Annotated in this window: 60 protein-coding genes and 3 tRNA genes (1 of these 63 only partly in view); 37 read left to right on the top strand and 26 right to left on the bottom strand. The window is 63.5% G+C overall.

Annotation, left to right across the window (positions count from 1 at the left end; all coding sequences use genetic code 11):
• From AC097R_RS19815 to AC097R_RS19795, 5 genes are all read right to left on the bottom strand, one after another.
• Positions 1 to 341 carry the 5' portion of an amino acid ABC transporter permease gene (locus AC097R_RS19815; RefSeq protein ID WP_479599949.1) on the bottom strand. It extends 310 nt beyond the left edge of the window, so only the first 341 of its 651 coding nucleotides appear in the window; it begins with the start codon at positions 339 to 341; its stop codon lies beyond the left edge, outside the window.
• 3 nt (positions 342 to 344) lie between these two features.
• On the bottom strand, positions 345 to 1,028 hold the full coding sequence (locus AC097R_RS19810) for an amino acid ABC transporter permease (protein WP_479599948.1): 684 nt from the start codon (positions 1,026 to 1,028) through the stop codon (positions 345 to 347).
• A gap of 29 nt (positions 1,029 to 1,057) precedes the next feature.
• Positions 1,058 to 1,855: a transporter substrate-binding domain-containing protein gene (locus tag AC097R_RS19805; protein WP_479599947.1), complete on the bottom strand. Its 798-nt coding sequence runs from the start codon at positions 1,853 to 1,855 to the stop codon at positions 1,058 to 1,060.
• Positions 1,852 to 2,628, bottom strand: a complete 777-nt coding sequence (locus AC097R_RS19800; protein ID WP_479599946.1) for a GntR family transcriptional regulator — start codon at positions 2,626 to 2,628, stop codon at positions 1,852 to 1,854. The genes AC097R_RS19805 and AC097R_RS19800 overlap by 4 nt, the downstream gene beginning before the upstream one ends.
• 115 nt (positions 2,629 to 2,743) lie before the next feature.
• Positions 2,744 to 3,631 carry a LysR family transcriptional regulator gene (locus AC097R_RS19795; protein WP_479599945.1) on the bottom strand — a complete coding sequence of 296 codons (888 nt, stop codon included), beginning with the start codon at positions 3,629 to 3,631 and terminating at the stop codon, positions 2,744 to 2,746.
• A 127-nt stretch (positions 3,632 to 3,758) separates the two neighbouring features.
• Here AC097R_RS19795 and AC097R_RS19790 point away from each other — a divergent pair, with 127 nt between their 5' ends.
• Together AC097R_RS19790 and AC097R_RS19785 are read left to right on the top strand one after the other, a co-directional pair.
• Positions 3,759 to 3,974, top strand: a complete 216-nt coding sequence (locus tag AC097R_RS19790; protein WP_479599944.1) for a hypothetical protein — start codon at positions 3,759 to 3,761, stop codon at positions 3,972 to 3,974.
• Between the two features lie 2 nt (positions 3,975 to 3,976).
• Positions 3,977 to 4,411 (top strand): tautomerase family protein, encoded by a 435-nt coding sequence (locus AC097R_RS19785; protein ID WP_479599943.1) that lies wholly within the window; start codon positions 3,977 to 3,979, stop codon positions 4,409 to 4,411.
• Here AC097R_RS19785 and AC097R_RS19780 read toward each other — a convergent pair.
• Complete coding sequence (locus tag AC097R_RS19780) at positions 4,374 to 5,276, bottom strand: LysR family transcriptional regulator (RefSeq protein WP_479599942.1); 903 nt, start codon at positions 5,274 to 5,276, stop codon at positions 4,374 to 4,376. The two genes, AC097R_RS19785 and AC097R_RS19780, sit on opposite strands and share 38 nt — an antisense overlap.
• Before the next feature lie 116 nt (positions 5,277 to 5,392).
• Here AC097R_RS19780 and AC097R_RS19775 point away from each other — a divergent pair, with 116 nt between their 5' ends.
• On the top strand, positions 5,393 to 6,286 hold the full coding sequence (locus AC097R_RS19775; RefSeq protein WP_479599941.1) for a sterol desaturase family protein: 894 nt from the start codon (positions 5,393 to 5,395) through the stop codon (positions 6,284 to 6,286).
• Between the two features lie 21 nt (positions 6,287 to 6,307).
• Here the strand turns inward: AC097R_RS19775 and AC097R_RS19770 are convergent, their stop codons facing one another.
• Positions 6,308 to 6,724 (bottom strand): PilZ domain-containing protein, encoded by a 417-nt coding sequence (locus AC097R_RS19770; protein WP_479599940.1) that lies wholly within the window; start codon positions 6,722 to 6,724, stop codon positions 6,308 to 6,310.
• A gap of 163 nt (positions 6,725 to 6,887) precedes the next feature.
• On the opposite strand from AC097R_RS19770, the gene AC097R_RS19765 reads away from it, so the two are divergent.
• Positions 6,888 to 7,265 (top strand): VOC family protein, encoded by a 378-nt coding sequence (locus AC097R_RS19765; RefSeq protein ID WP_479599939.1) that lies wholly within the window; start codon positions 6,888 to 6,890, stop codon positions 7,263 to 7,265.
• Between the two features lie 3 nt (positions 7,266 to 7,268).
• Positions 7,269 to 7,721 (top strand): EVE domain-containing protein, encoded by a 453-nt coding sequence (locus tag AC097R_RS19760; protein ID WP_479599938.1) that lies wholly within the window; start codon positions 7,269 to 7,271, stop codon positions 7,719 to 7,721.
• A 40-nt stretch (positions 7,722 to 7,761) separates the two neighbouring features.
• Here the strand turns inward: AC097R_RS19760 and AC097R_RS19755 are convergent, their stop codons facing one another.
• Complete coding sequence (locus AC097R_RS19755) at positions 7,762 to 8,163, bottom strand: DUF2177 family protein (protein WP_479599937.1); 402 nt, start codon at positions 8,161 to 8,163, stop codon at positions 7,762 to 7,764.
• 110 nt (positions 8,164 to 8,273) lie between these two features.
• On the opposite strand from AC097R_RS19755, the gene AC097R_RS19750 reads away from it, so the two are divergent.
• The 7 genes from AC097R_RS19750 to AC097R_RS19720 all read left to right on the top strand — a co-directional run bounded on the left by AC097R_RS19750 (position 8,274) and on the right by AC097R_RS19720 (position 15,381).
• A complete protein-coding gene (locus AC097R_RS19750; protein ID WP_479599936.1) occupies positions 8,274 to 8,717 on the top strand; it encodes a hypothetical protein in 444 nt (147 codons plus the stop codon).
• A 61-nt stretch (positions 8,718 to 8,778) separates the two neighbouring features.
• Positions 8,779 to 9,501, top strand: a complete 723-nt coding sequence (locus AC097R_RS19745; protein WP_479599935.1) for a helix-turn-helix transcriptional regulator — start codon at positions 8,779 to 8,781, stop codon at positions 9,499 to 9,501.
• 102 nt (positions 9,502 to 9,603) lie between these two features.
• On the top strand, positions 9,604 to 10,500 hold the full coding sequence (locus tag AC097R_RS19740; protein WP_479599934.1) for an EAL domain-containing protein: 897 nt from the start codon (positions 9,604 to 9,606) through the stop codon (positions 10,498 to 10,500).
• 123 nt (positions 10,501 to 10,623) lie between these two features.
• Entirely contained in the window at positions 10,624 to 12,042 is a 1,419-nt protein-coding gene (locus AC097R_RS19735; RefSeq protein ID WP_479600044.1) for an efflux transporter outer membrane subunit, read from the top strand.
• A 54-nt stretch (positions 12,043 to 12,096) separates the two neighbouring features.
• Complete coding sequence (locus tag AC097R_RS19730) at positions 12,097 to 13,452, top strand: efflux RND transporter periplasmic adaptor subunit (protein WP_479599933.1); 1,356 nt, start codon at positions 12,097 to 12,099, stop codon at positions 13,450 to 13,452.
• On the top strand, positions 13,449 to 14,189 hold the full coding sequence (locus AC097R_RS19725; RefSeq protein ID WP_479599932.1) for an ABC transporter ATP-binding protein: 741 nt from the start codon (positions 13,449 to 13,451) through the stop codon (positions 14,187 to 14,189). The genes AC097R_RS19730 and AC097R_RS19725 overlap by 4 nt, the downstream gene beginning before the upstream one ends.
• Complete coding sequence (locus AC097R_RS19720; protein ID WP_479599931.1) at positions 14,179 to 15,381, top strand: ABC transporter permease; 1,203 nt, start codon at positions 14,179 to 14,181, stop codon at positions 15,379 to 15,381. The genes AC097R_RS19725 and AC097R_RS19720 overlap by 11 nt, the downstream gene beginning before the upstream one ends.
• Positions 15,382 to 15,414: 33 nt before the next feature.
• Here the strand turns inward: AC097R_RS19720 and AC097R_RS19715 are convergent, their stop codons facing one another.
• The 11 genes from AC097R_RS19715 to AC097R_RS19665 all read right to left on the bottom strand — a co-directional run bounded on the left by AC097R_RS19715 (position 15,415) and on the right by AC097R_RS19665 (position 24,235).
• Positions 15,415 to 16,773 (bottom strand): sigma-54-dependent transcriptional regulator, encoded by a 1,359-nt coding sequence (locus AC097R_RS19715; RefSeq protein WP_479599930.1) that lies wholly within the window; start codon positions 16,771 to 16,773, stop codon positions 15,415 to 15,417.
• On the bottom strand, positions 16,770 to 18,581 hold the full coding sequence (locus AC097R_RS19710; protein WP_479599929.1) for a sensor histidine kinase: 1,812 nt from the start codon (positions 18,579 to 18,581) through the stop codon (positions 16,770 to 16,772). The genes AC097R_RS19715 and AC097R_RS19710 overlap by 4 nt, the downstream gene beginning before the upstream one ends.
• Before the next feature lie 4 nt (positions 18,582 to 18,585).
• Positions 18,586 to 19,383, bottom strand: coding sequence for an ABC transporter ATP-binding protein (locus AC097R_RS19705; protein WP_479599928.1), 798 nt, complete (start codon positions 19,381 to 19,383; stop codon positions 18,586 to 18,588).
• Between the two features lies 1 nt (position 19,384).
• The gene (locus tag AC097R_RS19700) at positions 19,385 to 20,206 is read right to left on the bottom strand and encodes an ABC transporter permease (RefSeq protein ID WP_479599927.1); all 822 of its coding nucleotides are present in this window, start codon (positions 20,204 to 20,206) and stop codon (positions 19,385 to 19,387) included.
• A gap of 11 nt (positions 20,207 to 20,217) precedes the next feature.
• Entirely contained in the window at positions 20,218 to 21,189 is a 972-nt protein-coding gene (locus AC097R_RS19695; RefSeq protein WP_479599926.1) for an ABC transporter substrate-binding protein, read from the bottom strand.
• A gap of 243 nt (positions 21,190 to 21,432) precedes the next feature.
• Positions 21,433 to 21,894: an SRPBCC family protein gene (locus tag AC097R_RS19690; protein WP_479599925.1), complete on the bottom strand. Its 462-nt coding sequence runs from the start codon at positions 21,892 to 21,894 to the stop codon at positions 21,433 to 21,435.
• A gap of 4 nt (positions 21,895 to 21,898) precedes the next feature.
• Positions 21,899 to 22,336 carry a VOC family protein gene (locus AC097R_RS19685; RefSeq protein ID WP_479599924.1) on the bottom strand — a complete coding sequence of 146 codons (438 nt, stop codon included), beginning with the start codon at positions 22,334 to 22,336 and terminating at the stop codon, positions 21,899 to 21,901.
• A 38-nt stretch (positions 22,337 to 22,374) separates the two neighbouring features.
• On the bottom strand, positions 22,375 to 23,058 hold the full coding sequence (locus tag AC097R_RS19680; protein WP_479599923.1) for a glutathione S-transferase family protein: 684 nt from the start codon (positions 23,056 to 23,058) through the stop codon (positions 22,375 to 22,377).
• Entirely contained in the window at positions 23,055 to 23,555 is a 501-nt protein-coding gene (locus tag AC097R_RS19675; RefSeq protein WP_479599922.1) for an SRPBCC family protein, read from the bottom strand. Before AC097R_RS19675 ends, AC097R_RS19680 begins: the two co-directional genes overlap by 4 nt.
• Positions 23,552 to 23,941, bottom strand: coding sequence for an ArsR/SmtB family transcription factor (locus AC097R_RS19670; RefSeq protein ID WP_479599921.1), 390 nt, complete (start codon positions 23,939 to 23,941; stop codon positions 23,552 to 23,554). The genes AC097R_RS19675 and AC097R_RS19670 overlap by 4 nt, the downstream gene beginning before the upstream one ends.
• A 48-nt stretch (positions 23,942 to 23,989) precedes the next feature.
• Positions 23,990 to 24,235, bottom strand: a complete 246-nt coding sequence (locus tag AC097R_RS19665; RefSeq protein ID WP_479599920.1) for an HNH endonuclease — start codon at positions 24,233 to 24,235, stop codon at positions 23,990 to 23,992.
• Positions 24,236 to 24,361: 126 nt separating this feature from the next.
• Between AC097R_RS19665 and AC097R_RS19660 the strand changes: the two genes are divergently transcribed.
• The 6 genes from AC097R_RS19660 to AC097R_RS19635 all read left to right on the top strand — a co-directional run bounded on the left by AC097R_RS19660 (position 24,362) and on the right by AC097R_RS19635 (position 29,766).
• The gene (locus AC097R_RS19660; RefSeq protein ID WP_479599919.1) at positions 24,362 to 24,979 is read left to right on the top strand and encodes a TetR/AcrR family transcriptional regulator; all 618 of its coding nucleotides are present in this window, start codon (positions 24,362 to 24,364) and stop codon (positions 24,977 to 24,979) included.
• Between the two features lie 95 nt (positions 24,980 to 25,074).
• Entirely contained in the window at positions 25,075 to 26,076 is a 1,002-nt protein-coding gene (locus AC097R_RS19655) for an NADP-dependent oxidoreductase (RefSeq protein WP_479599918.1), read from the top strand.
• An 84-nt stretch (positions 26,077 to 26,160) separates the two neighbouring features.
• A complete protein-coding gene (locus AC097R_RS19650) occupies positions 26,161 to 26,865 on the top strand; it encodes an SDR family oxidoreductase (RefSeq protein WP_479599917.1) in 705 nt (234 codons plus the stop codon).
• Positions 26,866 to 26,889: 24 nt separating this feature from the next.
• Positions 26,890 to 27,966, top strand: a complete 1,077-nt coding sequence (locus AC097R_RS19645) for an alkene reductase (protein ID WP_479599916.1) — start codon at positions 26,890 to 26,892, stop codon at positions 27,964 to 27,966.
• A gap of 2 nt (positions 27,967 to 27,968) precedes the next feature.
• Positions 27,969 to 28,922, top strand: coding sequence for an alpha/beta fold hydrolase (locus AC097R_RS19640; RefSeq protein WP_479599915.1), 954 nt, complete (start codon positions 27,969 to 27,971; stop codon positions 28,920 to 28,922).
• Positions 28,923 to 28,941: 19 nt separating this feature from the next.
• Positions 28,942 to 29,766 (top strand): SDR family NAD(P)-dependent oxidoreductase, encoded by an 825-nt coding sequence (locus AC097R_RS19635; protein ID WP_479599914.1) that lies wholly within the window; start codon positions 28,942 to 28,944, stop codon positions 29,764 to 29,766.
• Positions 29,767 to 30,033: 267 nt separating this feature from the next.
• Here AC097R_RS19635 and AC097R_RS19630 read toward each other — a convergent pair whose 3' ends face one another.
• Positions 30,034 to 30,591 (bottom strand): MarR family winged helix-turn-helix transcriptional regulator, encoded by a 558-nt coding sequence (locus tag AC097R_RS19630; RefSeq protein WP_479599913.1) that lies wholly within the window; start codon positions 30,589 to 30,591, stop codon positions 30,034 to 30,036.
• 109 nt (positions 30,592 to 30,700) lie between these two features.
• Between AC097R_RS19630 and AC097R_RS19625 the strand changes: the two genes are divergently transcribed.
• The 4 genes from AC097R_RS19625 (at position 30,701) to AC097R_RS19610 (ending at position 34,234) form a co-directional block, all read left to right on the top strand.
• The gene (locus AC097R_RS19625; RefSeq protein WP_479599912.1) at positions 30,701 to 31,501 is read left to right on the top strand and encodes an SDR family NAD(P)-dependent oxidoreductase; all 801 of its coding nucleotides are present in this window, start codon (positions 30,701 to 30,703) and stop codon (positions 31,499 to 31,501) included.
• Between the two features lie 67 nt (positions 31,502 to 31,568).
• Positions 31,569 to 32,645 (top strand): alkene reductase, encoded by a 1,077-nt coding sequence (locus tag AC097R_RS19620; RefSeq protein WP_479599911.1) that lies wholly within the window; start codon positions 31,569 to 31,571, stop codon positions 32,643 to 32,645.
• Between the two features lie 47 nt (positions 32,646 to 32,692).
• On the top strand, positions 32,693 to 33,577 hold the full coding sequence (locus AC097R_RS19615) for a type 1 glutamine amidotransferase domain-containing protein (protein WP_479599910.1): 885 nt from the start codon (positions 32,693 to 32,695) through the stop codon (positions 33,575 to 33,577).
• The gene (locus AC097R_RS19610) at positions 33,578 to 34,234 is read left to right on the top strand and encodes a flavin reductase family protein (protein WP_479599909.1); all 657 of its coding nucleotides are present in this window, start codon (positions 33,578 to 33,580) and stop codon (positions 34,232 to 34,234) included.
• 193 nt (positions 34,235 to 34,427) lie between these two features.
• Here the strand turns inward: AC097R_RS19610 and thiL are convergent, their stop codons facing one another.
• The 3 genes from thiL to apaG are packed head-to-tail and all read right to left on the bottom strand — an operon-like array spanning position 34,428 to position 37,846.
• Positions 34,428 to 35,429, bottom strand: coding sequence for a thiamine-phosphate kinase (gene thiL / locus AC097R_RS19605; protein ID WP_479600043.1), 1,002 nt, complete (start codon positions 35,427 to 35,429; stop codon positions 34,428 to 34,430).
• Between the two features lie 27 nt (positions 35,430 to 35,456).
• A complete protein-coding gene (locus AC097R_RS19600) occupies positions 35,457 to 37,454 on the bottom strand; it encodes a site-specific recombinase (RefSeq protein ID WP_479599908.1) in 1,998 nt (665 codons plus the stop codon).
• Positions 37,454 to 37,846, bottom strand: coding sequence for a Co2+/Mg2+ efflux protein ApaG (gene apaG / locus AC097R_RS19595; RefSeq protein WP_479599907.1), 393 nt, complete (start codon positions 37,844 to 37,846; stop codon positions 37,454 to 37,456). Before apaG ends, AC097R_RS19600 begins: the two co-directional genes overlap by 1 nt.
• Positions 37,847 to 37,904: 58 nt before the next feature.
• On the opposite strand from apaG, the gene rpe reads away from it, so the two are divergent.
• Genes rpe through gph form a run of 3 tightly spaced genes read left to right on the top strand, consistent with a single transcriptional unit; the run spans position 37,905 to position 42,121 of the window.
• Complete coding sequence (gene rpe, locus AC097R_RS19590; protein ID WP_310346184.1) at positions 37,905 to 38,582, top strand: ribulose-phosphate 3-epimerase; 678 nt, start codon at positions 37,905 to 37,907, stop codon at positions 38,580 to 38,582.
• 6 nt (positions 38,583 to 38,588) lie between these two features.
• Positions 38,589 to 41,399, top strand: coding sequence for a putative bifunctional diguanylate cyclase/phosphodiesterase (locus AC097R_RS19585; RefSeq protein WP_479599906.1), 2,811 nt, complete (start codon positions 38,589 to 38,591; stop codon positions 41,397 to 41,399).
• 8 nt (positions 41,400 to 41,407) lie between these two features.
• Entirely contained in the window at positions 41,408 to 42,121 is a 714-nt protein-coding gene (gph, locus tag AC097R_RS19580; RefSeq protein WP_479599905.1) for a phosphoglycolate phosphatase, read from the top strand.
• Between the two features lie 12 nt (positions 42,122 to 42,133).
• Here the strand turns inward: gph and AC097R_RS19575 are convergent, their stop codons facing one another.
• From AC097R_RS19575 to AC097R_RS19565, 3 genes are all read right to left on the bottom strand, one after another.
• Positions 42,134 to 43,666, bottom strand: coding sequence for a methyl-accepting chemotaxis protein (locus AC097R_RS19575; protein ID WP_479599904.1), 1,533 nt, complete (start codon positions 43,664 to 43,666; stop codon positions 42,134 to 42,136).
• Positions 43,667 to 43,704: 38 nt separating this feature from the next.
• The gene (locus AC097R_RS19570) at positions 43,705 to 45,252 is read right to left on the bottom strand and encodes a methyl-accepting chemotaxis protein (RefSeq protein ID WP_479599903.1); all 1,548 of its coding nucleotides are present in this window, start codon (positions 45,250 to 45,252) and stop codon (positions 43,705 to 43,707) included.
• A gap of 174 nt (positions 45,253 to 45,426) precedes the next feature.
• On the bottom strand, positions 45,427 to 46,011 hold the full coding sequence (locus AC097R_RS19565; protein WP_479599902.1) for a chalcone isomerase family protein: 585 nt from the start codon (positions 46,009 to 46,011) through the stop codon (positions 45,427 to 45,429).
• Between the two features lie 397 nt (positions 46,012 to 46,408).
• Between AC097R_RS19565 and trpE the strand changes: the two genes are divergently transcribed.
• The 12 genes from trpE to AC097R_RS19505 all read left to right on the top strand — a co-directional run.
• A complete protein-coding gene (trpE, locus tag AC097R_RS19560) occupies positions 46,409 to 47,926 on the top strand; it encodes an anthranilate synthase component I (protein ID WP_479599901.1) in 1,518 nt (505 codons plus the stop codon).
• The gene (locus AC097R_RS19555) at positions 47,923 to 48,255 is read left to right on the top strand and encodes a chorismate mutase (RefSeq protein ID WP_479599900.1); all 333 of its coding nucleotides are present in this window, start codon (positions 47,923 to 47,925) and stop codon (positions 48,253 to 48,255) included. Before trpE ends, AC097R_RS19555 begins: the two co-directional genes overlap by 4 nt.
• Entirely contained in the window at positions 48,252 to 48,827 is a 576-nt protein-coding gene (locus AC097R_RS19550; protein ID WP_479599899.1) for an aminodeoxychorismate/anthranilate synthase component II, read from the top strand. Before AC097R_RS19555 ends, AC097R_RS19550 begins: the two co-directional genes overlap by 4 nt.
• 8 nt (positions 48,828 to 48,835) lie before the next feature.
• Positions 48,836 to 49,882, top strand: a complete 1,047-nt coding sequence (gene ltaE / locus AC097R_RS19545) for a low-specificity L-threonine aldolase (protein WP_479599898.1) — start codon at positions 48,836 to 48,838, stop codon at positions 49,880 to 49,882.
• 9 nt (positions 49,883 to 49,891) lie between these two features.
• A complete protein-coding gene (locus AC097R_RS19540; RefSeq protein WP_479599897.1) occupies positions 49,892 to 50,551 on the top strand; it encodes a LysE family translocator in 660 nt (219 codons plus the stop codon).
• A 10-nt stretch (positions 50,552 to 50,561) separates the two neighbouring features.
• Positions 50,562 to 51,605 (top strand): anthranilate phosphoribosyltransferase, encoded by a 1,044-nt coding sequence (gene trpD, locus AC097R_RS19535; RefSeq protein ID WP_479599896.1) that lies wholly within the window; start codon positions 50,562 to 50,564, stop codon positions 51,603 to 51,605.
• A gap of 8 nt (positions 51,606 to 51,613) precedes the next feature.
• Positions 51,614 to 52,402, top strand: coding sequence for an indole-3-glycerol phosphate synthase TrpC (gene trpC / locus AC097R_RS19530; protein WP_479599895.1), 789 nt, complete (start codon positions 51,614 to 51,616; stop codon positions 52,400 to 52,402).
• A gap of 4 nt (positions 52,403 to 52,406) precedes the next feature.
• On the top strand, positions 52,407 to 53,105 hold the full coding sequence (locus tag AC097R_RS19525; RefSeq protein ID WP_479599894.1) for a uracil-DNA glycosylase: 699 nt from the start codon (positions 52,407 to 52,409) through the stop codon (positions 53,103 to 53,105).
• A 66-nt stretch (positions 53,106 to 53,171) separates the two neighbouring features.
• Positions 53,172 to 53,257 (top strand) — tRNA-Tyr (locus AC097R_RS19520).
• 28 nt (positions 53,258 to 53,285) lie between these two features.
• A tRNA-Gly gene (locus tag AC097R_RS19515) sits at positions 53,286 to 53,359 on the top strand.
• 60 nt (positions 53,360 to 53,419) lie between these two features.
• A tRNA-Thr gene (locus AC097R_RS19510) sits at positions 53,420 to 53,494 on the top strand.
• Positions 53,495 to 53,580: 86 nt separating this feature from the next.
• The coding region (locus tag AC097R_RS19505; RefSeq protein ID WP_479598074.1) for a GTP-binding protein at positions 53,581 to 53,697 on the top strand (117 nt) is incomplete at its 3' end.

Below are 53,697 nucleotides of genomic sequence, written 5' to 3'. Positions count from 1 at the left end.
CGCGGAATGGACGCCACGCAGCCGCGCCAGATCTCGGTGAGGAAGGCGCTGGCGTAGAAGGTAAGCCCCATACCGGCCGCCACCCACGGTGAGGTGTTGATGCCAAACAGGCCCAGGCCGTAGTAGGCCAAAAACAGCTGTACCAAGAGCGGCACGCCCTGGAACAGCTGCACATAGGCGCTCACAAACACACCCGCACCGGGCAGTTTGCTCAGGCGCAACATCAAGAGCAGCAAGCCCACCAGCCCCCCGCCAATGAAGGCAATGAGCGACAGGCCTACCGTCCAGCGCAAGGCCAGCAGCAGGTTGCGGACAATGTCCCAGAGGGAAAAATCAACCATGGTCTAGCGCCTCCCGAACAGAAAGGTGGCACCGGCCCAGTTGAGCAGGTGGCGTACCGCAAAGGACAGCAGCAGGTAGAGCGCGCCGACCACAATGAAGGCCTCGAACGAGCGGAAGTTGCGGCTCTGAATCAGGTCGGCCGCATAGCTCAGCTCCTGCGTGGAAATCTGCCCGCATACCGAGGAGCCCAGCATCACGATGACGATCTGGCTCACCAGGCTGGGCCACACTTTTTTGAGCGCAGGCGGCAGCACCACGCGGCTAAAGGTTTGCAGCCGGGTGAGTGCCAGACTCACCGCCGCTTCGATCTGCCCCTTGGGCGTGGCCTCCAGCCCGGCGCGGATGATCTCGGTGGCATAGGCCCCGAGGTTGATCACCATGGCGATGAAGGACGCGGTCTCCGCCGACAGCTTGAAGCCCGCCGCTGGCAGGCCAAAGAAGATGAAGAACAGTTGCACGATGAAGGGCGTGTTGCGGATCAGCTCCACATAGCCATTCACCACAGCACGCAGCCAGGCCGGGGCGTGCTCAGCCCCAAAGCCGCGCGCCCGCACCCACGCACAGCCAATGCCCAGGGCCGTGCCCACCAGCACGGCGGCGGCCGTGAGCGCCAGGGTCCAACCGATGCCGGTGAGCAGCAGGGGCCACTCCGCCAGCACGGCGCCAAAGTCCAGCTGAATGCGCATGGAGATGTTCGATCAGGCGGTATCAGGCGTTACAGGGGCAGGTCGCCCGCGCCGCGGCCCAACCACTTTTTGGCCATGGCTTCGAGCTCGCCGCTCTTCTTGGCTTCGGCAATGATGTCGTTGACCTTGGCTTTGAGCTTGTCTTCGCCCTTGGCAATGCCGATGAAGTTGGGGCTGTCTTTCAGCAGCAGCTTGTATTCGCTGGAGAGCTGCGGGTTTTTGGTCATCATGTTGCCGGCCACCGAAGCGCCCAGCGCCACAAACTGCACCTGGCCGGCTGTGAACGCGGCGATGGTGGCGTTGTTGTCTTCAAAGCGTTTGATATCGGTGTTGGCGGGGGCCACTTTGCCGAGCTCCTGGTCTTCCATGGCGCCGCGGGTCACGCCGACGGACTTGCCGCCGAGGTCGGTGAAGGCCTTGATGTTGACGTTTTTGGGGCCAAACACGGCCTGGAAGAAGGGCGAGTAGGCGGACGAGAAGTCGATGACTTTTTCGCGGTCAGGGTTCTTGCCCAGCGTGGCAATCACCAGGTCGGCCTTGCGGGTTTGCAGCGCGGGGATGCGGCTGGCGCTCACCACCACCACCAGCTCCACGGGTACGCCCAGCTTCTTGCCAATGTAGTTGGCCATGTCCACGTCCAGGCCGATGGGCTTGAGGTCGGTGCCCACAAAGCCGTAGGGTGCGGAGTCGGTCTGCACCGCCACCTTCAGCACCTTGGCTTTGAGGATGTCGTCCAACGCGGTTTGCGCCTGCACGCCAGCGGCGGCCAGCAAAGTGCCGGCCGCCAGGGCCAGCGTGAAGGTGCGTTTGTTCAAGGGGAAGGTCATAGCAGGGCTCCAAGGTAGGTTGAGGTGTCTTTGGTGGATTTGTCGGCAGGGCTTGTGTGCAAGTCCTGTGCCAAACGCTTGGTGGTGCGCGGCGCGCTGTTGTCGCCCAGCGGGCTCAGCGCGTTGCGCAGTTCGGCCAGCGGGTCGCCGCTGTGGGCTTGCAGTTTCAGTGCGTCCTGCACATGGCCAATGTGGGCCTGCATCAGCTGTTCGGCCAGCACCCAGTCAGAGGCTTCGAGCGCTTCGACGATGCGGCCATGCTCTTCGCAGGAGTGGGCGGCATCGTGGGTGGACTGGTAGAGCATGGCGATCAGCGTGGTGCGCGCGGTGAAGTCGCGCAGCGTGTCGGCCAGCAGGCTGTTGCCCAGGCACTCGGCCAGGCACACATGGAAGTCGCCCAGCAAATAGCTGCGCAGGCCCACGTCGCTGCCCTTCACCGCGGCCTTCTCGGTCTTGATGTGGGCTTTGAGTTTTTTGATGGCCGCCTTGCTCACCTCGGTGGTGCAGCGAATCAGGCCCATCTCGATCACGCGGCGCGCCTCAAAGGCTTCGCGCGCTTCGCTCAGCGAGGGTTCGATCACATACCAGCCACGCCGGCTGCTGACGGTGACAATGCCCCGCGCTGCCAGCCTTGTCAGCGCCTCGCGGACGATGGTGCGGCTGCAGTCGAACAGCATGGCCAACTGCTGCTCGCCCAGGCGCGCGCCGGGGGCGAGTTTTTGCGCCATGACGGCTTCAATGATGCGGGTGCTGATGTCGGATGCGTTGGCCATGTGGCCTGCAACACTGCAAATCCCGTGCCACTGGTATACAAGATATGCGCACCAGAGCGGTGAATCACGCGCGCTCCGGCGGGGCTTCGTGCCCCGTGTCAGTGCGCGTGCGCCGTCAGGTCATGCCGGCGATCCACTCCGCCCAATAGTCAATGCACGCCCGGATCTTGGGCAGGCGGTGGCGCTCTTGCAGCATCACCGCATAGATGGGGATGCGCGGGCTCACAAAGTGGTCTTCCAGCAACGGCACTAGCGCGCCGCTGCGCACCCAGGGCGCGGCCATCAGATCGTGCAGGCGGGAAATGCCCACGCCATGCACCACCAGGTTCAGCAGCAGGGCGGTGTTGTCGGCGCGCGTCTGGCCAGGCACCAGCAGGTCTGGCTGGCCGCTGCGGCTCCAGCGGTTCAGGTTGGGGCTGGCGCTGTTGGCAATCAGGTGGTGGTGGGCCAGGTCGTCCGGGTGCTGCGGCGTGCCGCAGCGCGCCAGGTAGCGCGGCGCGGCATACAGCGTGCGGCCGTATTCGCCAATTTGCCGTGCCACCAGCGTGTCGCTGACGGCCGAGCCGGTGCGGATGGCTACGTCGATGCCATCGCGTGCCATGTCGGCAATGCGGTCGTCGGCGTTGATGTCGATGTGCAGCAGCGGCCAGCGCTGGTACAGCCCTTCCAGGCTGGGCGCGATCACGCATTCGGCCATCAGCGGGCTCACGCTGATGCGCACCCAGCCGCTGGGCCCACTCAGCTTGCCGCTGAGTTCGCTGTCCAGCTCGGCTGTGGTGTCCAGCAGGCGTTGGCCGTATGCCAGGAGGGTGTCGCCCTCGTCGGTCAGGCTCAGGCCGTGGGTGGTGCGGTGCAGTAGGCGCACGCCGCAGGCCGCCTCCAGCCGGGTCAGTGCGCGGGTGACCTGGCTCACGGGCACGTTGCGCTCGCGCGCCGCGGCGGACAAGGTGCCCAGCTTGGCAATGCGGGTGAACAGGGCGACGTCGTCGAGTTGGAGTTGCATGGCGCCATTGTGCGGCGGCTGGGATTGGTTTTGCAAATACTGCAAAACCAATATGGGTTTTGCACGGTTTCCGAATGGTGGTTGCACTAATAAAGTTCAAACCATCGTTTCTTCACCGGAGTCCACCATGTTCCCCACCGTACCCAGTGCCACCACGATTGCCCGCCTGCAGGCCCAGGCCAGAACCGAGATCCACCGTCTGCGCGGCGCGGCGTCCGACGACTTCTGGCGCGGTGCCGACGCCGTGTGGCAGCGCAGCCAGGGTTTCGCCCAGCGCAGTGCCGACCGCCTGAAGGCCCGTCTGGCCCGCCGCGCCTACCGTTCCACCACCACGAAAGCCTGACCATGCCCACCCTGCAACTCAAAATCTCGCCGCTGCAAAACCCCTCGCGCTACCGCGCGCTGGCCGAGGCGCTGACCCGCATCACGCACGAACAGCTCGGCAAGCGTGCCGAAGTGACCGCGGTGGTGATCGACGACGTGCCCGCTGCGCGCTGGCATGTCGGCGGCACCGACGTGCAGCGGCCCACGGCCCTGCTGGAGATCAGCATCACGCAAGGCACCAACACCGCCGAGCAAAAGGCCGCCTTTATTGCCACCGCGTTTGCCGAGCTGGAAGACCAGCTGGGCGAGGGCCACGGGTTGGAGCCCGCCAGCTACGTCATCGTGCGTGAGGTGGCTGCGACCGACTGGGGCTATGGCGGCCACACGCAGGCGGCGCGCGCACGCGGCCTGGCCAGCGCTACGCCTGCGCGCTCAGCCCTGGCAAGCGCCGCATAAGCAGGTCTGCCATGGGCGAGGGGCTGCGCCCGCGCAGGGTGACCACGCCCATCTCGCTGAACAGCGGTGGCAGCCCGGCCACCTGCAGCGGCACCAAGCTGCCCGTATCCAGTGCGGCAGCCACGGCCTCGCGCGGCGCGGCCAGCACGCTGTCGCTGGCCAGAGCGACCTGCAACAGGGTGTGGATGTCGTCACACTCCAGCGCCAGCGGCGGCACCTCGCCCTCGGGCAACCCCAGCAGGCGCGCCAGCAACTGCTGCACGGCCGCGGGCACCCGCACACTGAGCATGCCGTAGCGCCACAACTCGGCCAGGGTCGTGGCGGGCGCACGGGCCAAGGGGTGTCCGGCCCGCACAAAAAAGCCCGCGTGCAGCCGCGTCAGCGGGCGCACCACCAAGTCCGGGTCGGTGGGCAGGTCGCGCGTGTCGGCCACAAAAAACTCCAGCTCTTCGGCCCGCAGGTCGTGCGCCAGCAGCTCCCAGTTGCCGGTGCGCACCCGCACATGGATGTCGGGAAACTCCTGGCGGATGGCGCCCAGCAGCGGCGGGATGAAGGTGGCGCCAGGGTAGGGCCCCACGCCAAACGCCGTGTCGCCCAGCTTGCGTTCACGGTACAGCGCCACGTCGCGCTTGAGGCAGCGGCTGTCAAACACCAGGCGGCGTGCGCGCTCCAGCACAAACTCGCCGGCCGGCGTGGGTGTCACGGCCAGCGGGCCGCGGTCGAACAGGCGCATGTCCAGCTCCGCCTCGGCCGACTGGATGCTGCGGGTCAGCGCCGGCTGGCTCAGGGCCAGGGCTTCGGCGGCGCGTGCGAAGTTGCGTTTGTCGGCCAGCACCACGAGGTGGGTCAGTCGTTTGATGTCCATTGGAATGATTTTTCAATGCAGTGGATGCATTGAAATTACCGTGTAATTGCATTGGACTCAATCCGTACTGCCCCCAACAATGCGTGGAAAACCACAACACGCTGGAGACACACGCGATGAATGGACTGCAAAACCTGGTGCTCGTCGGCATCATCCTGGGCTTCGCCCTGGTGGAATGGCGCTCGGGCCGGCCCAAGGACTACCACGCCACGCGCGACGACACCACGCTGGAGGCCGCCATGTTTCTGGCGCTGGTGGCGCTGGTGCAGCCGCTGATCTTCTTCATCACTGGCAAGCTGGGCGTCTGGCTGCTGCCCGAGTACCACCTGGCGTGGGCGCACTTGCCGGTCTGGGCCATGGTGGCCATCCTGCTGGTAGGGGACGACATGACGCAGTACTGGTGGCACCGGCTCTCGCACACGCCGCTCTTGTGGCCGCTGCACCGTGCGCACCACACGGCGCACTACATGAGCATCCGCATCACCTACCGCAACAACTTTTTCTACTACGCCATGATGCCCGGCCTGTGGGTGTCGGGCGTGCTGATCTACCTGGGTTTTGCCAACGTGTACCTGGTCTATGTGGTGGTGAAGCTGACGGTCATCATGGGCGCGCATTGCAGCGTGGCGTGGGACGCGCCGCTGTACCGCCACCGCTGGCTGCACCCGGTGGCCTGGGTGGTGGAACGGGTGTTCTCCACCCCCGCCACCCACTGGGCGCACCACGCGCTGAGCAATGCCGACGGCGTGGGCCACTACAAGGGCAACTTTGGCAACCTGCTGTTTGTGTGGGACCTGCTGTTCGGCTCCGCCAAGATCACGCGCCGCTACCCGCCCCAGGTGGGCCTGCAGGACGACCTTCTGCACGGCAAGGAGCGCTGGTTTGTGGAGATGTTCTACCCACTGCTGCAGTCGCGCCGCCCACATTCGGTGCTGGCGCAGGGGGGGCGCGCCAACGCCATGGAGGAGGCGGACGGCATCGCCGCCCTGCCACCTGCCGCACAGCCGTAATTCAGCCTCAGATCTCCGGCCTCAGGCCAGTGCGTGTTCGCCCACGGGGTGCAGCACGCAGCGCAGCACCTTGTGGTCGGCCGCCTGCAGGGTGGCCACCAGCATGGACAGCACCTGGGTATCGGCGCGCGCGACAAAGCCACTGCGGGTGTACATGCCCTCGGGGCGCGACCAGACCCACTGCACCTCGCCGCCGTCCAGTTTTTCCGACACGTCGGTGGGGCTGACGACCAACTCCAGGTGGAAAGACTTGCCGGTCAGCTGCAGGCCGGCCTGCGAGAGGATTTGGACCCCGCCCTCGCTGATGTCCAGCACCAGCGCCGCGATGGACTGCGGGCTGTTGGCGTCGCGGAACGCAAACAGGGGCGTGGCGTTGGCGCCGGTGCCCAGCAGGAAGAAGGGCGCGCGTGTATGCACCCGTTGTTCAGAAGAAGCCATGCACAAAACCTCAAAAAAAAGAAGAAGACGCCTGCCATGGTGGGCGGCTTGCGTTGCAGCCGTATGACGAACCGGTGACGCAGGCGTTGCACCCTCCTGACACACCGCTGTCAGTAGCCCCCCGGCACCATCTGGGCTTCTTCAACGCAACAAGGAATGCACCATGAAAAACGCTATCAGCTGGTTTGAAATCCCCACCACCCAACTGGACGCCGCCCAGGCCTTTTACGAAGCCGTGCTGGACCGCGCCATGCGCCGCGAGAACATGGGCCCCAGCGAAGGCGCCGTGTTCCCTTACGACATGGAAGGCGACGGCACCGGCGGCGCGCTGATGATGGGGCCCACGGTGCCCAAGGTCTCGGGCGGCGGCACGCTGGTGTACCTGGACGCATCGCCCGCGCTGGACGCCGCGCTGGAGCGCGCCGTGGCCCAGGGTGGCCAGATTGCCCAACCCCGCACCGCGCTGCCGCCGGGCATGGGCTTCTTCGCCCACATCACCGACCTGGACGGCAACCGCGTCGGCCTGCACGCCCTCGCATAAACCATGACCACGCGCAACAACTGGATTGCCGTGGCCTGCGCTGCGCACGCCCGCCGGGGCTGCGCGGTGCCGGAGCAGGGCTATATGCAGGTCTGCCACGGCAAGTGCGCGCCGCTCAAGCGCGTGGCGCCGGGCGACCGCGTGGCCTACTACAGCCCCACGGTCAGCATGGGCGGCAAGGACAAACTGCAGTCGTTCGTGTCGATTGGCATCGTGCAGCCTGGCGCGCCGTATGAGTTCGACATGGGCGGCGGCTTTGTGCCCTACCGGCGCGACGTGGCCTACGTGCCCGCGCTGGAGGCGCCCATCCTGCCGCTGCTGGACGACTTTGAGTTTGTGGAAGACCGCAGCCGTTGGGGCTACAAGTTCCGGTTTGGCCTGTTCCAAGTCAGCGACGCCGACATGCTGCACATCGCACACGCCATGCGCGCCGCACCAGATTTGCTCTACTTTTAGGAGCGTCCTGCGCAGGTTCTGCGGGGGCTAGAGGGCCGTTTCATGCAAATTTTTCCCACGCCAGCTTGCCCGCGGCGGCCGCGGCGCAACTCACCACCGCCCCCCAAGCCATGTCCAGCAATGACAGGCCCACGGGCCAGTCTTTCAGCGTGGCGAGGTTGGTCAGGTCATAGGTGGCGTAGGCAAACAGGCCGAACAGCGCGCCGTGCACCAGGGTGCTGGTCCAACTGGCGCTGGCGCCCTGCGGCGCCACCACGAACAGCACCAGGCCCAGCGCGTACACCGCATAAAACAACGCGGCTACTCCCAACCGCGGTTCGGCCGCCATCAGGTGGCCGATGCCGTTCTGGTACAGCGCCTTGGCCACCACGCCAATCCACAGCAGGTCCAGCGCCAGCAAGAGCAGGGCGGTGGCCGCGTACGTCGCCACGTATTTGTTCATGGCGCCAGCTTACCCAATGTGGCGGCGCCCTCGGTGCGCAGGCGCACAGAGGGGCTGCGCCTGCGGTCCTAGAGTGAACGGGTCGGCATACCGCCGTACTGGAGAGCCCCATGGACAAGACCAATCCCCCCACCACCTTTGGCGTCTTCAAACCTGTGGGTCACACCGTGATGGCCTTCCCGACGGAAGACGCCTTGCAGTCCGCCAAGGCGGCGCTGGCCGTGCAGGGCTTTGGCCCGGCCCGCCTGGTGGAGTACACGCCCCAAGAGATGCTGGCCCAGGTGGACGCCGAGCTGCAGACCGCCAGCCCGCTGGCCAACTTTGGCTACGAGCTGGACCTGGTGCGCGTGCACAAAGCCTTTGCGGAAGACGGCTGCAGCTTTTTGGTGGTTGAGACCGGCGACGACGCGAGCGCCACGCGGGTGGCCGATCTGGTGCCCAGCCTGCACCCGGTCACGGCGCAGCGCTACGGCCGTTTCATGATCGAAGACCTGACCGAGAAGCTGCCCGGCCGCCAGATCGACAAGAACGCCCTGCCGTCGGGTTCGCTATGAAATTGCTAGCTGTTGGCGCAAGTATCATGGGGGCTAGAGGCCAAAAACACATCCAACTCCCATGCGCCGCGCCGACCGCCTGTTCCAAATTGTCCAACTCATCCGGGGCCGCCGCCTCACCACGGCGGCCTTTTTGGCGCAGCGCCTGGAGGTGTCCGAGCGCACCGTCTACCGCGATGTGGCCGACCTGCAGCACCAGGGCGTGCCCATCGAAGGCGAAGCCGGCGTGGGCTACCGCCTGGGCCAGGGTTTTGACTTGCCGCCCCTGATGTTCAGCGTGGACGAGGCGCGTGCGCTGGTGGCCTCGGTGCGCATGGCCCAGGTCTGGCAAGACCCGGTGCTGGCGCAAAACTCCCAGGTGGCGCTGGGCAAAATTCTCTCGGTGCTGCCCGCCGCGGCCCGCGCGGCCGCGCAGAGCATGGCCATCTACGCGCCGCCTGTAGGGCTGGAGCCCGCGGTGCAGGCCACACTGCAAACGCTGCGGGAGGCCGCCCAAGCCCGCAACAAGGTGCGCATGCAATACCGCGATGCAGCCGACAAGCCCAGCGAACGCACGCTGCGCCCGCTAGGCTGCTTTTACTGGGGCCGGGTCTGGACGCTGGCCGCGTGGTGCGAGACGCGCCAGGGCTTTCGCAGCTTCCGCCTGGACCGCATGGAGCAGCTGGAATTGTTACAAAGTGCAGCGGGCCGCTTTGCCGAAGAGCCCGGAAAATCCCTGGCCGATTACCTGCGCACCGCTGCGCCGCCAGAGGCAATCTCCCGCCTGCAAGACGGCGGAACCTAGCGCGCAGCCGGGGCGCAACTTTGCAAACCGGAACAATTTGGACACACGGGCAAGGGGCCTTTGGGCGTAGATTTGTCACGTTCTGTGCCCAAAGGTATCTTCATGTCCGCTACCCCCTTGTTTCAACGTCTGCTGCAGCGCTGGCCCGCCAAAAATCCGCCGCACCCGCTGCAGGTCTTGCTGGACCAGGGCAAGCTGGGCACGCTGTACCAGCCCATCATCGCGCTGCAAAGCGGCGAAATCGACGGCCATGAGGCGCTAGCCCGCGGACACAGCGGCACCGAGCTGCCCCCCGTGCTGCTGGACACTGCGCAGGCGGTCCAACTGCAGACCGAGCTGGAGCTGGCCTGCACGGGCCTGGCCCTGCAAGGTTGGGGCTCCCCCCACACGCAGGGCCGCATTTACCTCAGCTTCAGCGCGGCCACGTTGACCACCCTGAACGAGACCCAGGCGCTGCCCCGCCTGCAAGAGTTGTTTCTGGCCAGCGGTGTGCCCTGCAAGCGCGGTGTGGTGGAGGTGACCCAGCACCGCAAGCTCGACGACCTGGCTGCACTGGCGCGCGCCACCACGGCCCTGCAGTCGCTGGGGTTCGCCATTGCGCTGGACGACGTGAAGGCCTCGCAGCGCAGCCTGAATTTGTGGATGCAGCTCAAGCCCTCCATCGTCAAGATGGACAGCCGCATGACCACCGATCTGAAGAATGATCCAGCCAAGGCCAAAGTGCTGCGCTCACTGGCCGCCTTTGGTTTCAAGACCGGTGCCAGCCTGGTGGCCAAGTCGGTGGAAGACGCGGCTGACCTGCGCATCGTGCGCGACTCCGGCGTTCAGTTGGCGCAGGGTCAGTTTCTGGGCTTCCCCTCGCCCGCGGTGGTGGACACGCTCAACCTGCGCGCACGCCAGGTGCTCACCGAGAAGTGGGCTCCGCATGACCCGACCTCGCAGCCGGCCGAACTGGTGGCGGTGGATACGGGCCCGCAAGGCCTGCAATGGTTCGATTGAGCGGCCCGAACCTGCTCACCTAACTTTACAAAGCTTCACGCCGAGCGCACAGACGTGTAAAGCTGGGTAGGCACCATCGATTCACTGCAATAGCACCCCGTGTGCACTGAGCGTGAATTGAAACTGTCTGCCCCTTCTCCTTCTTTCCCATCCTTTCGCCTGACCGCACTGGTTCTGGCGGTGCTGTCGCTGTCGGCGTGCTCCACGCTGCTGCCCAGCAAGCCCGCAGTGCCGCAAAGCAGCGTGGCCGTGCCTGCGGCTTGGACTGCCACCACCGCATCCACTGCGGCCACGCCCACCGCGCTGGCCGACTGGTGGTCGCGCTTCAACGACCCGCAGCTCACCGGCCTGGTGACCCAGGCGCTGCTGGCCAACACTGATGTGCAAACCGCGCAGGCCGCCCTGCAGCAGTCACGCGCGCTGCGCGACGCCAAGGTCGCGGGGCTGGGCCCCTCCGTGGGCGCCAGCGCTTCGGCGCAACGCAGCTATGCGGGCACGGGCAGCAGCGGTACCTCGGGCAACAGCTTTTCGGCGGGCTTTGATGCGAGCTGGGAGCCAGACATCTTTGGAGGCAAGCACAACGCGGCCGACGCCACCCAGGCCGATGCCGATGCGGCCCAAACCAGCCTGGGCAATGTGCGTGTGTCCGTGGCGGCCGAGGTAGCCGTGGCCTATATCGAGCTGCGCGGCCTGCAGGCCCAGGTGGCCATTGCGCAAAGCAACCTGCAAAGCCAGACCGAGACCCTGCAGATCACCCAGTGGCGCGCGCAGGCGGGCCTGACCACCTCGCTGGAAGTGGAGCAGGCGCGCACCGCCGTGGCCCAGACTGCGGCGCAAGTCCCCGCGCTGCAGGCCAGCGTGAGCAAGACCCTGCACAGCCTGGCCGTGCTCACCGGCCAGGCCCCGGCCGCGCTGGTGGACACACTGGCCGCCGTGCAACCTGTGCCCCAGGCACCGCCAGACTTGGCGCTGAGCCTGCCCGTGGACACCCTGCGCCAGCGCCCCGATGTGCGGGGGGCCGAACTCAAGGTGACCGCGGCGCTGGCCCGTGTGTCGGAGGCGGAGGCCGCGCGCTACCCCAGCTTCTCGTTGAGCAAGACGCTGGGCCTCAAGGCCCTGACCCTGGGTGCGTTGACCGATGGCGCGTCGCTGGTCAGCGCGCTTCTGGCCAGTGTGTCAGTGCCGCTGTTGGACGGCGGCGCCGCCAAAGCCCAGGTGCGCGCGCAAGAAGCCGCATTGGCGCAGGCCCATGTGGCCTACCAGGCCACCGTGCTCACCGCACTCAAGGATGTGGAAGACGCGTTGGCGGCATTGCAGGGTGACCGCAGCCGCTTGGTGGAGCTACAGACGGCGGCCGATGCGGCCCGCAATGCGGCCTTGCTGGCCAGCCAGCGCTACCAAAGCGGCCTGATCGATTTTCAAACCGTGCTGACGACGCAGCGCACGCTGCTGGGCGCGCAAGACAACGTGGCCAGCACTGTGGCCGACGTCAGCGCCGACCACGTGCGCCTCTACAAAGCGCTGGGCGGCGGCTGGAACTGAGCGCCACCCCACCGACCTGCCGCACCGAAACCTCTTATTTTTTGACTGCCCGCCATGACACCCTCTACTCCTGAATCGCAAACCACTCCCCCCAACCCGCGAGCGCCGCTGCGCACCGAAGACGTCATCCAGCTATTGGACGAACCGGCCAGCCGTGTCTGGTGGCGCCGGCCTGCCGTGTGGGTGGGCGCGGTGGTGCTGGTGGCGGCCGTGGCCGGTGGGCTGGTCTGGAAGGGGCGGCAACAGGCTGCTCAGGCGCCGAGCTATGTGACGGAGGCCGTGGCCCGCGGCCACCTGTCCCTGTCGGTCACGGCCAACGGCACGCTGCAGCCCACGCGCTCGGTCAGCATTGGCAGCGAGCTCTCAGGCACGGTGCTGCGCGTGCTGGTGGACGTGAACGACCATGTCAAAAAAGGCCAGGTGCTGGTGGAGCTGGATACCTCCAAGCTGGGTGACCAGGTGAAGCGTTCGCGCGCCACGCTGGCGTCAAACCAGGCCAAGCTGGCCCAGGCCGTGGTGGCCACGCGTGAGGCCCGCACCAGCCTGGCCCGTCTGGAGGAAGTGGCACGCCTGTCGGGCGGCAAGGTGCCGTCCAAAACCGAACTGGACACGGGCCGCGCTGCGCTGGAAACCGCCCAGGCGTCCGAACTCAGCGCCCAGGCTGCGGTGGCCGATGCCAAGGCCGCGGCCGCCACCGACGAGACCAATCTGTCCAAAGCCTCCATCCGCTCACCCATTGATGGTGTGGTGCTGACGCGCACCGTGGACCCTGGCAATGCCGTGGCCGCATCCCTGCAGGCGGTCACACTGTTCACCGTAGCTGAAGATTTGACCAAGCTGCGCCTGCAGGTGAATGTGGACGAGGCCGATGTGGGCTCGGTGCAGGTGGGCCAAAAAGCCAGCTTCACGGTCAGCGCCTACCCGACGCGCAAGTTCCCCGCCAAGGTCACGCGCGTGGCGTTTGGCTCCACCACCACCGACAACGTGGTCACCTACATCACCTACCTGGAGGTGGACAACACCGACCAGACCCTGCGCCCGGGCATGACGGCGTCGGCCACCATTGCCGCCACCGAGCGGGACGACGCGCTTTTGGTGCCCAACACCGCGTTGCGTTTCTCGCCGCTGGCCAGCACGGGTGGTAGCGGTGGTACTGGTAGCGGTGGGGCCAGCAAGGGCGGCATTGTGTCAAGCCTCATCCCGCGCATGCCTGGCGGCACACGCAAAACGGGTGGCAGCGGCAGCGCGGGTGCTGCGCGCCAGGTGTGGGTGCTGCGCGATGGCGTGGCCGGCGCCGTGGCGGTCACGCCCGGCATTTCCGATGGCCGCATGACCGAGATCACCGCGGGTGAGCTGCAAGTGGGCGACAAGGTCATCACCGACCAGCGCACCGCCGGAGCCCGCTCATGAGCGAGGCCGTTCCCGAACACACGCCGCTGATCCGGCTGCGCGGCATCACGCGCGACTACGGCATGGGCGCCACGGAATTCCGCGCGCTGAAGGGGGTGGACCTGGACATCGAGGCCGGCGACTTTGTCGCCATCATGGGCCCCAGCGGTTCGGGCAAGTCCACCGCCATGAACACGCTGGGGTGCCTGGATACGCCCACCTCGGGCCAGTACCTGTTCCAGGGCGTGCCGGTGCAAAGCCTGGGCCGCGACCAGCGCGCCCGCCTGCGCCGGCGCTACCTGGGTTTTGTGTTCCAGGGCTTCAACCTGCTGGCGCGCACCTCGGCGCAAGAAAACGTAGAGCTGCCGCTGCTGTACCGCGGCGAATCGGTGGCCGACCGGCGTGCTGCGGCCAGCCGTGCACTTGCCTCCGTAGGGCTGGCGGGCTGGGAGCACCACACGCCGGCTGAGCTGTCGGGTGGACAGCAGCAGCGCGTGGCCATTGCGCGTGCCATCGTCACCGAGCCGGCGGTACTGCTGGCCGACGAACCTACGGGCAATCTGGATACGCAGCGCAGCCACGAGATCATGGAGCTGCTGTGGCGCCTGAATGTGGACCTGGGCATCACCGTGCTCATGGTCACGCACGAACCCGACATGGCGGCCTACGCCAAACGCGTGGTGCGCTTTGTGGATGGGGTGGTGGCCGACGATGCCCGCAACCCCCACTCCACCGCGGAGGTGGCCCATGCTGCTTAACACCCTGCTGCTGGCGCTGCGTTCGATCCGGCGCAACCTGCTGCGCTCCTTCCTCACCATTCTGGGCATCGTGATTGGCGTGAGTGCGGTGATCACCATGGTCACGCTGGGGCAGGGCGCCACGCAGGCCGTGCACAACCAGATTGCCAGCCTGGGCAGCAACCTGCTCATGGTGCGCCCCGGCCAACGCCAGGGGCCAGGGGGCGGCGGTGGTGCAGCTTTCAAAGAGGCCGATTCCGTGGCCATTGCCACGCAACTGGGCGGCGTGCAGGCCGTGGCGCCCGAGGCCCGCGCCAGCGTGACCGTGGTGGCCAATGGCCGCAACTGGTCCACCAGCGTGACCGGCAGCACCAACGCCTGGTTTGACGTGAGCAATTGGAAGCTGGCTCAGGGCCGCCGCTACACCGACGAGGAGCAGCAAGCAGGCTCGGCCGTCTGCGTGATTGGTGAGACTGTGCGGCGCGAGCTGTTTGGCAGCCAGCCCGCGCTGGGCGCCCAGGTGCGCGTGAAGCAGTTTTCATGCGAGGTGGTGGGCATCCTGGCTTCCAAGGGCCAGGCTGCCATGGGTAACGACCAGGACGACGTGGTCATGGTGCCCCTGCACACGCTGCAGCGCCGCGTGACCGGTTCGCTCAATGTGGGCACCCTGCTGGTGTCCATGCAAGAGGGCAGTGACGCCACCCGCGTCAAGGCCGGCTTGACCCAGCTGCTGCGCGAGCGCCGCAAGCTGGCCGATGGTGACGACGACAACTTCAACGTGCTGGACACGCAGCAACTGGCCGAGACGCTGTCGGGCACCACGCAGGTGATGACCACGCTGTTGGGCGCTGTGGCCGCGGTGAGCCTGCTCGTGGGCGGCATTGGCATCATGAACATCATGTTGGTGAGCGTGACCGAGCGCACACGCGAGATCGGCCTGCGCCTGGCCATTGGCGCGCTGGAGCGCGAGGTGCTGCTGCAGTTCCTCATGGAGGCCGTGGCGCTGGCGGCGCTGGGCGGGCTGGTGGGCATTGTGCTGGCCACCGTGGCGTCCATCGGCCTGGCGCAGGTGATGCAGGTGCCCTACCTGTTCAACCCGTCCATCAACCTGCTCTCACTGGTGTTCTCTTCTGGCATTGGCGTGGTGTTTGGCTACTTCCCGGCGCGCCGTGCCGCGCGCATGGACCCCATCGACGCGCTGCGACACGAGTAGTTGCGTAAAAAGAGCGATGACGCTCGAATGCAGTCAGTCGTCCTTCTGCGATGGCTTTCCTGACAAACCATATTTTTTGAGCTTGTCATACAGGGTCTTCTTGGGAATGCCAAGGCTTGCCGCGGTCAGTGCAACGTTGAATTCGTTGGTGTGCAGGGCGGTCGCTATCTGCGCCTCTTCGTAAACATCGAGCCTGCGCGGCAGTGTTAGCCCGTCGGTGTTCGACTTGACTGGGTCTGTAGGGTGAACCTCGGCAACCCCCAGCACCAAACGGTCGGCAAAGTTGCGTAGTTCTCGCACATTGCCGGGCCAGTCACGTTGCTGCCATTGCGCCATATCGACGGGGCTCCAAAAAGGAACAGGCTTCTGGTAACGCAAGGCTGCGCGCTGCAGAAAATGTGCCAGCAATAGCGGGATATCCTCGCGCCGGTCATTCAGGCGCGGCAAGTCCATACTGACTACTCCTATGCGGTAGTACAGGTCTTCCCGGAATGTGCCCTCGGTGCTGAGTTGGCGCAGGTCCACCTTGGTCGCGGCAATTACGCGGCAGTCCAGCTGAACGATGGCATTGCCCCCCAGGCGTTCCAGTTGACGTTCTTGCAGAACGCGCAGCATCTTGACCTGCAAGGCCATCGGCATGCTCTCAATTTCGTCCAAAAACACCGTGCCGCCGTGCGCGTACTCCAGCTTGCCGATGCGGCGCTTTTGCGCGCCGGTAAATGCGCCTGCCTCGTTGCCAAAGATCTCGCTCTCAAACATGGACTCGGGCAAGGCTGCGCAGTTGATGGCCACAAACTCGCCCTTGCGGCGGCTGGCCAAGTGCAGTTGGCGTGCCACCACTTCCTTGCCACTTCCGGTGGCACCGTTGATCAGCACGTCGGCCTGTGTGGGGCCTATGTTGTGGATAAGCTTTCGCAGCCGCTCGATGCTGGGGGACTGGCCAATCAACTCGGGCATGGAGGGGTGTGCGGCCCATGCCTTGCTCAAGCGGCGGTTCTCCAGCACCAGATTGCGTTTTTCCTGGGCGCGCAGGCAGCTCTCCAGCAGGCGCTCGGAGGCAAAGGGTTTTTCTATGAAGTCGTAGGCACCGTTATGCAGGGCCTGCACCGCCATCACCACGTCGCCGTGGCCGGTGACCAGGATCACCGGCAGATCTGCGTCGATGTGCATGGTGTGCGCTAGTAGGTCCAGGCCAGACGATTGGGGTAGCCGCACATCGGTGACCACAATGCCGCCAAAGTCAGCGTTGATCAGCGCATAGGCTTGCTCCGCACTGGCGCAGGCCTGCACGCGAAAGCCACCCAGTTCCAGGGTCTGTGTGGTGGCCAGACGCACAGCCTGTTCGTCCTCGACCAGGATGGCATGGTGCCGGGATAGGGTGGACTGCTTCATGTGGCTTGTTTTTCCTGTGCACAGCGCGGTATGTACACCACAAACTCTGCGCCGCCTTGGGGGGTGTTCCTGGCTTCCAGATGCCCGTTCATGGCTTGCACAATCGACGAAGAAATGGCAAGACCCAAGCCCAGCCCGTGGCCAGTGGGCTTGGTGGTGAAAAAGGGTTCAAACAAATGTTTGGCCACTTCCTGGGGCAGGCCCATGCCCGAATCGAGGATGTGAATCCGCACTTGCTGTGCGTCGGCCTCCAGCAGCACCCGTACGGTCTTATCGGGCGCATGTTCCACTGCGTCTAGCGCATTGCGCAGCAGGTTGATGAGCACCTGCTCAACGCGCACAGTGTCACCCAGCACGTAGAAAGTTTCTGGCAGATCAAGCTGCAGCTGCACATGCTGGCGTACAAATTCGCTCTCCAAGAGAAAGGCCGCACCGAGTATGGCCTGGTTGACCTCGACGACGGCCACAGCCTCTGCGCTTTTACGGGCAAACCCCTTGAGCTGCCCCACGATGCTACCCATGCGAGCGCTGGCTGCGCTGATGTGGCGCAGGTTGTCGTCCGCCTGAGTGGTTTGCCCACGCGACAGGAAGGTGCTGGCGTTGTCGGCAAAGGCGCGTATGGCCGTCAGCGGTTGGTTCAGCTCGTGCGTAATGCCGGCCGCCATTTGGCCTAGCATGGCCAGCTTGCCCGCTTGCACCATCTCGTTGCGGGTAGAGCGCAGCAGGTTTTCGGTTTGCTGCAGCTTGTTGTATTTCGCAGCCAGTTGCGCGTTGGCCGACAGCAACTCCTGGGTGCGCTGGGCGATGTGGTGTTCCAGGTCATCTGCCGCTTGTTTGAGGGCTTGCTGCGCGACGCTGCGCTCTTCCAATCTACGCCTGCGTTGGTGTTGCATGGCGGCCACGGCTGCCGCCACCAACAGCAATAGCAGAGTGATGCCGGCCCACAACATGCCTGCCCGCACCGCCTTGGCTTGTGCGGGGAACAGCATCAGTTGCCAGCCCAGTCGCCCCACCGGGCGCCCTATGTAGTCACCAAAGCCTTTGCGGGCAGCGCCGGACAGGCTGGCAATGGGTTGGATTTGCTTGCCCATGTACTGCTGGGTTTTTTCTATGTCACTCTGTACGAGAGGGGCTAGCGGTTGCAGGCTGTTGTAGACCCACTCACTGCGATTGCTAAGGAACACGACACCATGGCGGTCAACCAAGGCGATGGGGTCTTCGTTGCTGCGCCAGGTTTTCTCGAAGGTTTCCAGCGTGATCTTGACAGCAATGACGCCAATGGGCGCGACGGATCCACGCTTGACTCCGACCGGGTATACAGCCTGGGATATGAAGTAACCGGGGATATTGGTGGTGTTGCCAATCGCGTAGAAGTAGCCGGGTTGACCTTGAATGGCATCACGAAAATAGGGCCTAAAACCAAAGTTCTGCCCTATATAGCTCTGCGATGTATCCCAGTTGCTGGCCGCAATTGTCTTGCCGGTTTTGTCCATCAAGTAGATGGCGGCCACCTTGGCCTGCAAGGCCAAGTCTTGCAGCGTGTTGTTTAGTTCCTGCTGCAGTCCGGTGTTGACCGGGGCTGCCAGTAACTGCGAGGTCAGAGGCAGGTGGGCAATCGAGTAGGGCAGCGTGTCGAAGCGGTCCAGCACGGCTTCCAGGTCGAGTGCAATGATTTGCAGCTGGCGTTCGCCGGTGAGGTGGGTGTTCTCATCGGCGTTGCGGGCGCCCAGCCAGTAGGCCGCCAACACCAAGCCTGCCGCCAGCGCCAAAGCGCCAGACCAGGAGACGAGGTGTCGGGCGCGGACCATCTCCTTAGTCTACTGCTGCCATTTTCAACTCGTCGTTATGGTGGCGCTGTTGCTCTTCCATCACCAGTTGGCCCAGCTCGCGCTTGAGCGCATTGAAGGCCGCCGATGACGGGTCGCGCAGGCGCGGCAGGTCCACCAGAATGTCCCGCTTCACGGTGCCGGGGCGGTAGGTCATCACGACGATGCGGTCGGCCAGGTAAATTGCCTCCTCGATACTGTGGGTCACGAAGATGATGGTCTTCTTCAACTCGGCCCAGATGCGCAGCAGCTCGTCCTGCAGGTTACGCCGGGTCAATGCGTCCAGCGCACCAAAGGGTTCGTCCATCAGCATGGTGGGTGAGTCCAGCGCCAGCACGCGGGCAATGGCGACGCGCTGGCGCATGCCGCCTGACAGATCCTTGGGGAAGCGGTTGCGAAAATCGGTCAACCCCAGCATGCCCAGCAGGTCATCCACGTGTTTCTGGATTTCGGCCTTTTCCATGCCTTTGATCTGTAGGCCGAAGCCTATGTTTTTCTCAACCGTCATCCACGGGAACAGCGCATATTCCTGAAACACCATGCCACGGTCTGGACCTGGGCCGTTGACTTCGGTCGCGTTCACCGTGATGGTGCCCGAGCTGGGCAACGCGAAACCGGCCACCGCGTTGAGCAGCGTCGACTTGCCGCAACCCGACGGCCCGAGCAGGCACACGAACTGTCCTCCGGGAATGTCGAGGTTGATGTCGCGCAGGGCGACCACCTCTTTCCCACCGGTTTTGAAGATTTTGTTGACGGCCTTGACTTGAATATGGGTTGGGTTCATTTCAGCTCTCCAGGCCACGGTGCCAGCGCAGCAAATGGTTGTTGAGTTCGTTCATGCCGATGTCCAATGCCAAGCCGATCAGGCCAATGGTGAACATGCCAGCCATGACCTTGTCGGTCCACGAATATTCGCGGGCCTCGTTGATGCGAAAGCCCAGGCCATCGGGCACCGCAATCAGTTCGGAGACGATCACGATCATGAAAGCCGCACCGATCGCAATGCGCACACCGGCCAGGATGTAAGGTGTGGCTGCAGGCAGCATGACGCGCAGGAACAGCGTGCTCTGGGTGGCGCCCAGGTTGCGCGCAGCCCGCAGGTAGATGCTGTCAACCTGGCGCACCCCGACAATGGTGTTGATCAGCACCGGGAAGAAGGCCGCAATCGCGATCATGAAGACGGCGGGTGGATTGCCCAGGCCAAACCACAGCATGGCCAGCGGCGTGTAGGCGCTGGGTGGAATGGGGCGCAACACCTGCACCAGGATGTAGAGCTTGTCGTAAATGCGTTGGTTGGCGCCCATCAGAATACCGAGTGGCAGGGCCAGGCCCCCCCCGATCAGAAAACCGATGAACACCCGGTACATGCTACCTATGGCATCCCGCACCAACTCACCGGACACGGCCCAGCTCCACCAGCTGCCAGCCTCAGGCGCGTAGGCGTCGACTGGCGAAGCGTATTGCACCCAGCGCTGGGCCACCGCCAGCGGCGATGGCAACTTCAAGGGGCTGACCCAGCCCAGCACGCAGACCAGTTGCCACAGGGCAATCACGGCAACGGGCACGACGAGTCCCAACGCGATGGCGCGCCAATTCAATTTGTTCATGTCTGAGCCCCTTACTTGATGGCCAAACTTTTCTTGGCCTGGTCGAGCAAGTCGGTGCGTACCCAGTCGGTCGCCACCGGTGGCTTGACCATCTTGCCCACGCCGTACTTGGCCATGGTGTCGGTGGTGGTCTGAATGTGCGCTGCACTTATGTCATAGGAATAGGGCGAGTTGGCGATCGCATCTTGAAAGTCGTCCTGCGTGATCTGACCCTTGAAAATAGTTTCTCGCACATATTTCTCGGCAAGTCCCTTGGTTTCGATAAAGCCTTTGGTGGCCTCCACAAAGCAGCGCATGAATTTTTCGGCGACTGGGCGGTGCGCCGTGTAAAAGCTCTCGGTCATGACCAGCGTGCGAACTGGCTCGCCAATCGGCGTGTCATACGGCTTCATGACCTCCACGCCAAAGCCCTTGTTGATGGCCTGTGAAGACTGCGGCTCGCTCTGCATGATGGCGTCCAGGTTTTTGCCCAAGAGCGCCTGGTTCAGGTCGGCAAAGGCCAGATACACCACTTGCACGTCCTTGCCCGGCTGGTCAGACATGGTCAGTCCGTTTTGGCCCAGCTCGGCGGCAAGCAACACCTCGTGGATGCCGCCGCGGGTCACGCCCACGCGCTTGCCCTTCAGGTCCTTGACCGATTTGATGTTGGCGTCAGGTCGTGCGACCAGGCGGGCGCCACCCTTGGCAAAGCCGGCCACTACGTAAATCGGTGCACCGTTGGCGCGCCCAGATATGGCCCCTTCGGAGGCGGTGGCGCCCACGTCCAGTTCACCGGCCAGAATCGCCTGCATGACGTCGGGGCCTTTGGCGAACACATGTTCTTCTACCTTGATACCGCACTTGGGTGCGATCTCCTTGATGTAGGAAATGGCTCCGTAATGGGCGAATTTGAGATTGCCCAGGCGAACCACGTCCTGGGCCTGGGCTGTGGTGGCAAACACCACCGATATGGCCAGGGCTTGAACCAGATTTCTTGTCAACATGTTGTCTCCTAAATAATGTGGCTGGTATTGCCAGCGGCATCATTTAGCACGCGGTGTGCCAGGAGCAAAACGCTTGTAAGTTGTTGTTTTTATTGGCGACTCTAGGCCCAGCAATCTGGAAATTCAGAATTTTTGGTCTGTCATTCTGGTTATTCGCACGGGCCAAAGGGGGTGGTCTGTCCAAGCGGGTTTGCTCCCCACATTTCCACCATGCTGTTGGCTAACTTCCGACACGAGTAGCGTTTACAGGCCGGCCAGGTGCGCGTCCAGGCGCGTCAGGGTCTGCTTGCCACCTTCGATGGCGCCGTACTCGGCCACCACAAAGTTGCGGTCCTCCACGCTAGGGAACAGCATGCTGATGGTGACCTGCGTGCCACCAGGCACCTCGTCAAAGGTCCAGGTGGCCACAAAGTTGGCTCCCTTGCCGTGCTCCTTGCCGCCACCCATCTTGTAGACAATGCGCTCAGGCGGCGCGATATCCTGGAAGATGCTCTTGTTCGGGTAGCGCGTGCCGTCCGGGCCGACCATGGTGTGTTTCCAGTGGCCGCCCACGCGCACATCCATTTCCTCGATGTGGGTGGAGAACCCCGTCGGCCCCCACCACTTCACCACCTGCGTGGGGTCCGTCATGGCGGCCCACACCAGCGTGCGCGGCGCCTTCACCACACGCTGGATCAGGATTTCGTTGGGAGCTTCGATGCGCATGGGCTCAGGCTTTCGCGTTGCAGTTGACCATCCAGTTCAGGCCAAATTGGTCTTTGAAGCTGCCGTAGTAGGCGCCCCAGAACATGTCCTGCAACGGCATCTCCACTTTGCCGCCTGCTGAGAGGCCATTGAACAAACGCTCGGCCTCTGCGCGCGTGTCGGGCTCCAGGTTGATGTGCACGTTGCTGCCCTGCACCAGCTTGAAACCCATGGACTCGGGGGCGTCCGTGCCCATGAGTACATGGCCACCCAACAGCACCAGCTCGATGTGCATGACCATGTTGGCCGTGTCGGCCGGCATGGGTGGCTGGTCGGGCGCGGGTGGCACGTCCTTGAAGCGGTGCACGGGGCCACTGAATTCGCCGCCAAACACCGCGCGGTAAAACTCGAAGGCCTGCTCGGTGTTGCCGGCAAAGTTGACGTAGGTGCTGACGCGTGCCATGGGGTGCTCCTTGGGTGAGGTGGAAGGTATTGCGAGGACTACAGAAACCGTGCGGGAATGGCGCTGTAGAACGGGTACATGGGGAAATAGGGCTTGGCCTCTGTCAGCACGCGCTGCACCGAGGGCCGGTCTATCAGTCTGTCGAAATAAGCCCGCAGATGCACCAGCGGTTCGGGGATGGGCTCCAGCGTGTGGGCATAGAAGAGCGCGGGGGCTGCGGCGCAGTCGGCCATGCTGAAGGTGTGGCCCGCAGCCCAGGGCCGCGTGGCCACCTGGGTGTCGATCAGGGCGTAGGCGGTCTGGATCGTGGCCCGCCGCCCGCTCATGTCGCCCTGGGCGCTGCGCAGGTGGTCCAGCACGATGTCCTGCATGGGTTCGTGCACGTAGTTGTCAAAAATGCGGTCCCACAGGCGCACCTGCAGGGCGTCGTTGGCGTCTTGGGGAATCAACGGAGGCCGGGCCGCGAAAGGGTTTAGGTACTCGATGATGATGGATGACTCCGGCACCGTGCGCTGGCGTTCGTGGTCACGCAGCAGGGGGAACTTGCAGAAGGGCCACAGGGCGCCCAGCTCGGCGCGGTCCTGCTCCGCACCGAGGTCGATGATGCGTGGTTCAAACGCAATGTCGTGTTCGTACAGGGCGACCAAAACCTTGTGGCAATAGGAGGCCAGGGGGTGGTAGTACAGCGTCAGTGACATGGTGGTGGGGGCCGTGGCTGTCAAGGCGTTTGCAGCAAAGACAGGTAGTCTTCCAGCACATCGATATTGCCGCTCCAGCCTTGGCGCATGCTGTCGTGGCTGGCGGCAAACAGGGCTTCTTCCTCCGCGCTGGCCTCGTGCGGGGCCCACACCAGCGTCATCAGCGTGCCGCCGTCCTGCTCGGTCAGCGTGGTGGTGGAGTGGGTGTACATGGGCCAGCCCGCTGCCCACGGGTTGCGCGTGACGCCGCCCTGCGGGTCGGAGAAGCACTGGATCAGCACCAGCTTCTCGGGCGCCCGTAATTCGCGGAGCAGCCACTTGCCCCACAGCTCCATGCCGCCCTCGACCTTCATAGCGTAGTGGTAGGTGCCGCCCTCACGGAAGTCCAGCACGCTGTGCGTCACGGTGCTGCCCTTGGGGCCCAGCCAGTGCTGCAGGTGCTCGGGCGAGGTATACACCTCCCACACCAGCGGGCGGGGTGCCTTGAGCAGGCGGGAAATGGTGAAGGGGGCGTGGCTCATGGCTTTTTCTCCGTGGTGGGGTGGTTCGTCAAAAGGGGCGTGTCGGGTGCTGCCGCTGAAGCGCTTTGTGCCTGCAGGGTTTGCAAATAGTCGTCCAGGCGGTCCAGCCGCTCTTCCCAGTGCTGGCGGTACTGGGCCACCCAGTCGGCGGCCTCGCGCAGGGGCTGGGCTTCAAGCTTGCAGGGCCGCCACTGGGCCTGGCGGCCCTGGCTGATCAGGCCGGCGCGCTGCAGCACTTTCAGGTGTTTGGTCACCGCGGGCGCGCTCATGGCAAAGGGCTTGGCCAGGTCGCTGACCGAGCTTTCGCCGCTGGCCAGGCGCGCCAGGATGGCCCGGCGGGTCGGGTCAGCCAGGGCGGCGAAGGTGGTGCTGAGGGCGTCGTACATGTCTTTAATTAACCAATTGGTAAATTAAAGAATAAAAAAACCGCGGTGTCAAGCCGCCGGGCGTTTGCTGTCTGGCGTGGTGCCGTGGATGTGGCGCTGGTTGTTGCAGAAGTCGTGGCTGATGGCCAGGTTCTCCAGATGGCTGCTGCCGCCCTCGCTGCGCGGCACGATGTGCTCCAGCGTGGCGTCGGCGTGGGCCACGTGCTCGCCGCAGATCCAGCAGGGCACCCGGCCATGCAGCTGGCGGGCCACGGTGCGGTAGATCTTTTCACGGGTGAGAGACAGGGCGGTCATGAAGAAACGGGGTAAGGGCGGTGGGAGAGACAGGAAGGAGGGTCGAGACCGATCCCGATATCCTAATTGTTGAGTAGTTGACATTGCGGTTTGCGGCGGGGGTTGTGCTTTGAAATTATTTATCGTATGATGCACGTAATGCGAAAAATTCAAGCCAATATCCGAACTGCAGCCAAAGAGGCGTCCCACGAACGCATCGTGGATGCCGCTGCACGCGCCATCCGACGCAGCGGCTATGACGGTACGGGTGTTGCCGACATCATGAAGGAAGCCGGTCTGACGCATGGCGCTTTCTATGCCCATTTCGCGTCTCGTGAAGCCATGCTGGCGGAGGCGGCGGACCGTGCTGGTGCTGAATCCAACGCCCTTGCGGCGAGTGTCGTCGCCGCAGTACCACCAGATCAGGCGTTACAGGCTTTGATTCAGGTCTATCTCTCCAAGAAGCATCTGGATAGCATCGAAACCGGTTGCCCGAATTCTGCCCTGGGTTCTGAGATGCCACGCCAATCCCCCGAAGTGCGTAGTGCCGCTACCCGCCGCATCAAGGAGATGATTGATCTTGTCGCCCGCCAGTTTCCGGACTGGGGACAACCCGGTGCGCATGAGCGTGCGCTGGTGACCGTGGCCACGATGGTTGGCACGCTGACGCTGGCACGCGCCGTCAATGATTCCGCGTTGTCCGACGCGCTGTGCAGCGCGACATTGAAGAGCCTGAGCCAGACTCAGCCGACAGCCACCGACTAATTTTTTTGCTTAAAAATATGACGAACATCATACGAAATTCTGTCGCAACCCAAGCCGTTGGGTTTTACCCTGCCACTTTTTGAAGAGGAGAAGCCATGAAAGCATTCATCATTGATCGTTATGGAAAAAAGAACGCGTTGCACTTGGCAGACATGCCGACGCCGGAGCTGCGCGATGACGAGGTCCTGATCCAGGTGCATGCCGCTGGCGTGAACCTGCTGGACTCCAAGATCCGGAGCGGAGAGTTCAAACTCATCCTGCCCTATAAGCTGCCCCTTATTCTGGGCCACGACGTGGCGGGGACGGTGGTCAAGGTTGGCCGGCGTGTGCGGCAGTTCAAACTTGGGGACGAGGTCTATTCCCGACCCGATGACTACCGGATCGGCACGTTCGCGGAGTTCGTCGCTGTCAAAGAGGATTCGGTAGCGATTAAGCCCAGCAACATCAGCATGGAAGAAGCAGCCTCCATTCCGCTGGTGGGCTTGACGGCGTGGCAGGCCTTGGTCGAAAAGGCCAAACTAAAAAAAGGGCAGAAGGTTTTTATCCAGGCGGGTTCCGGTGGTGTGGGAACGTTTGCCATCCAGTTGGCCAAACATCTGGGTGCCACCGTGGCGACTACCGCCAGCACAGGCAATGCGGCTTTGGTGAAGAGCCTGGGTGCAGATGTTGTGGTCGACTACAAAAAAGCTGATTTTGAAGAGGTCTTGAGCGGCTACGACGCGGTGCTGAATAGCCAGGACGGCAAGACGCTGGAGAAGTCCTTGCGTGTGCTCCAGGCCGGTGGACAACTCATCTCCATTTCCGGTCCTCCCGATCCCGCATTTGCAGAAGACATCAATGCACCATGGTTCGTGAAGCAGGTCATCCGCGTGCTGAGCTTTGGCACCCGAAGAAAAGCGAAACGGCTGAACGTCGGCTACGCATTCCTGTTCATGAAAGCCAGCGGAAGTCAGCTGCAGCAAATCACGCAGCTGATCGAGTCGGGGGCCATACGCCCGGTCATCGACAAAGTCTTTCCTTTTGAATCCACCAACGAAGCTTTGGCTTACGTCGAAAGCGGACGTGCCAAAGGCAAGGTGGTGATCAAGGTTCGTTGAATCGTCGCCGTTGCCAATGCAGTGGCACGTCCTTTTGTATGACGATCGTCATACGTCCTCTCCGTTTAACTCTAGGAATTCCCCATGAAAATCGAAAATTCTGTTGTTCTTATCACCGGCGCCAACCGTGGAATCGGTCTGTCTTTTGCACGCGCCCTGCTCGCCCGTGGTGCGCGCAAGGTCTACGCTGCTGCGCGCAACCCCAATACCGTAACACTGCCGGGTGTAGAAGCGCTGCAGCTCGACGTCACCAACCCCGAGGAGGTTGCTGCTGCCGTTCAAATTGCGTCAGATGTGACATTGGTGATCAACAACGCGGGCATCGCCCAGCCAGGAGGGTTTCTGGCGCAAGACAGTGATGCCGTCGCACGCCGTATCTTTGAGACCAACTTCTTTGGCGTGCTGAGCATGAGCAAGGCTTTCGCGCCGGTGCTCAAGGCGAATGGTGGCGGCGCTTTGCTCAATGTGTTGTCGGTCGGATCGTGGGTCAACGGTGGCGAGCTGGCCGCCTATTCGGCCAGCAAATCGGCTGCTTGGTCGCTGACAAATGCTTTGCGCCACGAGCTGGCGAGCCAGCAAACGCAGGTATTGGGCCTGCACATGGCCTATGTCGACACCGATCTCACGCGGGGCTTCGACGTTCAGAAAAGCAGCGCCGAAGACATCGTCCAACGCGCGCTCGACGGGCTGGAGGCGGGCGCCGACGAAGTGTTGGCCGATGCGCTGACCCAGCAGGTACGGCAAGGTCTGGCAGCGCCACGCGCGGTCTACCTGCCTCAGGCCAACTAATCCTCACTGTCCGGAAAGACCGCCATGTTATTTTCACCACTCTCTGCACCTGCGCTGCAGCTCAGCAACCGCGTTGTTATGGCACCCATGACGCGCAGCCGGGCGGTAGAGGCCAATACGCCCAATGCCCTGATGGCCGAGTACTACGGTCAGCGTGCAACCGCCGGTTTGATCATCACCGAGGGCACCTCGCCGTCACCAAACGGCTTGGGCTACGCCCGTATTCCGGGTCTCTTTAACGAAGCACACGTTGCAGGATGGAAGCTTGTCACAGACGCGGTGCACGCCAAAGGCGGCAAGATATTCGTTCAGCTCATGCACACGGGGCGCGTGAGCAACGCAGCCAACCTATCAGCAGGCACAGAGGTGATCGGGCCGACCGCCACGGCCTGCCCCGGCGAGATGTATACCGACGCCCGGGGGATGCAGCCCCATAGCGCACCACGCGCCATGACGGCCGACGACATTGCCCTTGCTGTCGCGGAGTACGCCCAGTCGGCCCAACTTGCCATCGACGCGGGATTTGATGGTGTTGAAGTGCACGCTGCAAATGGTTATCTGATTGAGCAGTATCTGAACGCGAATGTGAACCAGCGTACCGACGAATACGGTGGCAGCATTCAGGGCCGCAATCGCTTTGTGTTGGAAGTCGTTCGCGCCACGGTCGCAGCCATCGGTGCCCATCGCGTGGGCATACGCTTGTCGCCTTACGGTGTGTTCAACAGTACAGGCGAGTACCCAGAGGTCGAAGAACAGTACTTGGCGCTGACCGAAGAACTCGCGCACCTAGGCATCCTGTATGTTCACTTACTGGACCATTCGGCCCAGGGCGCCCCATCGGTACCAGCCGAGTTCAAGTTCCGACTTCGCGTCGCTTTCAAGGGACTGTTCATTCTTGCTGGGGGTTTTGATCGAACCAATGCGCAGAGCGCGTTGATTTCTGGCCACGCAGACCTCATCGCCTTTGCCCGTCCATTTATCGCAAACCCTGACTTGGTGAAGCGCCTGCAGGCCAAAGCGGAACTGAACACCGTCGATTCGGCGACTCTTTATACGCCCGGACCCAAGGGCTACACCGACTACCCAATCCTCGGAGCTTGACCATGAAGACCAAAGCAATGCAACATTCAATGAAGACCGTCATGGCCAGTTTCGCCATGGCTGCCGCCCTCATATCAACGGTGGCAGGGGCAGCAGATACTGTGCCCACGCAAACATTGGGCGACACCTGGAAGAATGTGCCGACCCAAACCATCACGGCAGGCGACGTCAACTTCGCGTACCGGGAATTGGGAAAGCAGAACGGCGGAACGCCCGTGGTGTTTCTCGTCCATCTGGCCGCCGTGTTAGACAACTGGGACCCCCGAATCATGGACGGCATTGCAGCGAAGCACCATGTGATCGCTTTCGACAACCGTGGCATCGGGGCATCCAGTGGCTCACCATGGAATTCCATGGAGCAAATGGCCGACGATGCCATCACCTTCATCAAAGCGAAGGGGTTTGAGCAAGTTGATCTCTTGGGGTTCTCGATGGGTGGAATGATTGCCCAGGAGATCGTGCTTAAGGAGCCACAACTTGTGCGCAGGATGATTCTTGCGGGGACCGGCCCTGCTGGCGGTGAAGGTATCCGTTCAGTGGCGGGGGTGACTTACTACGACATGCTTCGGGGCTTCTTTACGGGCCAGGATCCGAAGCAGTTCTTGTTCTTCACGCGTACGCCTGGTGGTATCGAGGCAGGAAAAGCATTTCTGATGCGGCTGAAGGAGCGTACCGAGAACCGCGACAAGGAAATCAGCGTGAGCGCGCTTTTCGCGCAATTGGAAGCCCTGCGTGTCTGGGGTTCCAAAACGCCTGCTGATCTGTCTGTCGTCAAGCAGCCCGTGCTGGTAGTCAATGGTGACAACGACCGGATGGTCCCCACGCCAAATACCCATGACCTAGCGCGGCGGCTTCCGAATAGCACCTTGATCATCTATCCCGACGCTGGCCATGGCGGCATCTTCCAGTTTTATGCCGATTTCGTGCCTAGTGCACTTGAGTTTCTGGCTCGGTGAACACGATCAGGAGAACGATTTGAGTACATACAAAACGGACCTCATTGGGCGGCGTGCGCTGGTGACCGGCGCATCCAGCGGCATTGGCGCAGCCATCGCACGTGAGCTCGCGGCTCTTGGCGTGGATCTGGTGTTGACGGCACGGCGCCGCGACGCACTCGACGCGGTCGCTGCGACCTGCAAGGGCGTGAAGGTCGAGATCGTTACCGCAGATCTGGGCAAGCCCGATGCCGCGCGTGCACTGTGGGATGCCGCCGCCGCAAGTGGCCCCATCGACATCCTGATCAACAATGCCGGGTTCGGTTACTTCCGCCGGTTCGACGAGGTCGACTGGTCGCGTGACGCTGAACTCATCCAACTGAACATGACGTCGCTCACTGCGCTGGCGCGGTGCTTCGTTGACGCGAACAAAGCGAGCGCAGCACCCTCGCACATGGTCAACATCGCGTCGACCGGCGCGTATCAATCCGTGCCGAACATGGCGTTGTATGCCGCGTCGAAGGCGTTCGTGCGCAACTTCAGCGAGGGCCTCCATGACGAGCACCGTGGCACGCCGTTGTCGGTGACCTGCATCTGCCCAGGCGGCACCGAAACCGCGTTCCACGCCGCGTCCGGCGGGGGCGACTACTCGTGGATCGCGAACGCGTCGACGAAAAGCCCGGAGTTCGTGGCGCACGCCACCGTCCACGCCATGTTGGCTGGCAGGCGCACGTTGGTACCCGGGCTGTTCAACCAGTTATCCACCTTCGGCGTTCGCTTCTTGTCGCGGCGGTTCGCATCAAAGGTTGCGACGCAAGTGCTCGGCAAGCCGCGCTTGGCTCTGCCGGTGCGAAGCGGGATTTGAGATCGCAGTTTCTCCAGATACAGAAACGTAACTGCATCGGCTGCCCCGCAAGATGGGGATCCGTTGATCCGTGGTGACTTTGTCGAGGGGATGTGTTTTCAGGGACTGGCGGAGTGCTCGCAGCCAAAGGCTGAGGTTCTTGTCCAATTCACTGAACTCAATCTGGGCTGACCGATGTCCCTGCATAGCGGGGGTGTATTTCGAAACCAGGTCCACACCACTGCCAGGCAGGTTGCGGCACGAGATTGTGCGCTGTTGGGTTCGCTTTTAGCGATGATCAGAGAAGACCGCAGGTCGGCTCTCTGCCTTGAAGGCAAGCAGAAACGCGTCGGAAGCCACTTGATCGGCCAGGGCTCTCAAGCTTGCTGCCGAGGCAGGGCCGAGAACGGCCTCCACTTGGTCGTTGGCTGCGGCCCAGCGCACCACGGCTTCTGAAAGCCGAGTCTTGCCAAGCGGGGTGAGCACTCCGTGCTTGGTCCGCCGGTCTTTGGCGTCTTGACGAAGCTCAACAATGCCGTCGCGCACCAGCGGCCTGAGCGCATGGGTCAGGGCGGAAAGTTGGATAGCGAGCCGGGTCGCCAAATCCTGTAGCGTCGGTCCTTGTTGATCGGCTCCCATGAGCTTATCTATTTCTGAGATGAGCGCGAGCTGGGTGGCTTTCAGGCCCAAAGGCGCCAGTGCCTCGTCATACAGCTGACCAAGCCTGCGAGCCGCAACGCGCAGTGCCGTGTTCGTGCAGACCCGTCCGCCCAAGAGGTCCGGCTCCTCTGCGGCTGGCGTATCCAAGCTGTTTTCGGCATCAATAAGGTTTGAGGTAATACCCATATTTCGAAAATGGTTGAGTGCAGCACTATCTGCGATCGGCGGGCGATTAACTATACATTTGAGCCCTCAACTTATTTGGTTGAGCCCTCAATTTTATTGGAAAGCCATCATGACAAATCCCAGTTCTAAGAAAGTCGCTCTTGTCACAGGGGCTTCTTCCGGCATCGGTGCCGTCTATGCGGATCGCCTTGCCGCGCGTGGATACGATCTTATCCTTGTCGCCCGGCGCGCTGACCGCCTGGAAGCCCTCGCCGCGCAAGTCTCCAAGGCGCACGGTATCAAAGCCGAGTCGATTTCGGCCGATCTGACCCAAGACCAGGACTTGGCACGGATCGAGAAGGTTCTGGCCACCAATGGGGATGTGCGCGTCCTGGTGAACAACGCCGGTATTGCGCGCCTAGCACCTGCTGCCCAGACGTCTGCAGACGACGCGCAGTCCCAGATTGCCCTCAACATCACAGCACTGACACGCCTGACGCAAGCTGCGGTGCCCTCGTTTGTGGCGAGGAACCAGGGCCTGATCATCAACATCGCTTCCGCCCTGTCCATCCACGCGCTGCCGATCAGCGCCATCTACAGCGGCACCAAGGCCTACGTAATGCAATACAGCAAAGGCCTGCAGCAAGAGCTGGCCGAAACCGGGGTGAAGGTTCAATTGGTCTTGCCCGCATCCACAGCCACCGAACTCTGGGACCTGTCGGGCGTCCCGTTGGCGGCCCTCAACAAGGAGACCTTGATGACGACCGAAAACATGGTCGATGCGGCGCTCGCGGGTCTGGACCAAGGCGAAACGATCACGTGGCCGTCGGTCGCCGATGCAAGTCTGTGGGACAAGTACGAGGCAGCCCGCTCTGCACTGTTCGCTGGCACCCAAGCAGGAAAGCCCGCCCCTCGTTACAAGATCGGTTGATTCCCGCTAACGGAACGTTACTGCTCTTCCTTTTCTCACCCCTTTTCTATTTTCCCCAGGACAGTCCATGCTTTTCGACGCCTTTTCCCTGCGTGCCACCCGGCTCAGCAATCGCATTGTGATGTCGCCACTCACGCGCAGCCGCGCTGGTGACAACAACACGCCCACCAGCCTAATGGCCACCTACTATGCCCAGCGCGCAAGCGCGGGCCTCATCATCACGGAAGGAACCTCGCCGTCACCCAACGGCTTGGGCTATGCCCGTATCCCCGGCCTATTCAATGACGCCCAGGTGCAAGGTTGGAAGCTAGTGACCGACGCGGTCCACGCCAAGGGCGGCAAGATCGTCGTGCAGCTGATGCATACGGGCCGCGTGACCCACCAAGCCAACCTGCCGGCCGGCGCCGAAGTGCTTGGCCCCTCACCCGAGACCTGCCCTGGCGAGATGTGGACCGATACGCAAGGCAGCCAGCCACATACGCCGCCGCGCGCCATGACGGAGGCCGACATCCAGGCCGTGATCGGCGAATACGCGACGTCCGCGCGCCTTGCCATCCAGGCCGGCTTTGACGGCATCGAATTGCATGCAGCCAACGGCTACTTTCTCGAGCAATTCCTGAACGCCAACATCAACCACCGCACCGATGGCTACGGCGGCACGGCCGAAGGACGCAACCGGCTGGTGCTAGAGGTCGCCCGTGCTGCTGTGAAGGAGATTGGTGCTGAGCGCGTGGGCATCCGCTTGTCGCCCCACGGCGTGGTCAACGCAGCCGGCGCATTCGATGGCGTGGACGAACAGTACCTGTCGCTGGTGAAGCAACTCTCCGCACTCGGCCTTATGTACGTGCACGTTCTGGACCATTCGGCCATGGGCGCCCCGCCTGTCCCGGCGAAGCTGAAGACCGATTTGAGGGCAGCTTTTGACGGCCCCTTCATCCTCGCAGGCGGACAGAACAAAGCCAGCGCACAACATGTGCTGGGCGAAGGCCGCGCGGACCTGGTAGCCATGGGTAGGCCTTTCATCGCCAACCCGGATCTGGTCGAGCGCATGCGCCAGGACGCGGCCTTGAACGCACCAGACCCCACCACGTTCTACACGCCCGGCGCGAAGGGCTATACCGACTATCCGGCGCTCGCAGCTTAGACATCAACCTAACAACTTCAATCTCACGAACGACCAACGGAACCCATATGACTTTCAACCTAAATACTTTCAAAACTGCGCTCATGTCCATTGCGCTTGTGGTCACGGCCAGCCTTATTCCAGCCGGCGCTTTCGCGGCTGACAAGGGGAAGGTCCTTGTCGTGATGTCGAGCGCCCATGCGCTCGAACTCCGGGATGGGAAGCAGTACCAAACGGGCTACTTCCTCAACGAGCTCGCTGTTCCACTGCGGATGCTCGTCGATGCGGGGTACACCCCCGTGTTTGCCAATCCCAAGGGCGACACGCCTTCAATGGACGCGAGTTCGAACAACAAGAATTACTTCGGGGGCGATGATGCGAAGCGTACAGACGCACTCTCCTACATTGCTAAGTTCGATGCATTGAAGAAGCCCAAAACATTGGCATCTGTTGCCGCAGAAGGCGCCAGCGGCTATGCAGCGGTGTTCATTCCGGGTGGCCATGCGCCTATGCAAGACCTGATCAAGGAGCAGTCGCTCGGCACTATCTTGAAGAGCTTCCACGCGGCCGCGAAGCCTACCGCGATCATCTGCCACGGACCGATCGCTCTTCTGTCCACCCTGCCCGAAGCAGCCAAGTTTCAATCTGCCCTCATCGCAGGTGATACCACTGCGGCCAAGAGCCTGTCGAAGGACTGGACGTACTCTGGCTACAAGGTAAGCGTCTTCGCAACATCCGAAGAGAAGCAGATAGAAGGTAGCGCGCAGCTCGGCGGTCAGGTTCTCTTTTATCCGGATGCAGCTTTGACCGCAGCCGGCGCCGTTGTTCAAAACGGCGCAGATTGGCAACCCAACGTCGTAGTCGACCGGGAACTGATCACCGGTCAACAGCCCTTGTCGGCTGACGTTTTCGGCAAGGCTTTGATGGCGAAGTTGGCCGCGCAAGCTAACTAAATGATCACACGCGACTTCCACTTCTATGAGCCCTCCAAGGGCCATGGGTTGAATCACAACCCGCTGAATGCGCTCGTCGCTCCACGCCCCATCGGCTGGATATCGACACGGGACGCGCAGGGGCGTGTCAATCTGGCTCCCTACAGTTTTTTCAACGCGTTCAACTACGACCCGCCCATCATCGGGTTCTCTTCGATCACCTGGAAGGACAGCGTGCAGAACGCATCCGAAACCCGCGAGTTCGTGTGGAATTTGGTGACACGGGAGTTGGGCGACCAGATGAACCAGACCGCCACCCCACTTGCGCATGGCGAGGACGAGTTTTCCCTCGCCGGCCTCACGGCGGTGCCGGGTCGTGTGGTCAATGTGCCGCGCGTGGGGGAAAGCCGCGCCGCCATGGAGTGCAAGGTCATTGATATCGTCCAGCTTAGCAACACGGATGGCGAGAAGTTGGCCAGTTGGCTGGTCCTCGGCGAGGTGGTGGCGGTGCACATCGACAAATCGCTCTTGAAGGACGGCGTTTACCAGACGGCGCAGGCCTATCCGATCTTGCGTTCCGGAGGCTTGAACGACTACGTTCAGGTCCTACCGGAGAACGTCTTTCAGGTTGCCCGGCCCGCGGGCGCCAGCGACGCGGCCGCGCACGGCAAGGGATAGTGCCTTTTCCCTGTTGGTTCTCCAGGCGCTAATCGTGGCTGCACATCTGGTCGTCACGGGGGACTTTGTCGAGGTGATGTGGTTTCAGGGGTTGACGGAGTATTTGCAACCTGACCAAGGTGGGGACAAGTCCGGTCCTTGGTCGTCAGGCTGGCTTCAGCCCGCGCAGTAACTACAGCGGTCGGCGGGCGGTTCAGGTAGCAAAGTGGTCAAAGCTGGCCCAAGGGCCCTGCAGCAGGGCTCCGCGTTCATCCAGCACGCGCAGGCCAGGCGCGGCGTCGATGCGGCCGATGCGGGTCACCGGTGTGGCGCTGGCCTGCGCTGCCGCCTGCACGGCGGCGGCACGGTCGGGTGGGGCGGTGAACACCAGCTCGTAGTCGTCGCCACCGGCCAGCACGCACTGCAGCAGCTGTGCGGGCGGCATTTGAGAGGAAAACAGGCCACTAGCCCCCGTGGAATATGCGCAAGCAGCTAGCAAATGCATAGCAACGTCGGCATTCAGCGTGGCGCCCACACCGCTTTGCGCCAGGATGTGGCCGAGGTCGCCGAGCAGGCCGTCGCTCACATCGGCTGCGGCGCTGGCCACCTCGCGCAGGGCCAGGCCCAGCGCCACCCGGGGCGTGGGCTGTTCCAGCCGTTGGCGGGTCTGGGCTAACAGCGCGGGCGGCAAGTGGATCTTGCCTTGCAGGCATTGCAGCGCCAGCGCGGCGTCGCCCAGCGTGCCGCTCACGTACACATCGTCACCCCCTTGGGCGCCGCTGCGCAGCAGGGCTTGGCCGGGTGGCACTTCGCCAAACACGGTGATGCAGATATTGAGCGGGCCCCGCGTAGTGTCCCCGCCCACCAGCGCGCAGCCATGCGCATCGGCCAAGGCGAACAGGCCTTCGGAAAACGGTTGCAGCCAGGCGGCGTTGGCCTCGGGCAGGGCCAAGGCCAGGGTGAAGCCCAGCGGACGGGCGCCGCAGGCGGCCAGGTCGCTGAGGTTCACCGCCAGCGCCTTGTGGCCCAGGGTGCGCGGGTCTGCGTCGGGGAAGAAGTGGCGGCCGCTGACCAGCATGTCGCTGCTCACGGCCCACTGCATGCCGGGGGTGGGCTGCAGTAGCGCGCAGTCGTCGCCCACGCCCAGCGCCACGCCGGCGCCCAGCGCCCGTTCGGGGCGCTGAAAATAGCGCGCAATCAGTTCAAACTCGCCCAGGCCTGCCACGCTATGCACCAGGTTCCATCAGGCCGCAGGTTCGCGTGCAGGCCAGAAGAAGCTCAGTGGGGCCTGGCGCAGGCGGGCAAACACCGCGCCCTGGATGCGCGTGCGCCCCACGCCCGACACGTTGTGCGCACGCAGCGCCACGCGGAAGGCCAGGTAAAAGCTCACGCTCAGGTTGAGCACGCCGATCAGCGGAATGCTGGCCACGGCCCACCAGAAGGCGGGCAGCTTCACCACATCCCAGCCCAGGCTGGCGCAGGCCGCGCCCAACTGGCCGGTGGACAGGGTGACGTGGCGCGCGTCCAGCCCCACGCCCAGAAACGCGAGGATGGGTGGCACCAGCCCCAGCATGAATCCCAGTGAAATGCTGGCCGCCAGACCCGACACGTTGTTGCGCATGAAATGCGCCCAGCGGTCGGCCCGCGCGGTACCCAGCCAGGCGGTGATGCGCGGGTTGTAGCGGATGGCCGAGTCCAGCCGGTGCAGCACAAACCAGTTTTCCACCCAGCCCGCGATGATGCTGCAGGCAAACAGCAGCACGCCAGTGAAGGCGGCAAACAGCAGGCAGGGTCCGAGCAGTGTGAGCGAGTGCAGCACGTACTGCGCCTTGTCCGCGTTGATCATGGGCTGGCCCAGCGTGTACTGCATGGCCAGCGACAGCGCAATGACCGCCGGGAACACCATGGTCACATTGCCCAGCACCGCCGCCACCTGTGAGCGCACCAGGTGGGTCACCTCGTCGACAAAGGCCACCAGCGCGGTGTCGTCCGAAATGTCCTTGAGCTTGGCGGCCATGGCTGGGGCCGTCATGGCGGGTTGCTTGGTGGCCAGCGTGTAGTGCATGAGCTGGATCAACACAAAGCTGGCGGCGTAAACCACGCCCGACCACATGCCCATCCAGAAGGCCGACAGGCCAAACGCCATCAGCCCGAACTTCATCACCGTGGTGAGCGCCGTCAGCGCACCGCCGCCAGCGGCGTTGCCCAGCATCTCGCGGTATTCGGCGCGGGTGCGGGTGATGTAGTGCTCGCCGGTCTCACTGCTGCGCTCGGCCACCTTGGCCGCCAGCAGCGACGAGTTGGACGCCACCAGCGCGCCAATGCTGCGCTGCTCCTGGCTCACGCTGGCCAGGTGCGAGACCAGGCGTGCGCTGGCGCGGTGGCCGTCGTCGTCCATCAGGCAGTCCAGCAGGGCGCGCACGCGCAGCACGCGTTCGCGCAGCTGGCGCAGGCGGAACACCAGGTCCACCGAGATGCCATGGGCTTCCAGGTGGGTGTAGACGGAGGCTGCGGCGTGGCGGCAGGCGTCCAGCCGGGTGCGGAACTGCTGCACCGGGGCGTGGGTGTCTTCGCCGGCCAGCCAGGCGTCGCACACCGCATCCAGGTCGGCTGACAGGTGGTGGAAGGGGCTGGCATCACGCGCGGGCACGCTCATGCGCAGGCGAATCTCGGGCGAGAACCCGGCCGCACTGATCTGGCTGGTGCAGAACCGCATTGCGTCGAGCAGGGTGCTCTGCCAGTGCGTGAGCTGCGGGCGCAGGGCGGCGGCATGGCCTACGGCAGGCGTGCCCAGCAGGGCGGCCAGGCGCCGCAGCGTGGGCTCGGGCAGGGCGGCCAGCCACTGGGCGTCGTGCTCGCCGTCCAGCACCAGGCCAAATAGCTCGGAGGCGTCGCTGGTCTCGGGCGTGGCGGGCAACAGCTTGTGGTGCAGGCGCTCTACAAATTCGCTGACAAAGGCGTTGCGCGAGGCAAAGCCGTAGTCCGACAGCAGGGTGCTGCCGTCCACGGTGTGCAGCAGGGCGCGCCACCAGATCTGCAACTTCTCGGCCGTGGCGGGGCGGGCGTCCAGAATATCCAGCAGCAGATCGACCCTGCCCACGGCGGCTTCGGCACTGTCGTGGTGGCCACGCACCCAGTCCAGCAGGGCGATGAGCCAGACATGGCGTTCCACCAGGCCGGCGGCGGGGTCCAGGGTGTCGAGCAGCGTGGCAATGTCGCTGCGGGCGCCTGGCGTGACCATCAGTGCAGGGTGCGGGAGCCACCCGCATCGCTCAAGGCGTCCAGCACAAACATGGGGATGGTGGCGTCAAACTTCTCGCCATCCTCGGCCACGCAGAAAAAGCTGCCGTGCATGGTGCCGGTGGGGGTGCGCAGGCGGGTGCCGCTGGTGTATTCAAACGCCTGGCCGGGCTTGAGCAGGGGCTGCTGGCCAACCACACCCAGGCCCTTGACCTTTTCGGTGTGGCCATTGGCGTCGTTCACGTTCCAGGCACGCGAAATCAGCTGGGCGGTGACGTCGCCCGTGTTGGTAATGGTGATGGTGTACGCAAACACGTACAGGTCATCGGCGGGTGCAGATTGGTCGGGGAGGTACTGGGGGGCTACTTCCACCAGAAATTCGTATTTGGCCATGGGCCAATGCTACCTGCGAAAATGTTAGCCTTGTCAACACCCCTTCCAAGCCCCTGCCATGACGTACCGCATTGCCCCCTCCATCCTGTCTGCCGACTTCGCCCGCCTGGGGGAAGAGGTCAAAAACGTCATCGCCGCAGGCTCTGACTGGATCCACTTTGACGTGATGGACAACCATTACGTGCCCAACCTGACCTTCGGCCCCATGATCTGCAGCGCGCTCAAACCGCATGCCAAGACGGCCGCCGGTGTGGCCGTGCCCATCGATGTGCACCTGATGATCTCGCCGGTAGACGCGCTGGCCGCCAGCTTTGCCGAGGCGGGGGCCGATTACATCAGCTTTCATCCCGACGCCTCGGGCCATGTGCACCGCAGCATCCAGGCCATCAAGAGCAAGGGTGTGAAGGCCGGTCTGGTGTTCAACCCGGCTGAGCCGCTTGATGTGCTGGACTGGGTGATCGAGGACATCGACCTGATTCTGATCATGAGCGTGAACCCTGGCTTTGGTGGCCAGAGCTTTATTGATTCCGCCTTGCGCAAGATCGAAGATGTGCGCAAGCGCATCACCGCCAGCGGCAAAGACATTCGCCTGGAGGTGGACGGCGGCATCAAAACCGACAACATCCGCCGCGTGGCCGACGCCGGGGCCGACACCTTTGTGGCGGGCAGCGCCATCTTCGGCAAGCCGGACTACAAGGGCGTGATCGACGCCATGCGTGTGGCGCTACAGGGCTGACCCGCATTGACCACGCCCGCTCCCCCCGCGCTATCGCCCCACCCGTCTGCGCAATGGTTTAGCGCGGTCATGGGGGAGGGCGGCGCCCACCGCCGGGTGCGTGTGGCCATGTACACCACACTGCTGCTGCTGGCCATTCTGGCCACGGTGCGGGTGGTGCGCTTGGGGCAGGCGGAGCAGGTGCGCCAGCTCGACATGGACATCATCCGTGTGGCCGCGGAGCAAAGCGCTATCACCCAGCGCATGGGTGTGCAGGCGGCCCGGCTGGCCTTGCACCCGCTGGAGCCTTTCGCGGCCAATCCGTTGTCTGACACGCTCACGCTGTCGCAAGTGCACGCGCAGCACCTGGAAGACCTGCTGGCCCAACAAGTGCCCTCGCAATCACTGGCCGGAGTTGCGCTGCAGCAGGCGCAACTGCGCTGGCAGCGCAGCCGCGCCGGTTTGTGGAGCGATGTCAAGGCGGTGCTGCTGCAGGCGTCCTTGCATGACGCGCAAGCCCTGATCCGGGCGCAGGACGTGTTGCAGGCCGAGTTGGACCAGTCCCTGCTGGCCAGCGGCGACCTGGTGGTGCAGGTGCAGAACACAGCGTTTGAGCGTAGCCGAGATGCGGTGCTCATGATGCGATGGCTGACCGGCGGTGCGCTGCTCTTGTTTGTGCTGCTAGGGCTGTGGCTGGTGGAGCCCACCGCGCGTGCAGTGCGCCGCCAGTACCGTACGCTGGCTAGCCAGACCGACCGCCTCAAACGCCTGGCAATGGTGGCCGAGCTCAGCTCCAATGCCATGGCGGTGACCGATGAAAACCACCGCGTGGTATGGATCAACGAGGCGTTTACCGAACTCACCGCCTACCCGCCGGCACGCGCGCAGGGCCGCCGCATTGGCACCCTGCTGAAGGCGCGCAGTGCGGACCCGGCACGCTTTGCCGAGTTCAGCAAGGCCTTGCGTGCAGGCCAGGGCATCAAGCGCGAGATGCGCATCAGCATCAAGGGCACCGAGGTGGGCTGGGTGCTGGTGGACATGCAACCCATTAACGACGAGCAGGGCACGCTGAGCGGCTGGGTGCTGGTGGCCACCGATCTGACCGCCATGCGCCAGCAGCAGCAGTTGCTGTCGTTGGCGGTGGACGGTGCCGGCCTGGGCATCTGGCACTGGGACATGGTGGCCGACACCATCCACTGCAACCTGCGCATGCACAGCATCCTGGGGTATGAGCCAGGCGAGATGGATATGACCGCGGCCTTCTGGAACGAATTGATCCACCCGGAAGACCGCGCCCACTGGCAGCAGTCGATGCGCCAGCATCTGCAAGACCCCTCGGTGTCGCACCGCCTGGCGGTGCGGGCGCGCCACCTCAGTGGCCGCTGGGTCTGGATCATGTTTGCCGGCACCGTGGCCGACCGCAACCCGCAAGGCCGTGCCGTGCGCATGGCCGGCGTGGCCATGGACGTGAACGCCCAAAAGGCCATGGAGCAGCAACTGCGTGTGGCCGCCCGCACCGATGGCCTGACCCAACTGCCCAACCGCGCGGTGGTGGTGGACATGATCCGCGCCGCCATTGAGCGCCACAAGGCGCAGCCGGGCTACCACTTCGCCGTGTTGTTCATGGACTTTGACCGCTTCAAGCAGGTCAACGACACCCTGGGCCACAGCGTGGGCGACGAGCTGCTGCGCCAGATCGCGCGCCGCCTGCAGGACAGCCTGCGTCCGGGGGACAGCTTTGTGCACACCAGCGACTTTCAGCAGATTGCGGCCCGCATTGGTGGTGATGAGTTTGTCGTGCTGCTGGACGATATGCGGGGCGACCTGGATGCCGAGATCGTGGCCAGCCGCCTGCTCGATGTGCTGGCTGTGCCTTACACGGTGGACACGCACCGCATCAACTCCACGGTCAGCATCGGCATCGTCACCAGCACCCACGCCGAGCTGGACGCCGACAGCGTGCTGCGCGACGCCGACATTGCGATGTACGAGGCCAAGCGCGCCGGGCGTGCCCGTTATGTGCTGTTCGAGCCCTCCATGCGCTCGGATGTCAGTGCCTCGGTGGCGCTGGAAAACGACCTGCGCCAGGCCCTGCCCAATGGCGAGATTTTTGTGCAGTACCAGCCTGTGGTGCATCTTCCGGGCAATACCGTAGCCGGGATCGAGGCACTGGCCCGTTGGCGGCATCCGCAGCGCGGCCTGGTGTCGCCGGCCGACTTCATCCCGCTGGCCGAGGCCTGTGGCCTGATCGACGCCGTGGGGCAGTTTGTGCTGCACCAAGCGTGCCGCACGTTTGAGCTGCTCCAGCACCAGCTGGGGTCCATGGCGCCGCCGCTGGTGGCGGTGAACCTGTCACGCGCGCAGCTGCGCCAGCCGCGGCTGGTGGCCGATATCCAGGAGGCGCTGCGCGACACCAGCATGTCGCCACACCAGCTGGTGCTGGAGGTGACCGAAAGCCTCGCGGCCCAAGACGCGGCGGTGCAGCACACCCTGCGCGAGATCCGCGCGCTGGGCGTAGGCCTGGCGCTGGACGACTTTGGCACGGGCTACTCCTCCCTGTCCTGCCTGCACGAGCTGCCAGTGAACACGGTGAAGATTGACCGCTCCTTTGTCAGCCAGGCCAGCGACAGCGAATACCACCGCGTGCTGATCGAGGCCACGCTGCGCATGGCCCATACGCTGGGGCTGGGGACCGTGGCCGAGGGCATTGAAACGCCCGAGCAGGCGCGGCTGATGGCCTCACTGGGCTGCGCTGAAGGCCAGGGCTATCTGTTTGCCAAACCCATGGACGTGGCCCCGCTGGTGATGTGGATCCAGTCCGGCCCCCACCCACTCTGACGCCTTTGATGACCTTCAAAAAAACCTTGCCCTGGGCCTTGCCCGCATTCGACGCCGCCATCGTGGACCTGGACGGCACGCTGGTTGACACCTTGGGTGATTTTGTGGAGGCACTGCAGCGCATGCTGGGCGATTTGCCTTCGCCCTACCGGAACTATGCGGTGGACCGCGTGCTGGTGGAGCGGCTGGTGGGCAAGGGCTCGGAAAACTTGATAAAAAGCCTGCTAGCCCTCGTGGAATATGCGCCAAAAGCTACGAATTCAGGAGCAATTTTCAATGCGGCCTGGGCCAGCTACCAGCGCCACTACCCCGATGTGAATGGCCGCTACTCCACCGTCTACCCCGGCGCGCTGCAGGGGCTGGCGCAGTGCCAGGCCGCGGGCCTGCGCCTGGCCTGTGTGACCAACAAGCCCACGGCCTTTGCCCAAGCCTTGCTGGCCGACAAGGGGCTGGACGGGTTTTTCCTGCACACGATTGGTGGCGATGCGGTGGCACGGAAAAAACCCGATCCGATGCCCCTGCTGCATGCCTGCACCCTGCTGGGTAGCGCTCCTGCGCGCACGCTGATGGTGGGCGACTCCAGCAACGACGCGCAGGCTGCGCGTGCGGCGGGCTGCCCGGTGCTGCTGGTCGGCTATGGCTACAACCATGGCGAGCCGATCACCGCGGTAGATGCGGATGCTTTTACCGACACGCTGGCCGACTTGCCTTGGCGGACCTGAGGTGGGCGGGGCCTAGGCCGCCAGCTTGAACACCGCCACCACCTGCACCAGGTCCTGCGCCTGAGACTTCAGGCTGCTGGCAGCCGCCGCCATCTCTTCCACCAAGGCCGCGTTTTGTTGGGTGGCCTGGTCCATCTGGGTGACGGCTTGCCCCACCTGGGCGACCCCCGCGCTTTGCTCGGAGCTCGCGGTAGAGATCTCGCCCATGATGAGGGTGACGCGCTGGATGGAGCTGACCACTTCGGTCATGGTGGTGCCAGCCTGATCGACCAGCGCGGTGCCTTGCTCCACACGCTCCACGCTGGTGCCGATCAGGCTCTTGATTTCCTTGGCGGCCTCCGCGCTGCGCCCGGCCAGAGAGCGCACTTCACTGGCCACCACGGCGAAGCCACGGCCCTGTTCGCCGGCCCTTGCCGCTTCCACCGCCGCATTGAGCGCCAGGATGTTGGTCTGGAAGGCGATGCCGTCGATCACGCTGATGATGTCGCTGATCTTGCGGCTGGCTTCGTTGATGCCTTTCATGGTCTCCACCACCTGGCCCACCACTTCGCCGCCTTTGACCGCCACCGTGCTGGCCCGCATGGCCAGTTGATTCGCCTCGCGCGCCGAGTCTGCGTTTTGTTTGACGGTGGAGCCCAGTTCTGCCATGGACGAGGCCGTTTCTTCCAGCGCGCTGGCTTGTTGCTCGGTGCGGGCGGACAGGTCGTTGTTGCCCTGGGCGATTTCAGCGCTGGTAGCGGCTACGCGGTCGGCATTGGTTTTGACGCTGCGCACCGTGGTGCCAAAGCTGTCTTGCATGCGCGCCATGGCGCCCAGCAGTTGCACCGTCTCGTCGCTGCCTGAAGGGCGCACCGCGGTGGCCAGGTCACCCGCCGCCAGCGCATCGGCAATCGACACGGCGTGGGACAAAGGCAGAGAGAGTTGCTTGGCCAGGTACAGCGCCCCGGAGATCAACAGCACCGTGGCCAGCGCCCAGGTGATGCTGACCTGCATCTTGGAGGAACCCACACTGGCGTTGGAGGCCGCCCGCGCGGCCTTGACGCTGTTCTCGATGGCATCGGCCTGTTCTGCCATCTGCTTCTCCAGCGCACTGAAGGCCTTCTGGAAATCGGCCACGGCGGCTTGTGCTGCGGCAGGGTCCTGGGTGGCCAGGGCCTGCACCTTGTGGCCCGCCTCCACGTAGCTGCTCACCATGGGCAGGGTCTTCTTGAGCATGGCCCGCACATCATCCGAGATAGGGCGCTCCTCCAGGCTCTTGAGCGCATCGGTAAACACCTTGGCGTGCTCGTCCAGGCCCTTTTTGGCCTCGGCCATTTGTTCCTCGTTCTTGGTGCTGGCGCCCAGCAGCGACAGCAGCACGTCGCCGCGCACGGCGTCGTGCATCATGTCGGCCTCCTGGCTGCTCTGCAGCGCGCTGGACATGGCTTCAGACTCGTCAATCGCTCCCGCCAGTCGGTTGGTTTGGATCAGGCCGATGCCGCCCACCAGGGCCGCAGCCAGTGCACCGAGCAGGCCCAGGGCGATGATTTGGTGTCGCAGTTTCATGGTGTCTCTTGTAGGGCTGAAGGTTGTGAGGAGAGGGTTTAGCGGGCCAGTGCTGTGTGGTCGCTGAGCTTGAACACGGCGACCAGTGCCACCAGGTCTTGCGCCTGGCTCTTGAGGCCAGAGGCTGCAGCGGCCATCTGTTCCACGAGTGCCGCGTTTTGCTGGGTGGCTTGGTCGATTTGCGCAACCGCTTCGCTCACCTGGGCCACGCCCGTGTTCTGCTCGCTACTGGCGGCGCTGATTTCACCCATCATGTCGGTTACACGGCGAATGGAGTCCACCACCTCACTCATGGTGCTGCCGGCGCGGTCCACCAGGGCGGTGCCCTGTTCCACGCGCTCCACGCTGGTGCTGATAAGTTGCTTGATTTCCTTGGCGGCCTCCGCACTGCGGCCCGCCAGGGCCCGCACTTCACTGGCCACCACGGCAAAGCCGCGGCCCTGTTCGCCTGCGCGTGCCGCTTCCACCGCCGCGTTCAGCGCCAGAATATTGGTCTGGAAGGCGATGCCGTCGATCACGCTGATGATGTCGGAGATGCGGTTGGAGGATTCGTTGATGCCCTTCATGGTGTGGACCACCTGGGAGACCACCTCGCCGCCCTGCATGGCCACGCTGGAGGCGTTGGTGGCCATCTGGTTGGCTTGGCGGGCGCTGTCGGCGCTGCGGCTGACGGTGGCGCCCAGCTCTTCCATGCTGGCGGCGGTTTCCTGCAGGGCGCTGGCCTGTTGCTCGGTGCGTGCCGAGAGGTCGTTATTGCCCTGTGCAATCTCGGAGCTGGCCAGTGCCACGCCGTGGGAGCCCTCGCGCACCTTGGTCACCAGTAGCGACAGGCTGGCCTGCATGGTCTGCAGCGAGGTCATCAGGGCAGCCACCTCGTCGCGGCCCTGGATGTGCAGCTGCGAGGTCAGGTCGCCATTGGCCACTTTGTCCGCCACGGTCACGGCTTCGCTCAGCGGACGCACAATCTGCCGGCTCAACCAGATGCTGCCGGCCAGCCCTGCCAGCGTGACCAGAATCATCACGCCATAGGCCATCTGGCTGCCACGCACGGCCTCGGCGCTGGCGGCTTCCGACGCCGCCTTTTCTTTTTGTGAGAGTTGGACGCGCAAGTCGCCAAGCAGGGCAACGGCATCTCGGTCCTTGCCGCGGGCGGCCTTGTCGCCGGCCTGGAAGTCCATGCCGCTGGCCTTGTAGTCTTCCAAGCCCTTTTGGTAGCCTTGGGCCGCGGTCTGCATGGCCGCGGCCAGTTTCTGGGCGGTGGCCTTGCTCTCACCTTCTTCCAGCATGGTGTTGAGCGTTTGCAGCCCTTCGCCGACCGACTTCATTTCTTTTTGGTGTGCAGCCCAGTACTTGTCCAGGTCTTGCGGCTCTTTGCCGCGCAGGAGCACGTTTTTCCACTCCTGCACTGCGGTGGCAAAGTCGCCGGCGATGTCGGCGGCCTTTTTATTGGCCGCCACATGGCGCAGTACGTCCAGCTTGTAGCTGTCGACCGCGTGGTTGAGTTGGGTGATGCCAAACAGCCCGCCCACGAAGAGCAGGGCCAGGGCAACCGCGAATGCCAGAGGCAGTTTGAGACTGAGCTTCATAGCGAAATCCTTTGCGTGGGGGGCGACCGGATACAGCGAGCACACACAGACTACAAGGATTGGCGGCCTCTGTCATCCCTTCATGTGAAATTTGTGAGCACAAAAAAACCTGCCGCGGTGCGAACCGGGCAGGCTGGTCGTGAGGCACCGCAGCACGCGGCGCCGGGACGCGTTTTACTTCACGCCCAACAATGCGTCTTTGAGTTTGAAGTCGGCGGGGGAGGTGCCGAACCAGATGGACATGATGGCCTTGAAGAATTCAGGCTCCTTGAACGGCTCGCCTTGCACCTTACCCTTGGCAGTGATGACCAGGCCGGTGCCGGGAATCCAGTCCAGCAAGATGATGTCGCCGGGCATCAACGCTTTGTTGATGGTGAAGATGTCGCCCATGCGGATCAGGCCGGGCACGAGTTTGGACATTTCGTTCTTGGGCACGTTGTCTTCCACGCCGCGGGTCAGCAGTTTGCCAAAGGGGCCGGCTTCAATTTCGCGCAAAAAGGTCATGGTCAGGCGCTTGGGGCCGGGGGCAGCGACCAATTCCTCCAGCGAGCTGACTTTTTGCGTGGTGTAGAGCTCACCCACATAGACCTTGAAGATGGCCTTGTAGCGCACACCGGCACCATTGAGCTGCAGTTTGGTGCCCGCCACGGTGGCGGTGTCTTCAACCTTCACACCATAGATGTCCTGGGTGGCGGCGAGGGTGGAGGTTGCCAACACCAAAGAGGCCAGGCCAGCGAGCAGGGATTTGGGGAGTGTCATGGAAGAAGAATCCTTAAAAAGGAACGACCGTTCGTTTTTGATAGTGGGATTGTCCAAGGTTCCCTGCCAATGTACATCAGGGTTTTTGCGGGTGACGTGAAATTTGCTACGTCAGGTTCGGGCTGCAGGTTTGCTACACTGCACACCATGTTTATCCACCACATCAGCAGAATGGGTCTTAGCGACCGGGGAGCCTGGCCCTGGCGTACCTCGTCTGTTGTGCCTGGGCTCTAACACCTGCCGGCCGCCACCTAGTGCGGCCAACGCGCACGGTTCCTGAGCTTTGCGCGGTCAAGTGGCACGGATTCCCCTCCGATCTATTGCGCGCACCCTTTGTCTTTGTGGCATTCAGCTGCAAACACCCTGTGACCCGTGTGATTTGAGAGGCCCCGTCCCCATGACCGAATCCGAGTTCCACGCCTTGCGCGCGCAAGGCTTTAACCGCATCCCCCTGACCACCCAGGCCTTTGCCGACCTGGAAACCCCGCTCTCCCTGTACCTGAAGCTGGCCCGTGTCGACGGCCAGACCGAACCCGCTGCCCACAGCTTTTTGCTGGAATCGGTGGTGGGCGGGGAGCGTTTTGGACGCTACAGCTTCATTGGTCTGCCGGCCCGCACGCTGCTGCGCGCCAGTGGTTTTGGCGCCGCCGCCCGTACCGAAGTCGTCACCGATGGCGTGGTGGTGGAAACGTCCAGCGCCAACCCGCTGGACTTCATCGCACAATACCAGCAGCGCTTCAAGGTGGCGCTGCAGCCCGGCATGCCGCGCTTTTGCGGCGGCCTGGCTGGCTACTTTGGCTACGACGCGGTGCGCTACATCGAGAAAAAACTGCAAACCAGCTGCCCGCCCGACGAGCTGGGCACGCCCGACATCCTGCTGCTGCAGTGCGAAGAGCTGGCCGTCATTGACAACCTGTCGGGCAAGCTGCACCTCATGGTCTACGTGGACCCGGCCACGCCCAATGCCTATGCCGCCGGCCAGGCCCGCCTGACCGAGCTCAAGGCCAAACTGGCACAGGCCGTCAGCGCACCCGACATCAAGCCTTCGCAAAGCTTTGAAGCCCAGCGCGACTTTGCCAAGGCGGACTACATCGCCGCCGTGGTGCGCGCCAAGGAAATGATTGCCGGCGGCGACTTCATGCAGGTGCAGGTAGGCCAGCGTATCAAAAAGCGCTTCACCGCCTCCCCCTTGAGCCTGTACCGCGCGCTGCGCACGCTGAACCCCAGCCCGTACATGTACTTCTACAACTTTGGCGACTTCCACGTGGTGGGTGCCTCGCCGGAGATTTTGGTGCGCCAGGAGCAAATCACGGTCGACGGCAAGGCCGGAACCAAGGTCACCATCCGCCCGCTGGCCGGCACCCGTCCACGCGGTGCCACACCCGAACTGGACAAGGCCGCCGAGCACGAGTTGATTGAGGACCCCAAGGAACGCGCAGAACACGTGATGCTGATTGACCTGGCGCGCAACGACATTGGTCGTATCGCGCAGATTGGCTCGGTCAAGGTGACCGATGCGTTCTGCGTGGAGCGCTACAGCCATGTGATGCACATCGTGAGCAATGTGGAAGGCACGCTGAACCCCGGCATGACCAGCATGGACGTGCTCAAGGCCACCTTCCCGGCGGGCACGCTGACCGGCGCGCCCAAGGTGCACGCCATGGAGGTGATTGACCAGCTGGAGCCCATCAAGCGCGGTATTTACGGTGGCGCCTGCGGTTACCTGAGCTATGCGGGCGACATGGACGTGGCGATTGCCATCCGCACCGGCATCATCAAGGACCAGATGCTCTACGTGCAGGCCGCTGCCGGCGTGGTGGCCGACAGCGTGCCCGAGCTGGAGTGGAAGGAAACCGAGGCCAAGGCCCGCGCATTGCTGCGTGCGGCCGAGCTGGTGGAGGAGGGCCTGCAATGAGCACCCCACAGAAAGCCCAACCGCAAGCCCAACACTGCAACACCATGGCCGAGGTGCGCAGCCACATCGACGCGCTGGACACACGCATCACCGCGCTGCTGGTGGAGCGCACCGGCTACATGAGCCAGGCTGCGCGCATCAAGCAGGACGTGCACAAGGTGCATGACCAAGAGCGCATTGAATTCATCGCAGCCCGCGTGCGCCAGATGGCCGCCGAGCTGGGTGGCCAGCCCGAAGTCGTGGAAGCCGCCTACCGCGCCCTGATGGACGCATCCATTGCATTTGAGCACCGGGAGTTTGCCCGCCTGCGCCAAGGAGAGACCGCATGAAACTCGTGATGATCGACAACTACGATTCCTTCACCTTCAACATCGTCCAGTACTTCGGCGAGTTGGGCGCCGAGGTGGAGGTGTACCGCAACGACGAGATCACACTGGAAGCCATTGCGGCACGCCAGCCCGACCGCCTGGTGGTATCCCCCGGCCCGTGCTCACCGGCGGAAGCCGGCATTTCGGTGGCGGCCATTCAGCACTTTATGGGCAAGCTGCCGATTCTGGGCGTCTGCCTGGGCCATCAAAGCATTGGTGCCGCGCTGGGCGGCAAGATCATTCGCGCGCAGGAGCTTATGCATGGCAAGACCAGCGTGATCACCACCACGCAAGAGGGCGTGTTTGCCGGTCTGCCGCAGCAGTTCACCGTGAACCGCTACCACTCGTTGGCCATCGAGCGCGCGAGCTGCCCCAAAGAATTGGCCGTGACCGCGTGGACCGACGATGGGGAAATCATGGGCGTGCGCCACACCGGCCTGCCGTTTGCGCAGCGCATGGAGGGCGTGCAGTTCCACCCGGAAAGCATCCTCACCGAGCACGGCCACGCCATGCTGAAAAACTTTCTGCAATGAGGCCCGCCATGACCGTTGATTTGCGCAGTGACACCGTCACCCAGCCCACCGCCGCCATGCGCGACGCCATGTTCGCCGCCCCCCTGGGCGACGACGTGTATGGCGATGACCCCAGCGTCAACGCGCTGCAGGACAAGATTGCCGCGCTGCTGGGTTTCGAAGCCGCTCTGTTCATGCCCACGGGCACGCAGAGCAATCTGTGCGCCATCCTGGCCCACTGCCAGCGCGGGGACGAGTACATCGTGGGCCAGATGGCCCACACCTACCGCTGGGAAGGCGGGGGCGCCGCGGTGCTGGGCGGCGTGCAGCCGCAGCCGCTGAACCACCAGCTCGATGGCTCGCTGGCGCTGGCCGATATTGAGGCGGCCATCAAGCCCGACGATGCCCACTTCGCCCGCACCCGCCTGCTGGCGCTGGAAAACACCTGGGGCGGCAAGCTGCTGCCCTTCAGCTATGTGCAGGCCGCGACAGACTTGGCGCGCAGCAAGGGCCTGGCCCGGCACCTGGACGGCGCCCGCCTGTTCAATGCTGCCGTGGCGCAAGCCGCCGAGCGTGGCACCGACGCCTACGCCGAAGCCCAGGCGATTGCCCAGTGCTTTGACAGTGTGTCGGTCTGCTTCAGCAAGGGCCTGGGCGCACCCGTGGGCTCGGCGCTGTGCGGCAGCAAGGCGCTGATTACCCGCGCCGTGCGCCTGCGCAAAATGGCCGGTGGCGGCATGCGCCAGGCCGGCTTTCTGGCCGCGGCCGCCAGCTACGCGCTGGACCATCATGTGCGCCGCCTGGCCGACGACCACGCGCTAGCGCACCGCCTGGCCGATGGCTTGGCGGGTATCGACGGCCTGGTGGTGGAGGCGCCGCAGACCAACATCGTGTTTGTGGACCTGGAGGGGGCAGCGCGTGCGCGCGCCAACGACCTGCTGGCCCACCTCGCCGCCCACGGCGTGCGCGGCAACGGGCTGTACCGCCTGCGCTTTGTCACCCACCTCGATGTGGATGCGGCTGGCGTGGACCACGCCATTGCCAGCATCCGCCAGTTTTTTGCCAATGCGGCCTAGGGGCAGAGCATGGCAATCGACCAACTCCTGCTCTTCATGGCGGCCGGCGTGCTGCTGAATCTCACCCCTGGACCAGATGTGCTTTACATCGTGACCCACGCGCTGCGCCGCGGCGCGCGCGCCGGCATGGTGGCGGCGTTGGGCATCACCGCGGGCTGCTTTGTGCACATTTTTGCGGCCGCCGTCGGTGTGAGCGCTTTGATGGCCGCATCCGCCACCGCCTTCACGATCCTCAAGTGGGCAGGCGCCGCCTACCTGGTCTATGTGGGTGTGAGGCTGCTGTTGACTAAGAATGGTTCTGCTATGCAATTAGGAGCTGCTGGCGCATATTCCACGGGGGCTAGTGGCAGAAACGGCTTGAAGACTATCTTCCTGCGTGGTTTCTGGACCAATGCGTTGAACCCCAAGGTGGCGCTGTTCTTTTTGGCCTTTGTGCCGCAGTTCATCGCGCCCGGCGTGGAGAACAAGCCGCTGGCCTTTCTGCTGCTGGGCCTGCTGTTCAACTTCAACGGCCTGTGGGTGAACCTGGGTTGGGCCGTGGCGGCCGCATGGTTGGCCCGCCGTGCCGGTATGGTGCAGAAGAGCATGCATGGGTTAGACCGCATCGCCGGCGCGATGTTTGTAGGATTCGGAATCAAACTGGCGCTGACCGCAGCGCCCAAGGCTTAAGGACATGGACATGACCCAAACCGCCAAAATCACCCCGCAGGAAGCCCTGCAACGCACCATCGAGCACCGCGAGATTTTTCACGACGAGATGCTGCACCTGATGCGCCAGATCATGTCCGGCGAGATGTCGCCCGTCATGATGGCCGCCCTGATCACGGGCTTGCGCGTCAAAAAAGAGACCATCGGCGAGATCACCGCCGCCGCGCAGGTGATGCGCGAGTTTTCCACCAAGGTGGAGGTGGCCGACAAAACCCATTTGGTGGACATCGTAGGGACCGGCGGTGATGGCTCGCACACCTTCAATATCTCCACCTGCAGTATGTTCGTGGCCGCCGCCGGGGGCGCCAAGGTCAGCAAGCACGGCGGGCGCAGCGTCAGCAGCAAGAGCGGTAGCGCGGACGTGCTGGAGGCGCTGGGCCTGAACATCAACCTCAAGCCCGACCAGATCGCCCAGTGCATTGCCGAGCAGGGCATTGGCTTCATGTTCGCGCCTAACCACCACCCCGCCATGAAGAATGTGGCACCGGTGCGCAAGGAAATGGGCGTGCGCACCATCTTCAACATCCTGGGCCCGCTCACCAATCCGGCCGGTGCGCCCAACATCCTCATGGGCGTGTTCCATGCGGATCTGGTAGGCATCCAGGTGCGCGCGCTGCAACGCTTGGGCGCCGAGCACGCCATCGTGGTCTATGGCCGCGACGGCATGGACGAGGTGAGCCTGGGCGCGGGCACCATGGTCGGGGAACTGAAAAACGGCGAGATCCGCGAGTACGAAATCCACCCCGAAGACTTTGGCATGGTTATGGCCAGCAACCGTTCGCTGAAGGTGGAAACCGCCGAAGACTCGCGCGCCATGCTGCTGGGGGTGCTGAACAACCAGGCCGGCCCGGCCAAGGACATCGTGATCCTCAACGCTGGCGTCGCCCTGTACGCTGCCAATGTGGCAAAAACCATGGAAGCCGGCATCGCGCTTGCGCGAGCAGCTATCGAATCAGGAGCGGCGAAAGCCAAGCTCGACGCCTTGGTGGCACTCTCTGCCCGCCTGGCCCACTAGGAAATCTTATGAGCGACATTCTGGACAAAATCGTAGCCGTCAAACACCAGGAGGTGGCCGCGGCCCGCAAGCGCAAATCCCAGGAGGTGGTGCGCGCCGACGCCGAATCGCGCGTGCTGACGCGTGACTTTGTAGGCGCCTTGCGCGCCAAGATCGCCGCCGGCCAGCCCGCGGTGATTGCCGAGGTCAAAAAAGCCAGCCCGTCCAAAGGCGTGTTGCGCGAAGACTTCATTCCGGCCGACATTGCCCAAAGCTACGCAGAATACGGCGCCGCCTGCTTGTCAGTGCTCACTGATGTGCAGTTTTTTCAGGGCGAAATTGATTACCTCAAGCAGGCCCGCGCCAGTTGCCAGCTGCCCGTGCTGCGCAAGGACTTCATGGTCGACTCCTACCAAATCTACGAGTCGCGCGCCATGGGCGCCGATGCGATTCTGCTGATTGCCGCCTGCCTGGACGATACGCAGATGCGCGACTTTGAGGCCATCGCCCGCAGCCTGGACATGGCGGTGCTGGTGGAGGTGCACGACCAGCCCGAGCTGGAGCGTGCCTTGAAACTCAAGACCCCGCTGATCGGCATCAACAACCGCAATCTCAAGACCTTCGAGGTCTCGCTGGACACCACCCTGGCGCTCAAAGCCCTGGTGCCAACCGACCGTCTGCTGGTGACCGAAAGCGGTATCCACACCCGTGAGGACGTGCTGCGGATGGGCTCAGCCGGGGTGAATGCCTTCCTCGTGGGTGAAGCCTTCATGCGGGCGCCCGAGCCGGGCGAGGCGTTGGCGGCCCTGTTCGGTTAAGCCTATGGCAGACCAGTTGCTGAACGCCGATCCTGCGGCCTGGCCCGTGGCGCCGGGCTGGCAATCCTTGGTAGACGGTTTTTTCGCTGGACAGACGGGGCAGGGCTTGCTGCAGTTCCTGCAGCAACGCCTTGACGCAGGCGCCGTCGTGTTCCCGCCCCAGCCACTGCGGGCGCTGGAGCTCACACCACCTGAATCCGTACGCGTGGTCATCCTGGGCCAAGACCCTTACCACGGGCGCGGCCAGGCCGAGGGGCTTGCGTTCTCCGTGGCGCCGGGCGTCGCGTTTCCGCCCTCGCTGCGCAACATCTTCAAGGAATTGCAGCGCGACTTGGGCACGCCGCCACCGCCCTTTCCGCAGCCCGGCGGCAGCCTGGTGAAGTGGGCGCAAAAGGGCGTGTTGCTGCTCAACACCTGCCTGACCGTGGAGGAAGGCCAGCCCGCCAGCCATTCCGGCAAGGGTTGGGAGGTGCTGACCGATGCCGTGATCCGCCACGTGTCCCAAGACGCAGCGCCAGCCGTCTTCATGCTCTGGGGTGCACACGCCCAAAGCAAGCGCGCATTGATCGACGTCGGCCGCCACCTAGTGCTGACGGCCAACCATCCTTCACCGCTGTCCGCGCTGCGCCCGCCTGTGCCCTTCATCGGGTGTGGGCATTTCTCGCAGGCGCGTGCTTGGCGCGACGAGCACGGCACGACCTAAATGCAAATTTGTGTGCAAGTTCATGACGAAGGCAAATTAACGTGGCATAATCCGGGGTTCACCGAAGGAGAGGTGGCCGAGTGGTTAATGGCAGCAGACTGTAAATCTGCCCTCTTACGAGTACGCTGGTTCGAATCCAGCCCTCTCCACCAGTGATAAGTTGATTTTGGATGAGCCTCTGCGGGGTTCGTATAGTGGTAATACCTTAGCCTTCCAAGCTAAAGCGAGGAGTTCGATTCTCCTACCCCGCTCCACAGTCCGCTTGTTGCTACGTTGTGATGCAGATTTTTAAAGTTTGTCTGCGACAAACTTTTGCCCTTTTGGCTCAGTGGTAGAGCACTCCCTTGGTAAGGGAGAGGTCGCGGGTCCGATTCCCGCAAAGGGCACCATTTTTAAAGCGTTGCCGCTGGCATGTTGGTGATAGCGGTAGTGCGAATTTTGATCGTTTTTAACTCATTACTTTTCGGAGCTGAACATGGGTAAAGAAAAATTCACACGAACCAAGCCACACGTCAACGTAGGCACCATTGGCCACGTGGACCACGGCAAGACCACCTTGACGGCAGCCATCACCACCGTGCTGGCAGCCAAA

The sequence above is a fragment of the Rhodoferax sp. ZS1R25 genome (assembly GCF_056521335.1).
The sequence above is the reverse complement of the archived record's forward strand: the minus strand, read 5'-3'. Positions and strand labels throughout refer to the sequence as shown.

Excerpts from the sequence above, each read along its gene's own strand:
- AC097R_RS19695 (WP_479599926.1), bottom strand. The coding sequence starts at position 21,189 with ATGTTGACAAGAAATCTGGTTCAAGCCCTGGCCATATCGGTGGTGTTT.
- AC097R_RS19630 (WP_479599913.1), bottom strand. The coding sequence starts at position 30,591 with ATGGGTATTACCTCAAACCTTATTGATGCCGAAAACAGCTTGGATACG.
- AC097R_RS19725 (WP_479599932.1), top strand. The coding sequence starts at position 13,449 with ATGAGCGAGGCCGTTCCCGAACACACGCCGCTGATCCGGCTGCGCGGC.
- AC097R_RS19625 (WP_479599912.1), top strand. The coding sequence starts at position 30,701 with ATGACAAATCCCAGTTCTAAGAAAGTCGCTCTTGTCACAGGGGCTTCT.
- AC097R_RS19550 (WP_479599899.1), top strand. The coding sequence starts at position 48,252 with ATGAAACTCGTGATGATCGACAACTACGATTCCTTCACCTTCAACATC.
- AC097R_RS19705 (WP_479599928.1), bottom strand. The coding sequence starts at position 19,383 with ATGAACCCAACCCATATTCAAGTCAAGGCCGTCAACAAAATCTTCAAA.
- AC097R_RS19640 (WP_479599915.1), top strand. The coding sequence starts at position 27,969 with ATGAAGACCAAAGCAATGCAACATTCAATGAAGACCGTCATGGCCAGT.
- AC097R_RS19620 (WP_479599911.1), top strand. The coding sequence starts at position 31,569 with ATGCTTTTCGACGCCTTTTCCCTGCGTGCCACCCGGCTCAGCAATCGC.
- AC097R_RS19525 (WP_479599894.1), top strand. The coding sequence starts at position 52,407 with ATGGCAGACCAGTTGCTGAACGCCGATCCTGCGGCCTGGCCCGTGGCG.
- AC097R_RS19600 (WP_479599908.1), bottom strand. The coding sequence starts at position 37,454 with ATGGTCACGCCAGGCGCCCGCAGCGACATTGCCACGCTGCTCGACACC.
- apaG (WP_479599907.1), bottom strand. The coding sequence starts at position 37,846 with ATGGCCAAATACGAATTTCTGGTGGAAGTAGCCCCCCAGTACCTCCCC.
- trpE (WP_479599901.1), top strand. The coding sequence starts at position 46,409 with ATGACCGAATCCGAGTTCCACGCCTTGCGCGCGCAAGGCTTTAACCGC.
- AC097R_RS19660 (WP_479599919.1), top strand. The coding sequence starts at position 24,362 with ATGATGCACGTAATGCGAAAAATTCAAGCCAATATCCGAACTGCAGCC.
- trpC (WP_479599895.1), top strand. The coding sequence starts at position 51,614 with ATGAGCGACATTCTGGACAAAATCGTAGCCGTCAAACACCAGGAGGTG.
- AC097R_RS19755 (WP_479599937.1), bottom strand. The coding sequence starts at position 8,163 with ATGAACAAATACGTGGCGACGTACGCGGCCACCGCCCTGCTCTTGCTG.
- AC097R_RS19655 (WP_479599918.1), top strand. The coding sequence starts at position 25,075 with ATGAAAGCATTCATCATTGATCGTTATGGAAAAAAGAACGCGTTGCAC.
- rpe (WP_310346184.1), top strand. The coding sequence starts at position 37,905 with ATGACGTACCGCATTGCCCCCTCCATCCTGTCTGCCGACTTCGCCCGC.
- gph (WP_479599905.1), top strand. The coding sequence starts at position 41,408 with ATGACCTTCAAAAAAACCTTGCCCTGGGCCTTGCCCGCATTCGACGCC.
- AC097R_RS19665 (WP_479599920.1), bottom strand. The coding sequence starts at position 24,235 with ATGACCGCCCTGTCTCTCACCCGTGAAAAGATCTACCGCACCGTGGCC.
- AC097R_RS19775 (WP_479599941.1), top strand. The coding sequence starts at position 5,393 with ATGAATGGACTGCAAAACCTGGTGCTCGTCGGCATCATCCTGGGCTTC.
- AC097R_RS19780 (WP_479599942.1), bottom strand. The coding sequence starts at position 5,276 with ATGGACATCAAACGACTGACCCACCTCGTGGTGCTGGCCGACAAACGC.
- AC097R_RS19565 (WP_479599902.1), bottom strand. The coding sequence starts at position 46,011 with ATGACACTCCCCAAATCCCTGCTCGCTGGCCTGGCCTCTTTGGTGTTG.
- AC097R_RS19570 (WP_479599903.1), bottom strand. The coding sequence starts at position 45,252 with ATGAAGCTCAGTCTCAAACTGCCTCTGGCATTCGCGGTTGCCCTGGCC.
- ltaE (WP_479599898.1), top strand. The coding sequence starts at position 48,836 with ATGACCGTTGATTTGCGCAGTGACACCGTCACCCAGCCCACCGCCGCC.
- AC097R_RS19690 (WP_479599925.1), bottom strand. The coding sequence starts at position 21,894 with ATGCGCATCGAAGCTCCCAACGAAATCCTGATCCAGCGTGTGGTGAAG.
- AC097R_RS19540 (WP_479599897.1), top strand. The coding sequence starts at position 49,892 with ATGGCAATCGACCAACTCCTGCTCTTCATGGCGGCCGGCGTGCTGCTG.
- AC097R_RS19715 (WP_479599930.1), bottom strand. The coding sequence starts at position 16,773 with ATGAAGCAGTCCACCCTATCCCGGCACCATGCCATCCTGGTCGAGGAC.
- AC097R_RS19800 (WP_479599946.1), bottom strand. The coding sequence starts at position 2,628 with ATGGCCAACGCATCCGACATCAGCACCCGCATCATTGAAGCCGTCATG.
- AC097R_RS19790 (WP_479599944.1), top strand. The coding sequence starts at position 3,759 with ATGTTCCCCACCGTACCCAGTGCCACCACGATTGCCCGCCTGCAGGCC.
- AC097R_RS19710 (WP_479599929.1), bottom strand. The coding sequence starts at position 18,581 with ATGGTCCGCGCCCGACACCTCGTCTCCTGGTCTGGCGCTTTGGCGCTG.
- AC097R_RS19810 (WP_479599948.1), bottom strand. The coding sequence starts at position 1,028 with ATGCGCATTCAGCTGGACTTTGGCGCCGTGCTGGCGGAGTGGCCCCTG.
- AC097R_RS19555 (WP_479599900.1), top strand. The coding sequence starts at position 47,923 with ATGAGCACCCCACAGAAAGCCCAACCGCAAGCCCAACACTGCAACACC.
- AC097R_RS19745 (WP_479599935.1), top strand. The coding sequence starts at position 8,779 with ATGCGCCGCGCCGACCGCCTGTTCCAAATTGTCCAACTCATCCGGGGC.
- AC097R_RS19770 (WP_479599940.1), bottom strand. The coding sequence starts at position 6,724 with ATGGCTTCTTCTGAACAACGGGTGCATACACGCGCGCCCTTCTTCCTG.
- AC097R_RS19575 (WP_479599904.1), bottom strand. The coding sequence starts at position 43,666 with ATGAAACTGCGACACCAAATCATCGCCCTGGGCCTGCTCGGTGCACTG.
- AC097R_RS19610 (WP_479599909.1), top strand. The coding sequence starts at position 33,578 with ATGATCACACGCGACTTCCACTTCTATGAGCCCTCCAAGGGCCATGGG.
- AC097R_RS19645 (WP_479599916.1), top strand. The coding sequence starts at position 26,890 with ATGTTATTTTCACCACTCTCTGCACCTGCGCTGCAGCTCAGCAACCGC.
- AC097R_RS19700 (WP_479599927.1), bottom strand. The coding sequence starts at position 20,206 with ATGAACAAATTGAATTGGCGCGCCATCGCGTTGGGACTCGTCGTGCCC.
- AC097R_RS19765 (WP_479599939.1), top strand. The coding sequence starts at position 6,888 with ATGAAAAACGCTATCAGCTGGTTTGAAATCCCCACCACCCAACTGGAC.
- AC097R_RS19615 (WP_479599910.1), top strand. The coding sequence starts at position 32,693 with ATGACTTTCAACCTAAATACTTTCAAAACTGCGCTCATGTCCATTGCG.
- AC097R_RS19785 (WP_479599943.1), top strand. The coding sequence starts at position 3,977 with ATGCCCACCCTGCAACTCAAAATCTCGCCGCTGCAAAACCCCTCGCGC.
- AC097R_RS19805 (WP_479599947.1), bottom strand. The coding sequence starts at position 1,855 with ATGACCTTCCCCTTGAACAAACGCACCTTCACGCTGGCCCTGGCGGCC.
- AC097R_RS19740 (WP_479599934.1), top strand. The coding sequence starts at position 9,604 with ATGTCCGCTACCCCCTTGTTTCAACGTCTGCTGCAGCGCTGGCCCGCC.
- AC097R_RS19675 (WP_479599922.1), bottom strand. The coding sequence starts at position 23,555 with ATGAGCCACGCCCCCTTCACCATTTCCCGCCTGCTCAAGGCACCCCGC.
- AC097R_RS19670 (WP_479599921.1), bottom strand. The coding sequence starts at position 23,941 with ATGTACGACGCCCTCAGCACCACCTTCGCCGCCCTGGCTGACCCGACC.
- AC097R_RS19795 (WP_479599945.1), bottom strand. The coding sequence starts at position 3,631 with ATGCAACTCCAACTCGACGACGTCGCCCTGTTCACCCGCATTGCCAAG.
- AC097R_RS19650 (WP_479599917.1), top strand. The coding sequence starts at position 26,161 with ATGAAAATCGAAAATTCTGTTGTTCTTATCACCGGCGCCAACCGTGGA.
- trpD (WP_479599896.1), top strand. The coding sequence starts at position 50,562 with ATGACCCAAACCGCCAAAATCACCCCGCAGGAAGCCCTGCAACGCACC.
- AC097R_RS19685 (WP_479599924.1), bottom strand. The coding sequence starts at position 22,336 with ATGGCACGCGTCAGCACCTACGTCAACTTTGCCGGCAACACCGAGCAG.
- AC097R_RS19730 (WP_479599933.1), top strand. The coding sequence starts at position 12,097 with ATGACACCCTCTACTCCTGAATCGCAAACCACTCCCCCCAACCCGCGA.
- AC097R_RS19760 (WP_479599938.1), top strand. The coding sequence starts at position 7,269 with ATGACCACGCGCAACAACTGGATTGCCGTGGCCTGCGCTGCGCACGCC.
- AC097R_RS19720 (WP_479599931.1), top strand. The coding sequence starts at position 14,179 with ATGCTGCTTAACACCCTGCTGCTGGCGCTGCGTTCGATCCGGCGCAAC.
- AC097R_RS19750 (WP_479599936.1), top strand. The coding sequence starts at position 8,274 with ATGGACAAGACCAATCCCCCCACCACCTTTGGCGTCTTCAAACCTGTG.